The organism is Mesonia algae (genome assembly GCF_003253545.1).
GTDB lineage: Bacteria > Bacteroidota > Bacteroidia > Flavobacteriales > Flavobacteriaceae > Mesonia > Mesonia algae.
Map to the genome: position 1 here is coordinate 346,029 of NZ_QKYV01000004.1, position 49,758 is coordinate 395,786.

Below are 49,758 nucleotides of genomic sequence, written 5' to 3' on the forward strand. Positions count from 1 at the left end.
CTAATATTTAGATGTTGAGTAGACCAATCTATATATCCTTTGTTGCGAAATTCTTCTAAATAATCCATCATTGGCCATTGTCTCCACTTGGATTTAAAGTAATTAGAGTTTTTTATAATACTTTCCAAGTGATTAAGTGGCGGACGATAAAATGAGTGTTGTTGATGGTATACTTGTAAATTTGTTAAATAAAATGGACAAAGCCTGTTTTTTGTAGCTAATGCAAAATCAATATCTTCAATCCCATATCCAGTATAATAATTATCGAATCCTCCAATATTTTCATATAGATCTTTCTTAAGGAAAAAGCCTAGTGTAGAAAATTTTGTATAATCTTCACAAAGTTCTATAGCTTCAGGAAAATTTTTGTCAGGATGAGAAATAGATATTTCTGATAATGTATCTAGATTTTTTACAGGTTGTGTTAGAAATTGTGAGTGAGCCATAAATAAACCATCACGTTGTGAACAAATTCTTTTTAGCTCTTTAAAGTAATCTTTTTCAGGAATACAATCTACATCTAAAAAAGCTAAAATATTTCCAATGGCAGCTTCTGCACCTTTATTTCTAGCAGTAGCAAAACCAACATTATCTCTATTTTGATAATGAGAAATTATCTTAATGTTGAGATTATATTTTTCTAAAGCTAATTCGTGAATCCCCATTTCTACAATTATAATCTCTTTAGGGTGTTCGCTGTTTTTTTCAATTCCTTTAAGCGTTAAATCTAAATGATGAGGTCTATCATAGTGAGGGATAACTAACGAGATTTCATTTTTTTGAGGCCACATAGGTTATGCTTAATTACAAATGATTGTTTAACAAGCATCCAATTTATTGAATAATAATGAGGATAAATTAGGGAGAAATGTCTTTTACTTTATTGTGTTAGAAATTATGGTTCTAGTGTTATTTTCAGCGATTTTTTTTGGTTTTATAATTGGAAGGTATTTTCAAAACTTAATAATATCTTTTATAATATTCTGAAGAATTTATGCTTAATTATAAATATTATTTAAGATAAAGTTAAAAATTGTTTAATTGAAATTTTGTTTTCCTGTTTCATTTTTATCTTTCTAATACTAACTAAAAAACACAATTATGGTAGGCGGTGAACAACATGAAAAACATCCTGTAGGAGATAAAGCAACAAAGAAAAAGTACAATGCTAATAAGGAGAAACAGTCTTCACCTTCAAGTAAGAATATTTGGACAAAACTAAAAAACTTCTTTTTAAATAAATAAGAAAATGAGAAAGCCATCAAAATTTCCAGATAAAAGTCAGTCACAACCAGGAGAACAACATCAAATGGATCCCGTACCAGAAATAATTAGAGAGGATTATAAAGATTCTGATAAATTAAAAGATAAAGTAGCAATTATAACTGGAGGCGATAGTGGTATAGGAAGAAGTGTGGCTGTGCACCTAGCTCGAGAAGGAGCAAAAATTTGCATTGTATATTTAGAAGAAAATGAAGACGCACAAGCAACTAGAGATATGGTAAAAGAGGAAGGTATGGAGTGCCTTTTAATAAAAGGAGATGTGAGAGAGCAAAAATTTTGCGAAAAGGTAGTAGAGAAATGCATTAGTCATTTTGGGAAAATTAATGTTTTAATTAACAATGCCGCGGTTCAGTTTCCTAAGGATGATGTTTTAGATATTGATGAAGATCAATTAATGAAAACATTTGAAACCAATATATATCCTTACTTTTATTTTGTAAAAGCAGTTTTACCACATTTAAAAGCTGAAGATTGCATTATCAACACTAGCTCTGTGACAGCGTATAGAGGGAGTTCTCATTTATTAGATTATAGTAGTACTAAAGGAGCTATTGTAACTTTTACTCGTTCTTTAGCGAAGATGCTTGCTAAACAAAAAATTAGAGTAAATGGAGTTGCACCTGGACCTATTTGGACTCCATTAATACCAGCTACCTTTGATGATGTCACTAAATTTGGTCAAGATACGTTGTTAGAGCGGGCAGGTCAGCCTAGTGAGGTAGCTCCAGCTTATGTCTTTTTAGCAAGTAAGGAGAGTAGTTACATTACAGGACAGTTTATTCATGTAAATGGAGGGGAAATTATTGGAACTTAAATTACATAGACATGGAAGTAGATTTTACAGATTTTATACTTAAAAGTGGTGCCGCTATTTTTGCAGGTTTATGCATGGGTATTGAACGTCAAATAAAAGGTAAACCGGCGGGATTAAAAACAAATATTCTTGTGGCTTTGGGAGCCAATGTTTTTGTAATTATCTCTCTTTTATATCAAAACCACCCAAATACAGATCTTACTCGTATTATAGGTCAGATTATTGTGGGAGTTGGTTTTTTAGGAGCTGGAGTAATATTAAAAGAACAAAAATCAGAAAAAATTTGGGGTTTAGCAACAGCAGCAACTATCTGGTGCAGTGCAGCAGCCGGCTGTCTTGCAGGATTAGGCTTATATAATGTTTTAATAGGTTTTTCAGTTATGGTGGTTCTTATCAATTTAATTTTCGGGTACTTTGGTAGTAAATTAAATAATAAGTGGTCAAATTCTTCTCATAAAACACCTGAAAAATAAAGAATTCTCCCATTCTTTTAATTGCAAAATATCTGCTTTATAACAATTTTACTGAATTATATCAATTAGATAAATCAAGTAGAGAAAATGAAAATTTGTTAAAGAATAATTAAAACCAGTCTTAAAAAGTTAAAAATTTCTACAAGTATTTTAAACTATTCTTAATCAAATTTAAAATAAAAAAGCTTCCCGTTATTTTTATAAGAAACTAATATTATGGAAACGGGAAAAAATTACAATTGGTTTAAAGACTGGATCATTAAAGAGGGACATCCTTGTATTATGGCTCAAACAGTTTTTAAAATGGATAAAGTAGAATTTCATGAATATAACGGATTTGGAGAAAAAAAATCGGTTGGTAAAATGCTAATCGATTTAGAAAACTATATTGAAAATTACGATTTTGACTCTAATGAATTCTTTACATTTATAGCAACTTTTCCTAACGAAACTGAAGAATTGACTGAAAAAGAATTTGAAGAAAAATTATGGAGTCAATTGCAACATCTTCATGAAGCAGACGATCATGAATGGGATTCTCGTGTTAATTCAGATCCAGAAAATAGTAATTTTAGTTTCAGTCTTAAGGGACGAGCATTTTATATTGTAGGTTTGCATCCAAATTCATCTCGCAAAGCTCGACAAACTAAATTTCCTACTTTAGTGTTTAATTTACATTGGCAATTCGAAAAATTAAGGGAAATGAAAACTTACCAACGTGTAAAAAAACGCATTAGAAGAAGAGACCAAAAATTACAGGGTTCTGTAAATCCAGTATTAGAAGATTTTGGAGAAAAATCTGAAGCAAATCAGTACAGTGGGAGGTATGTAGAAGAGAATTGGAAATGCCCTTTTCACCATAAATAGATAACTGTATTATGTATCAACCCAAACATTATAAGAAAGATGATATTCAATTTGCTCATCAACTTATAAAAGAAAATCCTTTTGGAGAGTTTGTTTTGATGGGAGACCATCTTTTAGCGACCCATATTCCAATTTTAATAGATTCCTTTTCAACTAAATTTAGGCTATATTCTCACATTGCTAACCATAATCCACAATATGAATATTTAAAAGAGGGAACAGAAGCATTATTGATCTTTAAAGGAGCTGATGCTTATATTTCCTCATCTTGGTATAGAGAAAAAGATATTAGTACCTGGGATTACTCTGCAGTACACATTAACTGCAAGATTAAATTACAAACTGAAAAGGAGTTGCGAGAATCTTTAAAAAATTTGGTACATCATTTCGAGAAAAAACAAGATTCTCCTTTAGAATATGATGAGATTCCAAATCATATAATAGAAAGTCATATTTCTCAAATTACGGGTTTTTGGTGCGAACCTCAATCCGTAAAGGGTATAGGGAAATGGCATCAAAAATCAGATAAAAAAGATATAGAAAACATTATAGGGAAGCTTCAAAAAGATGCTTGTCCACATACATCATTAATTAAAAATTTAAAAGACGAACATGGTTTGTGAAATTAAAAAACAAAGCGGAGCTGCATTTTCACTGAAAAAAGGAGAAAAACTAAAAGTGATTGATCCTAAAGGTGAACAAGTAAGTGATATGGTTTTATTTAATGCTCACGATACGCGAGAAAAAATATCATCTGGTAAAACTTTAGATTTTCAGGAAAGCTTATTGATTACAAAAGGGGATTTTTTATGGTCTAACCGAAGTAATAAAATGATGAAAATTTTAGAAGATACTAATGGAAGAAATGATTTTTTGTTAGCTCCCTGCAGTCCTGAAACTTTTCAAATTATGTATGATAACTCCAATTATCATCCAAGTTGTTTTGAAAATCTCTATGTGAATTTAGAGAAATTTAAAATTGAAAAAGACGATATTCCTACCGCCTTTAATATTTTTATGAATGTACAATGGGATAATAAAGGAGAATTAACTGTAGAAGCACCACTAAGTAAAGCGGGTGATTACATTGTTTTCGAAGCCTTAACGGATTTAATTGTGGCACTAACCGCATGTTCGGCAGAAGATAGTAATAATGGAAGTTTTAAACCTATTCATTATGAAATCTTAAGCTAATATTCTCTATAATTTATTTCATTATTTTAAAGTGGATACCATAAAACTAGGGTTCAAAAGATCTTCTTTATTATATTTTAAAGGTTGTTGATTTTCAGTACTTACGATATCGAGCTGCATTCCTCTTAAAATAGCGTGGGCTGCAGCGGTATCCCATTCCATTGTAGGAGAAAACCTAGGATATAAATCTGCTTCGCTATCGGCAATCAACATAAATTTAAGTGAACTACCCATCGTAATAACTTCGGCATTTTCATAGTTAGATATATATGCTTTAGTTTCTTCGTTATGATGAGATCGAGAAGTTACTATTCTCACAATATCAGTTTCATTCTTAATTAATTTTAATTGATGTTCTGGGTCCATATTTTCATCCATGAACGCTCCCATTTCTTTTCCTCCAAAATAGAGTTTATCTAATACTGGTGAGAAAATTACCCCTAAAATAGGCTCATTATTATGCATTAAAGCAATGTTAACAGTAAACTCATCATTCTTTTTAATAAATTCCTTTGTTCCATCTAAAGGATCTACGAGCCAATAGTATTCCCAGTCTTTTCTTTCTGCATAAGAAACCTCTTCTCCGTCTTCCGACAAGATAGGAAAACCTGTTTCTAATAATTTATTTTCAATGGCACGATGCGCTTTTAAATCGGCTTGATTTAATTCATCATCATTTTTTATAGTTTCAAATTCATCTGAATTATAAATTTCTAAGATTGCAATTCCAGCATCTCTTGCTGCATCGATCATTGTAGGTAAATACTTTTTAATCTCCATAATTATAATTCAGTTAAAATTATTAATTAAATTTATAGGTAAACCTTAAACATGGGTGATTTAAGGTATTCATCAAAAGTACAGAAACTTTTCTAGGATCATCTCTAATAGTTTTATCGTGTTAGGATAAAGTTGTAAAATGTTAATAATTGATACTTAGACTTATAAGAAATCACGTTTTGGTACTTTTTAAATTTCAAGTAAAAATAAATTTAATTGGATAATTAGATAACTTAAAACACATTCTTTATAACACAAAAGAAACTTTTTAAGTGTTTAAAAATCAAAATGTTAAAGCTTATTTAATTAGAAGGTTAGAAAGAGGGGGAAGTAATATTTTAGCTTTAAAAAAACTTATTTTAGAAATTATTAAGCTCAATTTCTAAGTAATAGTTTTTTATCAACTAATGCTATTTTAAACGAATGAAAAATAATATTCCCCCTTTGCCACCCATCACCTCACAATGGATTCATCGCATTGCAGATAACTATGATTTACAAAAAGAGTTAATTGATACTTATGAATCACCTTTAAATATTCATCACTTGGAATCATTTAAAACCAATCTTGCGGAATATCATTCTATATTAAACGCTTATGATTTTAAAAGCAAAATATATTATGCAAGAAAAGCTAATAAATGCAGTACGCTGGCTTCTGTAGCATTTGAAAATGGGTTTGGGATAGATACAGCCAGTTATACAGAGCTCAGACAATGCTTAGATTTAAATATCAATCCGCAAGACTTAGTTGTTACGGCTGCTATAAAAAATGACAAGTTATTAAGGCTCGCAATTACTAATAGAGTTTTAATAATTATTGACAATAAAGATGAAGCAGATTTAATTTTAAAAATTGCAGAAGAAGAGAATTGTCAAGCACAAGTGGGGTTTAGAGTTAGTGGGTTTGAGTATAAAGATCATAAACTTAAAAGCAGGTTTGGTTTTGATATAGATGAAGTAGGGGGCTTCATTATAGAATTTTTCAATTCAGAAGAGGTTACTGAATACGTAAATTTTGAAGGTTTCCACTTTCATTTAGATGGTTATGATCCTCAACAAAGAGGCGCGGCTCTGCATCAAACTTTAGATTTGATTGAAACACTTATTACCTATGATTTTAATCCCAGCTTTGTGGATATTGGGGGAGGAATATTGATGAACTACCTAGAAAAAGAAGATTTTTGGATTGAATTTCAAAAACAATTAAAAAAGGCTGTATTAGGAAAACGAGAAGCTATTACGTACCAAAACAATGGTTTAGGTTTTAATAATAGAAACGGAGAGATTGAGGGAGGCTTAAAGACATACCCGTATTATAACGATACTACGAAAGAGGAATTCTTAAAAAATGTATTAGAGATCGCGTACGTACATAGAAAACCTGTTTCCTATCGTTTACAAGAGCTAGATATAGAATTAAGATTAGAACCTGGTCGCAGTTTATTAGATCAAGTTGGTGTGACTATTGCGCGAGTAGCGCATCGCAAAAAGGATGTAGATGGAAATTTTTTAGTAGGTTTAGAGATGAACATGACTCAAATGGCAAGCTCTAGCGAAGATTTTCTTTTGGACCCCATAGTTTCTTACAAGAATAGAAAAACTGAAGAGGAAAGCGTTGAAGTTTACTTTACTGGCGCCTATTGTTTAGAAAGAGATTTTATACTTAAGCGAAAAATTAGCTTACCAAAGCTTCCAGAAATAGGAGATTTTGTTATTTTTATAAATACAGCTGGTTATATGATGCATTTTTTTGAAACTGAAGCTCATCTTTTTAAGCTGTCACAAAATGTTTTTGTAAATAACGTAGAGGATAAAATTAGTTTATTAGATTTTTATAGGGACGAAAATAATTTAGAAACGAAACATATTTATTTATAAAATGAGAAGTATTCACGTAAAATCCTTACCTTTTAAAGATGTCATTAGAGAAATATCAGAAGCATTTCATACTAATTTCAGTGAAAAATGTGAAGAATATTATTTGGGTATTCCCGAAGAATTTGGTGAAGGAATAATTCGAGGTATTAATTTTAGTAACGGATTGGGAATCATTATTTATGATTGTGTATTTACTGAAGAAACAGAAATTAGATTCACTAAAAATGATATACATCCTGTAAAATATCTTTATACCGCTGAAGGAGAATTGAATCATCGTTTTGCTGATGAGGAGGAAGAACATCAATTAAATAAATATGAATGTGCTATCGTTTCTAGCCAAGGGCACAAAGGTCATGTAATAAATTTTAAAGCAAATGAAAAAACGTATGTTTTAAGCCTTGAAATTGATCGGAAACGTTTTTTTTCTAAATTAGAATGTGAATTGACAGAGTTAAGTGAAAAATTAAAATCCCTTTTTTTAGATACAAATGCCTCCAATTCCTTTTACCACAAAGGTTATTACAGTATTGCTTTTGATCAACTAATGGCATCTCTAAATGACCATGACGGAGAAATGATGGTGCGTAAACTTTTTTTAGAAGGGAAAGCTCTAGAGATTTTTATAAAACAAATAATATTATTTGATGATGACTTAAAATCTGAATCTACAAAATCACTTCTTAGAAAAAGTGAATTATTTACCATAAGAGAGAGTGCAAATTACATTAATGAAAATTTAGAAAAAAACATCACCATAAAAGATTTAGCAAGGGATTTCGGACTTAATCCCAATAAATTACAAGCAGGATTTAAGTTTCTTTTCCGCTTGACGGTGAATGAATACATTATGCAACAACGTATGTTGAAAGCTTCTACTTTGCTGAAAACTACCGATCACAGTTTAAGTCAGATTGCCGAAGCGATTAGCATTTCTAGCAAAAGCTATTTTTCTAAGAGCTTTAAAAAACATTTTGGAGTACTTCCGTCAGAATATTTGAATAAAAATTAATAGATAACCAATCTTAAACAATGTAAATTATGAAAAAAGAAAAAGACTCTAATTACAGAGATGGAGAAGATGAAATTAAATCTATGGAAAACAACATAAAAAATACAAATTACTTCGGAATTGTGTTGGGTGTTGTGATAGTTCTTTTATTAGTTATTCTTGGCGCTTACTTTTTAGGATTTTTATAAAATAACTATTTAATTTGCTTACTGCTAATTAATTAACGGATTATGTTAGCGCTTGATAAATTATTTCATTAGTTTGAAATAATGCGTTATCTCATTTAATTAACGCTTCATAAATAATTAAAATTAAGTATATGCGTGATCCAGAAATAGCAAGAAATATTAATAAATTAATCAAGGTTAATGAAGATGCAAGTGAGGGATTTCTTTTAGCTGTTGAAAAAACCAAATCAGAAAAACTTATAAGGTACCTTAATAGTCAAGCTGAAGAACGACAAAATTTTGCAGATCAATTGTCTGTTAAGCTTAGGGCTTATTATCCTAATGAAAAAGTTAATGATACTGAAAATATTTCAGTTAACCTATATCAGAATTTGCAGGAACTAAAAGGCAACCTTACTGACAAAATTATTTTAGATAAATATAATCAAGCTGAAACACAAAGTATAGAAGAGTATGAGAAAATTTCAGTGCTTTTTACTGATGTAGGTCATAAGATAAATGAGCTTATGAATCATCAAAAAGTAAAAATTGAGCAATCATTGAGTGATGTCAAAAATATGGAATTTAAGGGTTAGAAAATATCTTATAACGTTTTTCTAATCTGTTTTGAACGTTTTCAGTTCATTAAATATAAAAACCTTAGATTTATTGTCGCCTTAGATAATTTTCCACGTGAGGTTAAAGCAAAAAGAATAATCATTTGATTACTCTTTTTTTAAAAGTCGGGATGAGAGGATGATGAAACACCTCTCGAACTCCTTTATTTTAAAGGGTTTCAAGTTTTTAGTAATTTTGAACTCACGATTAACTCAAAATATATTTTAGAACGTATTGTATTAATTTGTAACTTAAGTAAAGTTCGTTTAACTAAAATAAAGAAAAAAAGTCATTTTAATTGAATGTTGATTAATTTGTTTTAAATCCTATTTTCATGTCAACGTATTTTGCACAACCATTGCATTTGATAATTTGTATATTTGTATAAATTATATGAAAATATTTGTTTCCATATCAATGTCTATTTTATTCTTTTTTCAAGGGATAAGTATAGATATGGACTTTTGTGGGCCAATTAAAGAAATTTCAAATATAATAACCCATTATGAAGACCATAAAGTTTATGGCGACTCTTTCTTTGAATATGTAGTTGAAGATTACATTGACAACGATGCTAAAAATGAAGAGCATCATCATAATCCAGATAATGAGAATACACCAGTCCATTCCCATAATCAGTGTTGCCACCCTTTGGTGTTAATTATTGCTAACAATAATTTGGCTTTAAACAATCGACTAAAGTTTGAAGAGAAAAAACAATATAATTTACATAATGTAAACTTCACTTCCAGATACTTGGAATCACTTTTCCAACCACCTAAAGTATAATTCAGTTTTTATAGGATTCCTATATCTTTTTTTAATGTTTTCTCTTTAAGGAAAGCATTTGCATTTTTTTAACTGAATTAATACATTTTCTATGATTAACAAAATCATTGATTTTTCAATCAATAACAAATTCATTATTGGCCTATTTACCTTGACCCTTATAGGAGTTGGTATTTGGTCAATGGCAACCGTGAACCTTGGTTCGGTGCCAGATATTACCAATAACCAGGTTCAAGTAATTACGCAATCGCCCAATCTGGGAACAGAAGATATTGAACAGTTCGTAACCTATCCCGTCGAACTATCTATGGGTAATTTACCAGGCGTCACAGAAATAAGATCTATCTCACGCTTTGGACTTTCCGTAGTTACTATCGTTTTTGAAGACGATATGGGAACCTATCTTCCTCGACAGCTGGTACAGGAAAAACTCAACGACCTGGGTGAATCCATTCCTGAAAAATTTGGAAGCCCATCAATGGGTCCCATTTCTACTGGATTAGGTCAAATTTATGAATACACTATAAAGCCACAAGAAGGTTTTGAAACCAAGTATTCACCTATGGAACTGCGCACAGTACAAGACTGGGTCATCAAACGACAACTTACACTATTGGAAGGCGTAGTAGAGGTTAATTCTTTCGGTGGTAGTATCAAGCAATACGAAGTTGCTGTCAATCCAGAGAAGTTAAACAGTATGGGAATCAGTATCTCACAAGTATATGAGGCTCTCGCTCGGAATAATGTGAATACAGGTGGTGCTTATATCGAGAAAAATAAAATGTCAAATTTTATAAGAGGCGAAGGACTTATTCGCTCTTTGGAAGACATTGAAGATATTTCGATTACTAACGAGGGCAACATTCCCATAACTATTGGAGATGTGGCAACGCGTGTCCATTTTGGGAGTCAAGTACGTTATGGTGCATTTACACAAGACGGCAAAGAAGCTGTTGGCGGTATGATAATGATGCTCAAGGGTTCTAATCCTAATGCAGTTATTCAAAATGTAAAGGATCGTATGGCAGAAATTGAAAAGTCTTTGCCAGAAGGTCTAACTATCGCCCCAATAATTGATCGTAGTGAACTAATTGCCAGAACTACAGATACAGTGAAAACCAATTTGCTGGAAGGTGCCCTTATCGTAATTTTTGCCCTGGTTTTTTTGCTAGGGAGTTTAAGAGGTGGTATCATAACAGCCACGACCATACCGTTGTCCTTACTTTTTGCATTTATCTTAATGAAGCAATTTAATGTTTGGGCAAACTTAATGAGTTTGGGAGCTATTGATTTTGGGATCATCATAGATGGTGCCGTGATTATTATTGAAGGAACGGTGTATGAGATCCAAAAACGAATTAGGTCTGGCAAGTTAAAATTCAATCAAGGCGTGATGGATAAAGTAGCTTATGATGCAGGAAGCACGATGATGGGTTCTGCCTTTTTCGGACAAATCATTATTCTCATAGTTTTCACACCTATACTTTTTCTAACTGGTGTAGAAGGTAAAATGTTTAAGCCTATGGCATACACCTTTGGGTTTGCAATGATTGGTGCTATAATCCTGTGTCTTACGTATGTACCAATGATGTCTGCACTTTTAATGAAACCAGTTCAAAATACCAAAAACTGGTTTGGCAGGTTTGAACGATGGCTTGAAAAAATAAGTGATAAAATTATAGGTGCTATTCATAGTGCATATATGCCTTTATTAAAAGGCGCACTGCGGCTTAAGCTTATCGTGCTTTCATCTGCTGCTGTTCTGCTTATTATTGCTGGATTCATATTTTCTAATATGGGTGGAGAATTTGTGCCACAGCTCGACGAAGGAGATTTGGCAATGCAGGCGCTCATAAGACCAGGAAGTTCACTATCAGAATCCATTGAAGTTTCTAAAAAGATAGAAACGATTTTATTAGAAAGTTTCCCTGAAATTAAAACAGTTACAGCACGTATAGGTGTAGCCGATATCCCCACGGATCCTATGCCTATGGATATTGCAGATATGTACATCATTCTCAATAAAGATATGGACGAGTGGACAACAGCTTCTAGTAAAGAAGGTTTGATAGATGCCATTAGAGACAAATTAGATGAAGAACTCGTAGGTGTAAATTTAGTTTTTACCCAACCGGTTGAGTTGCGATTTAACGAGTTGTTAGAAGGTGTTAGAGAAGATATTGCGGTAAAACTATATGGCGAAGATTTAGAGGTATTATCAGAAAAAGTTCAAGAAATGGCGGCTATTATACAGACTGTTCCTGGCGCTGGCGATGTGAGTGCAGAACGTACAGCTGGATTACCACAGATGACCGTAAAATATAGACGAGATAAAATGGCACAATATGGACTGGATATTCAAAAAGTAAATGATTACATAAGTACTGCATTTGCAGGAGGTACGGCTGGTGTCATCTTTGAAGGAGAGAAACGATTTGATCTCGTGGTACGATTTGATGAAAGCCATAGAAAAAGTATAGATGACCTACGCAATATGTACTTCGATCTTAATGATGGCAATCAGGTACCCATTATCGAAATAGCCGAAATTGAATATGTCCCTGGACCTATGCAAATCTCACGTGACAATACGTATAGAAGAACCTACGTAGGTGTAAATGCTCGAGGCAGGGATGTGGAATCTGTAGTAAAAGATATTCAGCAAAAATTAGATGAAGAATTGGACTTGCCATCAGGCTATTATATTACCTATGGTGGCGAGTTTGAAAACTTACAAAGTGCAAAGGATCGTTTGATAATCGTTGTGCCAATCGCCCTGTTTTTAATATTTATACTGCTGTACTTTGCCTTAAAATCCTTTTCACAATCGCTAATGATTTACATAGCGATTCCCTTGGCGGCCATTGGTGGTGTGTTTGCTCTATGGCTTCGAGATATGCCATTTAGTATTTCGGCAGGTGTAGGATTTATTGTGCTATTTGGTGTCGCGGTTCTTAACGGGCTGGTACTTATAAACCGATTTAATTCCTTAAAAGAAGAAGGTGTTATAAGCATAAAGGATCGAATATTTCAAGGGACTAAAGAACGTATTCGTCCCATTATGCTCACGGCCACCACAGATATTTTCGGCTTTTTACCTATGGCTTTTTCCACATCGGCTGGTGCAGAAGTTCAACAGCCGCTCGCTACGGTAGTTATCGGTGGAATGCTTACAGCCACGCTGCTCACGTTGGTCGTTCTTCCCGTGCTCTATACTTTTATAGAAAAGCGACGCGAGCGCAAAGACCAGAACAAGATTGGTTCATTTAATTCGAAAGCATTAACTACGATTTTGATTGTTGGTTTTATGTTAGGTGGCACCGCTTTCGCGCCTGCCCAGAGCGCAGTCGAAGGGAGAGCGCAACAATCACAAGCACTTGTGCAAGATCTCATTGCTAAGGACAGCATCACGCCCATAACATTATCACGAGCTGTAGAAATTGCTAAAGAAAATTATCCTGTACTTAAAGCGAACCAACTCGAAATCGAAAGACAGAATGCACTCACGGGCAATGCATATGACTTCGGTAGTACGCAGGTCTTTACAGGTGGCGAAGAAGTGGCCGATGGTCTGGGCATTTATACATTGATAGGTGTCGGGCAACAGAATATTGATCTACTGGGAATAGGTGCTAAAAAACGTTTGCAACAACAACGTATTGAGTTGGCAAAAACGGCATTTGACCTTTCAGAAATCCAGATAGAACGGGAAGTTAAAAAAGCCTGGTCAGAAGCTTTTCAGGCAAAGAAGAAGTTTGTTTTGTACCGAGAACTGGACAGCATTTACGGTCAGTTTGCACAATCTGTTGAGCTCAATTATGAAGTGGAAGCCATTTCAAGACTGGAATACGCCGCTGCGCGCAATCAAGCTTTGCAGGTCAACAATAAATTTCAACAGGCAGAAACAGATTATTTCATTGCCTTGCAACAACTCAATCTTTGGTTGACACCAGATACGATGTACACCGTTGCTGATGAATTGGAAGCTACTGAAATTTCAATTTTAAAGACTGATAATACATTAAATAATCATCCCGAGTTATCGCTTTCGCGAAAGCGTATAGACGAAGCACAAGCAAGCTATGACGCAGCAAGGGCAAGTTTACTGCCCCAGTTTAATCTGCAAGGTGGCCTGCAACGTGTCAATGGCGAAAGTGGTTTTTATACCTATCAAGCTGGGATTTCCATACCACTGTTTTCTGGACCTGTCCGTAGTCGTGCAAAAGCGGCAAAACTCGATGCACAGATTGCAGAAACCAATGCCGTTTTCAAACAACGCGAGCTAAAATCGCAATTCGTACAGGCACAGCAAAATTATGCACGATGGCGGGATACCTGGTTTTTCTATAAAACCGAAGCTTTGCCACTTGCCATAGACCAGCGCAAAGGTGCATTGCTGGCATACAAAGAAGGAGCGCTGGATTATGCAGCATTCACGCAAATAATACGTGATGCCATACAGACCGAAATGGACGCGCTGGACGCACTTGATAAATATTTAGAAGCCCTATTTGATTTACAATATTTCCAAAACTAAAAAAAGATGAAAAAATTAAAATATATACCGATTACCGCAATGCTTTTTGCATTGACATTATTCAGCTGTGGCGACTCAAAAACTGAAGATGGCCACGATGAAGCCACCCATTCTGAAACGGAAGAAAACAATTCTGAAGGTGAGACCGGTCAAGGAAACCTTAACGAAGGTGAAGCTGAGGAAGTAATGCTCACGGCACAGCAGTTTGAAGCCTTACAAATGGAAATTGATACGCTCGCGCAACGCAATATGAGTGGTTATGTAGAAGCAAACGGTACGCTGGAAGTACCACCCCAAAACGAAGCAAATATTACCGCGCTTGCAGGAGCAAATGTGGCATCCATAGAGGTTATAGAAGGAGACGAAGTCAAAAAGAATCAAGCGGTGGCTTATTTATCACATCCCAGCATCATCCAGATTCAATCAGATTATTTAAACGCTTACAGCAATAGTAAATTTCTGAAACAGGAATATGAACGTCAAAAAAGACTTTATGAAGCTGGTGTAGCATCTGGAATGAATTTCCAAAAAGCAACGGCAGACTATCAGTCATCTACCGCAATGGTAAATGGTCTTGAAGCGCAATTGCGACAGTACAACATCAATGCAAATGGTGTGCGCAATGGTACTATCTATCAGCGTGTTGCATTACGCAGTCCCATTTCAGGTGTTGTAGAAAAGGTTTTCATAAAAACTGGTCAATATGTAGAACCACAAACCAACTTAATGGAAATAGTAGATACAGACCACGTGCACGCAGATTTAATGGTGTTTGAAAAAGATGTGGACAAAGTGAGGAAAGGCCAAAAAGTACGTTTCAGTATTCAATCACGACCAGGAAAAGAGCAGGAAGCTTTTATTTATTCGGTCAGCCAGACTTTTGAGCAAGATCCCAAAGCGGTTCACGTACACGCTGAAATAGAGAATAAAGAAGGTGGTCTTATCCCTGGTATGTATATAAAAGGTAAAATTGAAGTTGATAACCAACAGACTACCGCACTACCTGAAAGTGCCATAGTTACAGAAGCCGGTAAGGACTATGTATTTACAGCACAAAGTGAAGGCGACGCGTGGAGTTTTATACCAGTTGAAGTCACTATGGGCGAGAAAGATGGCGACTGGATTGCCATACGTTTCTTTGAAACCCCAAATCCAAAAACACGCTTTGCGTATAATAATGCCTATTACCTTATGGCAGAAATGAAAAAGGGAGAAACTGAGCACGAACATTAAGATGTAATGAAGGAAAGAAGAAAGAAAAATTTAATAGAAGCAAGAACCCTACAGATTTGGAACGTCATTTATGATGTTATAGAAGTTGTAGTCTCGCTCATTGCAGGAATAACGGCAAACAGTTCGGCTCTTATAGGTTGGGGATTAGACAGCACCATTGAAGTTGTCAGTGCAGGAACATTAGGCTGGCGGTTGCACGGCGAGATTAAAGGTATCGATGAAGAAAAAGTAAAACGAAGACAAAAAATCACGTTAAACGTAATTGCAGTTTCCTTTACGCTCATCTGTATTTTCATTTCCTACGATTCCATTACAAAGCTTATAAATCAAGAAACCGCAAACTGGAGCACGATAGGACTGATCATATTATTGGTTTCCCTGGTTGTAAATCCTATCCTGATCTATTTCAAAAGAAAATATGGAAAGAAACTTGAAAGTCCAGCTTTAATGGCCGATGCTAAAGACACCTTTATTTGTCTATACCAGACCGTGGTCGTTCTTATAGGACTGATATTGGTCAATTGGTTAGGCTGGTGGTGGGCAGATCCTGTGGCGGCATTACTTATCGTTCCGTACGCTGCAAAAGAAGGCTATGAAGCCTACAATAAAGCTAAAAATATCAATTATAACACCGCACAAAATGACTGAAATAGAAAAAACACTAAATGACCATAACGTGCGTCCCACCGCAATGCGCATCTTGATTTATAAATATCTGGCACAACAGGAAATCGCAAAGGCATTGCTTGATGTTGAGAATGCTTTCGCAAAAGCAGAACGTTCAACCATCTTTAGAACACTGAAAACCTTTGAAGAAAATGGTATTGTACACCAGATAGAAGACGGCTCAGGTATCACAAAATATGCGCTCTGTGAGCCAGGCTGTAATTGTGAAATTGAACAAGACCTGCACCTCCATTTTCGTTGTAGCAACTGTAATGAAACTGTTTGCTTGACAGAACATAAAATACCACACATCAACCTTCCAGATGGCTACGTAGCCGAAGATGTAAATCTTGTTGTGACAGGTGTTTGTGAAAAGTGCAGTAGTTGACATTGCACAACAGTTGCGCAACTATTTCACTAAATTGTAAGAATTAAAATGTAAAAAATGATACAGCTATTAAATTCAGAGAAAGTCAATTTGATTTCAGTGAAAATCAGCGGTAAAATTTCAAAAGATGAAGTTGAAAAAATCCATTCACAAATTCACGAAATCTTGAAGCAGAACAGCAAGGTTGATTTCTATTTTATATTGGAAGATTTTGACGGCTATACACTAAAAGGTTTTTGGGAAGACTTAAAAGTGGACAGGGCTCATATTTCAGATTATGGAAAAATGGCGTTTGTGGGCGAAAAGAAATGGCAGGAATGGGCTGCAAAGTCAACCGATTTTTTTACAAGCTCGGAAGTGAAATATTTTGATTTAGAAAATAAGGAACTGGCAAAGACTTGGATTATCTCTTAATTAGCGATAAATGAAATTCAACACTAAAATACCAAAAGGCTTAAAGGAACATTATGAAAATGAACTACGGTTTTACCGTTTGTCATTACTCAAAGGAAATTTGTCTCAAGCTTGGAATCATCTTGAGCGCTCACACATAATTGGTCAATCCTATCCTTTTGAGCATACATATTCGCATTGGCTAATGCTCAAATTTGGATTCAGACAAAAGAATATGATAGAAGTTTTAGGTCAAGTTGTTCGCTTACTAATGGGTGGGTGGAAATCGTTTATCGACCACGTACCAACTGGAAATACTGGTGGTTCCAATGTTCCACCACTTAAAAAGATGGTGCTTCCGCACGATTTAAGTGTCATTTTAAACCAATACAAACCAACATAATGAAAAAGAAAAAAGTAAACTTACGTGACTTAGAACCAAAAGAACATCAAGGCGAGCACAGTCACGACGATGGCCATAACCATAGCAGCCCTGAAGAAATTTCAAATTTTAGAACCTATCTACCGGCTATTTTCAGCTTTGTGATGTTGATAGCCGGAATCGCTATTGATTACTTTGATGCGTTTCCTTTCTTCAAAGGATGGATTCGCGTAGTATGGTACACGGTAGCCTATATCCCTGTAGGTTTTCCGGTGATAAGAGAAGGCTGGAAAAGTATTAAAAATGGTGATTTTTTTACGGAATTCTTCTTAATGTCCATAGCCACTTTAGGTGCATTTGCCATTGGCGAATATCCCGAAGGTGTTGCCGTAATGCTGTTTTATGCTGTGGGCGAACTCTTCCAAAATGCGGCCGTTAACCGTGCGAAAGGAAATATAAAAGCCTTACTCGATGTAAGACCAAATGAAGCTTTGGTTTATCGTGATGGCGACTTTGTTTCAGTAAATCCCGAGACTGTTGAGATTGGCGAAAAGATACAGGTACGTGTAGGCGAAAAAGTTCCGCTTGATGGTATTCTGCTTTCTGAAAAGGGTTCTTTTAATACCGCTGCCTTGACAGGCGAAAGCAAACCTGATACGATTGCTAAAGGTGATACTGTTTTTGCAGGAAGCATAAATCTTGATGGTGTAATCGAGATTGAAACCACTAAAGAATTTAAAGACAGTTCCATTGCACGAATTCTGGATATGGTGCAAAATGCTACTGCCAGAAAATCAAAGACCGAATTGTTCATCAGAAAATTTGCTCGGATTTATACACCTATCGTTGTATTCTTGGCAATTGGACTGACGTTTTTGCCCTACTTTTTCGTGGATGATTATGTGTTTAGGGATTGGTTGTACCGAGCGTTGATATTCCTTGTGATTTCGTGCCCTTGTGCTCTGGTCATTTCCATTCCTCTCGGCTATTTTGGCGGATTGGGTGCGGCATCTCGCAACGGTATTCTTTTTAAAGGTGCATCCTTTTTAGATGCAATGACCCAAGTAAACACGGTCGTAATGGACAAAACAGGAACCGTTACCAAAGGGGTTTTTAAAATCAAAGAAATCAATTCCTTCACATTTGAGGAAGCCGAATTTATGAAATACCTGATGGCGATGGAAGAACAATCCACGCATCCTATCGCAAAAGCGATTCTCGAATATAAAGCAGACGGTTCAGATTATGAAGCGACTGATGTTTCAGAAGTTGCAGGAAAAGGTTTAAAAGGAACGGTCAATGGGAAAACGGTATTGGTAGGTAATAAAGCTTTAATGACCTCAAATGGCATAGAAGTCCCTTCGGAAACGGATGGCATTGTAGAATCAATCGTTATGGTGTCTATTGATGGGAAATTTGCAGGTTATGTAACCATTGCAGATGAACTAAAGGATGATACGCACCAAGCCATTAAACAAATTCGAGATTCAGGAATTTCTAAGATTATAATGCTATCAGGCGACAAGGATTCTATAACGCAACAAGTTGCAAAAGAGTTAAATATCGATTGGGCAAAAGGTGGGTTGTTACCTGAAGATAAATTGAACGAAGTTGAAAAGCTCAAAAAACAACCTGATACGAAAGTCGCATTTATCGGCGATGGCATAAACGATGCACCCGTTTTGGCAGCAAGCGACGTTGGTATTGCGATGGGTGGTTTAGGAAGCGATGTCGCCATTGAAACAGCCGATGTTATCATACAGACCGACCAACCCAGTAAGATTGCAAGAGCGATTAAAATTGGTCGTTCAACGCGCCGAATAGTCTGGCAAAATATTGCGCTTGCATTTGGTGTAAAAATAATTGTCCTCATTCTCGGTGCAGGTGGATTAGCCACGATGTGGGAAGCTGTTTTTGCAGATGTAGGCGTAGCATTATTAGCAATTTTAAATGCTGTTAGGCTACAGAAAATGATTTGGGATTAAGGTGATTAATTAAATTTTTGTTAAACAAAATCAATAGCTGTTAAAATTTTGTACTTTTACGATTATATGAAACAGGTAATCCATAAAATAATGGCTTTCGTAATGGTTTTTGTAGTATTATTTTCTACAATGTCATTTACTGTTGATATGCATTATTGTGGGGGGAATTTGGTCGATTTCAGTTTTTTCACAAAAGCTGAAGGATGCGGAATGGAAAAAGCACAACCAGTTAAAAGTTGTGAGAATCCTAAAATGGCTGAGAAATCTTGTTGTTCTGACCAGCAAATTGTAAAGGAAGGCAAAGACGACCTTAAAATATCTTTTGACACCCTTAGTTTTGAGCAGCAAACGTTCATCGCTACTTTTACATATTCTTATATAAACCTATTTGAAGGAACCGAATCTGAAGAAGTTCCTTTTGAAGATTACCCGCGACCCTTTGTCAAACGGGATGTGCAAGTGATGTACCAGACTTTCTTAATTTGATTTGTTAGATTTTTTGAATGAAGCCCAATAGCTATGCTGTAGTGGGCTAAAACTCGTGTTTGCCATATTCTGCAACACGTAATTCCAATTATCTAATACATCAAATGTTATGCTGAATAAGAGCATTAAATTTCTCATAGAAAACAAACTTGTTGCCGTTCTACTACTCGCCCTATTTGTGGGTTGGGGCGTGGTCAACGCACCCTTTAATTGGGAAACGGGCTTTTTACCTACAGACCCAGTTGCCGTTGATGCCATACCTGATATTGGCGAGAACCAGCAAATTGTTTTTACCAAGTGGCAAGGTCGCTCGCCACAGGATATTGAAGACCAAATCACATATCCGCTTACCACTTCGCTTCTCGGTATTCCAGGTGTGAAAACCATTCGTAGTTCGTCTATGTTTGGATTTTCAAGCATCTATATCATTTTTGAAGAAGACATCGAGTTCTACTGGTCACGCAGTCGCATACTTGAAAAACTGAACTCACTTCCTGCAAACCTATTACCTGATGGTGTCAATCCATCATTAGGACCAGATGCCACGGGTCTCGGACAGATATTTTGGTACACGCTGGAAGGTCGTGATAAAGACGGCAACGTAACTGGCGGATGGGATTTACAGGAATTGCGTAGCATACAGGATTACTATGTGAAATATGGATTGTCATCGGCAAGTGGTGTTTCTGAAGTAGCTTCCATAGGTGGCTATGTTCAGGAATACCAAGTGGACATTGACCCAGAAAAAATGCGCCAGTACAATGTGAGTATGGGCGATGTGGTTAAAGCCGTCAAACAGAGCAATCAAGATATAGGGGCACAGACTCTCGAAATCAATCAAGCCGAATACCTCGTACGCGGATTGGGCTACGTAAAGTCCATTGCAGATATCGAAGATGCGGTAGTAGATTCTGAAAACTTTACTTCCATCCGCATCAAAGACGTGGCAAACGTCCATTTGGGACCTGCTGCCCGACGTGGTATTCTCGATAAAGAAGGTGCCGAAGTTGTAGGTGGTGTAGTCGTCGCTCGATACGGTGCAAATCCGTTGGAAGTTATCAATAATGTCAAGGCGCAAATTGCCGAAATAAGTTCTGGACTTCCTGCCAAAACTTTATCAGATGGTCGCACTTCGCAAGTTACCATTGTACCATTTTATGACCGGACAGAACTCATACAAGAAACGCTGGGAACGCTCAACGAAGCACTCACTTTGGAAATCCTAATTACCATTTTGGTCATTATTATAATGGTTTTCAATCTGCGTGCATCCATCCTTATTTCAGGGTTGTTACCCGTAGCCGTTTTGATGGTTTTTATCACGATGAAGCTCTTTAATGTAGATGCAAATATCGTCGCACTTTCAGGTATTGCCATTGCCATCGGTACAATGGTGGACGTGGGCGTGATACTCGCTGAAAATATGATACGGCACTTGGAAGATGAGAAATTACGTCTTAATGAAAACGGAAAGGAATACACCACAAATGAAATTATCTACAACGCAACGGCTGAAGTTTCTGGTGCTATACTAACAGCTGTACTAACGACCATAATTAGTTTCCTGCCCGTATTTACAATGATAGGTGCCGAAGGAAAACTGTTCCGTCCGCTTGCCTTTACTAAAACAATGGCACTTACGGCATCCCTTATCATTGCGCTGTTTATTATTCCACCCATCGCGGCATTCCTATTTCGCAAAATGAGTGTACGGGAACGCACCCAATATGCCATCAACGGCACACTTGTTTTATTGGGGATTCTCGCCATCGTTTACGGCTTTTGGTTAGGACTAATTCTTATCGCCTTTGCCATCACATCATTTTTAAAGGTGCGTGGTACGCTTTCGCGAAAGCGTAAAAACCTAATCGACATTATCATTTCATCGGTTGCCATCGTATTCTTGCTCGCGACCTACTGGCGACCGTTGGGCTTTGACCGAAGCATCGTGATGAACCTGATATTTGTTTCCATTATCTGTTTTGGACTGCTCGGTGTATTCTCAATTTTCAGGATATACTACGAGCGTATTTTACGATGGGCACTTCAGAACCGATATCTATTCTTAATCGTTCCGGCTACGGTGCTTACGCTCGGTATTCTCATAATGCGAAATACGGGTAAAGAGTTTATGCCAGCACTCAATGAAGGCTCGTTCCTGTTGATGCCTACATCCTTACCACACGCAGGTGTTGAAGAAAACAAGCGTGTGTTGCAACAGCTCGATATGACCGTGGCAAGTATTCCTGAAATTGAAACCGTAGTGGGAAAAGCTGGAAGGACAGAAAGCGCTCTTGACCCAGCACCACTCTCGATGTATGAAAATGTCATTCAGTATAAATCTGAATATATGCGAAATAGCTCTGGCAAGCGACAACGCTATAAGGTCAATGACGATGGATTGTTTGTATTGAAGAACAACAAATTCGTCATTAATTCAAACAATGAGATAGATGAAAACGTAAACTATGATGAAGCATCGCTCAAGACTACTGCGACGCGCAATGATTTGATTGAAGATGAAGATGGCGAGTACTACCGAAACTGGCGACCAGAAATCAGCAGTCCAGATGATATTTGGAACGAGATTATACGAGTGACCAAATTACCAGGCGTGACATCTGCACCCAAGTTACAACCCATCGAAACCCGATTGGTAATGCTACAAACGGGAATGCGTGCACCTATGGGCATCAAGGTAAAAGGTCCCGATTTAAAATCGATTGAAAACTTTGGACTACAACTGGAAGACATCCTAAAACAAGCCGAAGGTGTTAAAGAACAAGCCGTGTTTGCAGACCGAATCGTGGGCAAACCGTACTTGCTCATCGATATTAAGCGAGACCAACTGGCACGTTACGGCATATCCATAATGGATGTGCAGGAAATTCTTCAAGTGGCAGTTGGTGGTATGCCACTCACGCAAACGGTAGAAGGTCGTGAGCGTTATGCCGTGCGGGTTCGCTATCCACGAGAGTTACGGGCAAACCCAGACGACCTTAAAAACATCTATGTTCCTGTTGAAAAAGGCAGCCCTGTACCGCTGGGCGAACTGGTCGAGATACGATACGAACAAGGTCCACAAGTCATTAAAAGTGAAGATACTTTTCTAATCGGCTATGTGCTGTTTGATAAACTCGATGGCTTTGCCGAAGTAGATGTGGTGGAAAATGCTCAAGCCTTAATCCAAGATAACATAGACAACGGTACGCTGGTCGTACCCCAAGGTGTTAGCTATCGCTTTACGGGAACTTATGAAAATCAGTTGCGAGCAGAAAAAACCTTATCGGTTGTCGTACCACTTTGTTTACTGGTTATTTTCTTGATTTTGTATTTCCAGTTTAGGTCGGTTTCTACATCGCTTATGGTGTTTACCGCCATTGCCGTAGCCTTTGCAGGTGGTTTCATTATGATTTGGTTGTATGGGCAAGATTGGTTTTTCAACTTCAGCTTTTTTGGCGAGAACCTACGGGATTTGTTCAATATGAAAACCATCAATTTAAGTGTGGCCGTTTGGGTAGGTTTTATTGCCCTTTTCGGAATTGCTACGGATGATGGTGTGGTAATGGCCACCTACTTAGACCAATCCTTCAAAAGCAATGACCCAGATTCTCAAAAAGGTATAAGGCTCGCCACTTTGGAAGCGGCTGGAAAACGCATCCGTCCGTGTTTGATGACAACCGTAACCACAGTTTTGGCACTACTACCAGTACTCACATCCACAGGAAAGGGAAGCGATATAATGATACCGATGGCGATTCCCATTTTTGGCGGAATGATAATCGATGTTACGTCGTATTTCTTGTTGCCAGTCTTATACAGCTGGAAAAAGGAATACCAACTTAAAAAAGCAAACAGATGAAGAAATTAAAATATATACTGGTGTTTTTGTTTGTTTCCGCTTTCGCGAAAGCGCAACAATTACAATCCTACATTCAAGAAGCCGAAGCTAACAATCCAGAAATTCAAGCCTTTGAATTGCGCTACAACATCGCCGAAGAAAAAGTAAACGAAGCCAACTGGATTCCCAATACCGAAGTAAGTGCTGGCTATTTTGTGAGCGAGCCAGAAACCAGAGTGGGCGCGCAACGAGCACGTATAGGTGTCAAGCAAATGTTGCCGTGGTTCGGCACTATCACAGCTCGTGAAAATTATGCCACCGCAATGGCAGATGCCGAATATGTGGAAATCACAATAGCAAAACGCAAGCTCGCACTTTCGGTCGCACAGTCCTATTATCGTTTGTATTCCATACGTGCCAAGCAAGCCGTACTGGATGAAAACATACAACTACTGGAAACCTATGAGCGACTTGCACTCACATCCGTAGAGGTGGGCAAAGCGAGTGCAGTAGATGTATTGCGACTTCAGATAAGACAGAACGAGATACAGCAACAAAAAGAAGTGTTGGAAGAAGAATTTACAGCAGAACAAACGGCTTTCAACAACTTGCTTAATCGTGATTCAATGATGAATGTTGACGTAGTTCCAGAAATGGAAATTCCGCAGGAAGACCCTTTTTATGACAATGAAGCGCTGACGCTAAATCCGGAACTGCTCAAATACGATAAGCTCTATGAATCGGTAGCACAATCTGAATTGCTCAACCAGCGTGAGAGCTTACCTATGATTGGTTTTGGTTTGGATTACTTGCCCGTAACCGAACGTAGCGACGTGAACTTAAGCGATAATGGGAAAGATGTATTGATGCCTATGGTTTCGGTTTCCATCCCCATTTTCAACAACCGTTACAAATCTATTTCAAGGCAAAACGAACTTCGACGGCAAGAAATAGAAACTCAACGGGAACAGCGATTAAATGTGTTGGAATCCGCTTTCGTAAAAGCGCAATCGCAACGCAACCAAGCACGCATCGCCTATAACACACAAGCCCGCAACCTAAAACAAGCCCAAGATGCCGAAGAAATTCTGGTTAAAAATTATGAAACAGGCACTATCGATTTCAACGATGTATTGGACATTCAGGAATTGCAGTTAAAATTTCAAATGAATCAAATCGAGTCGGTAAAAGGGTACTATGTACAATCGGCTATTATCAACTATTTAATCAACTAATTATGGTCAAGGATTTTTACATAAAGAATATGGTATGTGATAGATGTATCAAGGTTTTAAGGGATGGATTGGATAAACAAAATATCGAATTGTTACAAATCGAATTGGGCCGTATGAGACTCGATATCGAGAGCGACGATGAAATCAAAAAATTAAAAAGACTGCTTGAGAGTAATGGTTTTTCCCTCATTGGCAGTACCGAAGAAAAACTCACAGAGCAGGTAAAGGTAGAACTGATAAAGGCATTGCAAGAATTGCCTTTAGAACTCAATGAGAAATTATCCGTGCATTTGGCAGATGCATTGGGCCAAGAATACTCAAAAATCAGTAAGGTATTCTCTTTTACCGAAGGCATTACCATTGAAAAGTATTTCATCAAATTGAAAATTGAAAAAGTTAAAGAACTGATTCAAGGCAAAGAACTCAATTTTACTGAAATGGGACAACTTCTGGGTTATAGCCATATCAATCATTTGAGCGGTCAGTTTAAAAATCAGACGGGAATGAGCCTGACGGCTTATAAATCCCAACAGGAAAATTTTAGGAATTCCTTGGACAAAATTATGTAGATAACAACCATAATTATGACACAAGCTGTTGATTTACAGCGGTAATTTTATCAAAATAAAATTAAATACTATGAAATATAAAATCACATTACTTCTAACGATGCTCATCGCTTTTGGTGCAAAAGCTCAATTAGTAGCGAACGAAACTGAAGAAAATGTTGACAACTGGCCAGAACGTGTTTATGACCTAACCATAGATTATAAAACCGTAAACTTTACGGGTAAGGATGTTAAGGCGATGACCATTAATGGTGGCATACCTGGACCCAATCTTGAGTTCAATGAAGGTGAGTTTGCCATTATAAATGTGACCAATAATATGGATGTGGAAACATCTGTCCATTGGCACGGTTTAATTCTACCAAATTTTTATGATGGTGTTCCATACCTAACGACGCCACCTATTAATCCCGGCGAAACCCAACAGTACAAATTTGCATTAAAACAATCTGGAACGTATTGGTATCACTCGCATACTGGTCTGCAAGAGCAACGTGGTGTATATGGTTCCATCCAAATCAACCCTAAAGAAACTGATTTAGAATATGATAAGGATTTAGTGTTTGTACTATCAGATTGGATAGATGAAAGTCCTAAATCCCAACTTAAAAATCTAAAACGTGGTAACGAATGGTACTTAATTAAAAAAGGACAGGTTCAAAGTCTTGATAAATTAATTGAACAAGGTGCGGTAGGTGCCAAGTTGAAGATGGCTTGGCAGCGTATGCCGGATATGGCAATTTCAGATAATTATTTTGACAAATTTTTTATAAATGGTGGTGCTTCACAGGATTACCCAGATTTTCAGCCTGGCGAACGTGTGAGACTTCGATTTGTAAACGCAGCCGCAGCGTCCTATTTCTGGCTCACATTTGGTGGCGAAGATCCGATGCTCGTATCTGCCGATGGGCTGGATGTCGTTCCCGTTCCGCATAACAAAACATTGATAGGTGTTGCCGAAACCTATGATTTTATAGTGACGATTCCGGAAAACGGAAAGCTTCAAGTGCGCGCTACCGCACAGGATGGTTCTGGCGAAGCTTCGGCATTTATAGGTACTGGAAATGTATTGGAAGCACCTGTAGTTCCAGAGCCCAATCTTATTAAGAATATGAAGCAAATGATGTCTATGGGAATGAAAATGGGCGCACCTGCTTCAAAATTCAACCCATCAAAAAACGATTCCATTCAAGTAATGGAAAAGTATAAGATGGAAATGGGCGGTATGCAAATGGATGGTATGTCTATGAAAGATGAAAAGACGGAAATGAACGGAATGGCTCACAATAAAATGGATATGAAGGACGACAAAATTAAGATGTCCAAGACCGAAATGAAGATGAAGAAAGGAAAGGCAAATATGGATATGGATGGTGATATGAAAATGGACGGAATGAAGATGGGCTATATGGTACCAAAGGATAAAGTAGTAGGTGATAATATGAAAACGGGCGGTAATCCCGAGTTCAATTACAACTATTTACGGTCGCCTGAAAAGACCGTATTTGAAAACGATAAGCCTGTAAAGGAAATGCTATTCAATCTTACTGGAAATATGAACCGTTACGTCTGGTCTATCAACGGTGTTCCACTTTCAGAAACCGATAAAATTAAAATCAAACAAGGCGAAGTCGTGCGTGTTACGCTCAATAATCTCACGATGATGCACCACCCAATGCACTTACACGGTCACTTCTTTAGAGTATTGAATGAGAACGGCGAGTATTCGCCACTAAAGCATACAGTAAACGTGGCGCCAATGCAGAAAGTTGTATTTGAGTTTGCTGCTGATGAAACCGGTGATTGGTTTTTCCATTGTCACATCCTTTATCATATGATGAGCGGGATGGCAAGAGTTTTTAGTTATGATACACCTCGTGACCAGCGTCTAAATGATTATCCACTTACCAACCTTACTAATGAAGCTGACCACATATTCACTTGGGGCGAAATCACGGCTGCAAGTCATATGACCGAGCTATACGCTACCGCAACAAACATTAGAAATCAATTTGCCGTAAGGGGCGAATATGGCTGGAACAAAAATCTGGAAGCAGAGTTCACATACGAGCGCTATCTTAATGATTACTTCCGTGTGTTTGGTGGTGTAAATGTAGAGAATGAAGGTGAAGACAGCCTTGAAGAAATAAACACGACCGCCATTGCTGGTGTACGATGGTTAATGCCATTGCTCATTAATTCAGATTTCAGAATAGATAGCAAACTGCGTCCGCAGGTAAGTTTTAGTACAGGCTTTATGATTTTCCCACGATTGGGAATTTATGGCGAGTATGAATACCAGATGGATTTTGGCTGGGATGGCAAGTTACCCGAAGGTCAGGACTTTGAAGAAGAAACCACGTGGCAAGTTGGACTGGAATATGTACTTAGTAGAAACTTCTCATTAATGGGAAGTTATGATAACCGCTTTGGCGCTGGTGGCGGACTGTCATTAAGATTTTAAAAATTAAAACTGAATATTAATTAAAACTATAAACTATGAAAAATTCAAAATTGATTGAAGCTTTAAACAACTGTATCGCACATTGCAACTACTGTTCAGATGCTTGTCTAAATGAAGACAACATCAAGATGATGGTTGACTGCATTCGCACAGACAGAGCCTGTGCCGAAGTATGCAGTGCGACGGTAAAATTATTAGCTATGGATTCCGCTTTCGCGAAAGCGATGGTAGAAAAATGCCACGAAATATGTAAGCAATGTGCCGATGAATGTGGCAAACACGACCACCAGCATTGTAAAGATTGTGCAGAAGCCTGTAAAAAATGTGCTGATGCGTGTGAGGCCTATTTGGCATAATCAAAACAACAGATTCCCATTTTTAACGAAATGGGAATCTATTATTCTAAAAAATAACCCTTAAAACCAAAATATATGAAAACAGTAAAAAGAACAATAGGTAAGATAGCACTTGCTGCCACAATGGTACTAACGGTTTCCTGCAAGGATGGAAACAAGAATGAACCGGCTGCACATATGAGCAATGAAATGCACCAAGAGACTATGGATGACAAAGACGATATGGCGATGAGTGACAACCAAGATGCAAAAGCAGAAGCAATCTTGAATGACTATTTCAACTTAAAAGATGCGCTTGTAGGCGATGATAATGGCAAGGCGAAAGAATTGGGAAATAAATTGGTTCAATCTCTTAAATCCTTTGATGTTTCAAACTATTCTGATAATGAAAAATCAGAATTAAATGACATTATCGAAGATGCCACAGAACACGCAGAGCATATTTCAGAAAGTGATATCAAGCATCAGCGTGAGCACTTTAAGATTTTGAGCAAAGATGTGACTGATATGGTTGCCATAACAGGTACACAAGCGAAACTATACGAGCAATTTTGCCCTATGTATGATGGTGGAACTGCGTGGTTGAGCAAAGAAGAAAACGTGTTGAATCCTTATTACGGAAGCCAAATGTTGAGATGTGGAAAGGTTCAACGAGAAATCAATTAATTGAGAATCCTAAAAATCATAGCGTGGATTGCCCTTGTGGCGTTGGTAGTGATTCAGTTCTTTCCAGTAACCCTGAACGAGAGCGATACCATACCACAAAGTGATTTTATGATAGTAAATCAAGTACCTGCAACGATTAAAAATCGGTTGCAGGTTTCCTGCTATGATTGTCATAGCAACAATACAGATTATCCGTGGTACAGTAAGATACAGCCTGCCGCTTGGTATCTGGAAGACCACATCAAGGAAGGAAAGGATGAATTAAATTTTAATGAATGGGACACCTATTCCAATCGTAGGAAGAACAGCAAGCTGCGTTCCATTATAAAGCAGATAGAAAATGGCGAAATGCCGTTGGAAAGTTACACATTCATACACGGTGGCGCACGATTGGACAGTACAGCCGTAAAAAAAATTATAGGTTATATGGAAAGCCTACAAAAAGATTAAGTCCTGATACGGGAAAGTGATTTTTCATTGATGGTTGGTTAGTTAGAACCTTTCTCGTATTAGGCACAAATAATTGTAGAGATGGATAAATTTTTAGAACAATGGGGCGAAGCCGCATACACGACTACCGGATTTTTCTGGATGGCATTGTGGGCATTTATTTTGGGCTACATCATTAGTAGTATGATACAGGTTTTTATAACCGAAAAACGGATGCAGAAAACAATGGGCGAAAATGAAAAGAAGAGTGTACTTCTTGGAACTTTTTTTGGATTTATTAGTAGTTCGTGCAGCTTTGCAGCACTGGCATCTACTAAATCTATATTTAAGAAAGGTGCAAGTTTTGTTTCTTCCATCGCATTTCTTCTTGCATCTACGAATCTTGTTATAGAATTGGGTATCATTATTTCCATCTTCTTGGGTTGGCAGTTTGTTGTAGGAGAATATGTTGGTGGAATACTACTCATACTTATTTGCTGGATATTGATACGCCTTATTAACCCCAAGAAACTCATCGAGAAAGCCCGTAAAAATCTTGAAAATGAAGGCGACGATGAAGAGATGGACGATTCTACCAGCTGGAAAAAGCAGGTAAAAAAAGAAGAGAGTTGGGCACGTGTGGCTAAAAAATACAAGATGGAGTGGCAGATGGTCTGGAAAGATGTAACCGTAGGTTTTACCATTGCAGGTATTGTAGCTGCTTTTGTGCCTGATTCTTTCTTTCAAACCTTATTTATAAACAGCGGTAAAGGCAATACAGACTTTACTTTTTTAGAAATTTTAGAACATATTGTTGTCGGGCCAGTTGCTGCATTTTTAACCTTTATTGGTTCTATGGGTAACATTCCGCTGGCGGCATTGTTATTTGGAAAAGGCGTAAGTTTTGCTGGTGTAATGGCATTTATTTTTAGTGATCTCGTGGTCTTTCCGGTTTTACGTATTAATGCAAAATATTATGGTTGGAAAATGTCTCTTTTCATTGTATTTCTGTTATTTACCGCTCTAATTGGAACATCTTTGGCATTGCATTACTCTTTCGACCTCTTAAGTATTTTACCAGACCCGTCACAGGTTAAAATTCAAGACAAAGAACATTTCAAAATTGATTACACCTTCTATTTGAATATTGCTTTCCTTGCTATTTCGGCGTATCTGGTTTATCTCGGATTTTTCAAGAAAAAAGATGTGGAACACTCAATGAGTGAAATGGCACCAAAGAGCCCTTTGCTTGAAAGTGTATTAAAATATGTTGCTATCGCTTGCTATATCTGGCTGGCAGGTGGTTTAATCACTAAATTTTTAATTCTATAACAATGAAACACACCTATCACATACACGGAATGACCTGCAATGGTTGTCGAAACCACGTCGAACAGACGCTTTCCAAAGTCGAAGGTGTTACAAATGCAATTGTCAATCTCGAAAAGGCCGAAGCGACCATAGAAATGGAATCCCATATTCCAATAGAGAAATTTCAAGAGGCGCTGAAAACGAACGGTGGGCAATACAGCATCCATCAGAATGGCGAACATCATCGTACCCACGATAAGAAGAAAGTTGAGAAACCCAATGGCAAAGGAACAGGAACATTTTACTGTCCGATGCATTGCGAGGGCGACAAGACTTACGACAGACCAGGCGATTGTCCTGTTTGCGGAATGGATTTGGTCGAAGAAGTGAATTTAGCGACTACTTCTGATACTCAATATACCTGCCCGATGCACCCAGAAATTATTAAGGACGAACCGGGAAGCTGTCCAATTTGTGGAATGGATTTAGTTCCTATGGAACCCGATTTATCCGCAGAAGAAAAGACCTATAAAAAACTGCTTAAAAAGTTCTGGATAGCGGTCGCCTTCACGTTGCCCATTTTTATCATTGCAATGTCCGAAATGCTACCAAATAATCCTCTGTACGATATTTTGGAATTAAAATATTGGAATTGGATTCAATTTGCGCTTTCTATTCCTGTGGTATTCTACGCCACTTGGATGTTCTTTGAACGTGCCTACCGCAGTATAAAGACGTGGAACTTAAATATGTTTACGCTTATCGGTATCGGTGCAGGTGTTGCTTGGCTGTTCAGCGTATTCGGGATGCTCGTTCCCGATTTTTTCCCAGACCAATTCAAGACCGAGGCAGGTACCGTTCACGTCTATTTTGAAGCGGCAACGGTCATTCTAACTTTGGTATTGCTTGGGCAGGTTCAGGAAGCTCGTGCGCATAGCAAGACCAATTCCGCAGTCAAGGAACTTTTAAAATTGGCACCTAACAAGGCTGTAAAGGTAGTTGATGGCGAGGAACAGGAAGTGGCCATCGATGAAATTGAATTGGGTGATATTCTGCGTGTAAAGCCGGGCGATAAGATTCCTGTGGATGGGGTTATTACCGAAGGCGAAACTTCTATAGATGAATCGATGATTACGGGCGAACCCATTCCTGTAAACAAATCAGTAGATGATAAAGTAAGTAGCGGAACTATCAATGGCAATCAGTCCTTTTTGATGAAAGCTGAAAAGGTTGGGTCTGACACTTTGTTATCACAGATTATACAGATGGTCAATGATGCCAGTCGAAGCCGTGCACCCATCCAAAAGTTGGCCGATACCGTTTCGGGATATTTCGTGCCAATCGTTGTTATAATCGCTGTTGTTACATTTGCCGTTTGGGCAATTTGGGGCCGAGAGCCGGCCTATGTATATGCCTTGGTCAATGCCATTGCCGTATTGATTATCGCCTGTCCGTGTGCTTTGGGACTTGCGACACCAATGTCTGTTATGGTCGGTGTTGGTAAAGGCGCACAAAATGGGGTGCTTATAAAAAATGCCGAGGCTCTTGAAAAAATGGATAAGGTAGATACTCTCATTGTCGATAAGACAGGAACGATAACTGAAGGGAAGCCTACAGTTGAGAAAGTGGGCTCTTTCGACAACGGATTTACCGAAAACGAAGTGCTGCAATACATTGTTTCCCTTAACAGCCAAAGTGAACATCCGCTGGCAGAAGCCACCGTAAAATATGGTAAAGAACAAAACGCAGAGTTTTTAAAAGCAGATGGATTCAATGCAGTTACCGGAAAAGGTGTTGAAGGTAAAGTGAACGGTAATGAGGTGGCTTTGGGCAACGCCAAAATGATGGAACAGGTAAATGCCACGCTTACCGAAGCTATGGAAAATGAGGCACAATCCTATCAAAAACAAGGGAAAACGGTTTCCTATCTCGCAATAAATGGTAAGGTTACAGGCTACGTGGTCATAGGTGATAAAATAAAGGAAACGAGTGCAAAAGCTATCAAGGATTTGCAGAATAAGGGAATTGCAGTCATTATGCTTACTGGCGATAATCACGATACAGCCAAAGCTGTCGCAGATGAACTTAACCTTGCCGATTTTCAAGCAAGTATGCTGCCAGAGAACAAATTACAAGAAGTCGAGAAATTACAAGAACAAGGCAAAGTGGTTGCAATGGCAGGCGACGGAATAAACGATGCACCTGCACTCGCTAAAAGTGATGTAGGTATCGCAATGGGAACAGGTACGGATGTTGCCATTGAAAGTGCAGCCATTACCTTGGTGAAAGGCGATTTACACGGTATCGTAAAGGCAAGAAATCTAAGTGATGCAGTAATGCGCAATATCAAACAAAACCTCTTTTTTGCAATGATTTATAACACGCTGGGTATCCCTATTGCAGCAGGACTACTGTATCCGTTTTTTGGAATACTCTTATCGCCAATGATTGCGGCTTTGGCGATGAGCTTCAGTTCGGTATCGGTAATTGCCAACTCATTACGTCTAAAAAGTAAAAACATATAATCTAACTAATTAAATACTTATGAAATATAAAATTTTGATAATCCTATTGGTAGTTGCTGTCAGCGGATGTAAAAATGAAGAAAAGAATAATACCAAAATAGAGACAGAGCACAATCATACCCAGAGTGAACCTAAATCTGAGAACAAAAAAACCCTAAGTCCACACACATCGGCAATGGCTATGATAGGTGATGCTCATATTCACATAGATTATTCGTCGCCAGGCGTAAGGGATAGAATTATTTTCGGTGGATTGTTGGCTTACGACCAAGTCTGGCAGGCTGGTGCCCATATGGCTACTTGGCTTGAAACAAATAAGGATTTAGAAATTGACGGTAAAGAATTGAAAGCCGGGAAATATGGATTTTTTGTAATTCCGAATCAAGAAGAATGGACTGTCATTTTCAACAGGAATTGGAACCAACACGGTAAGGACGACTATAATGAAAAAGATGATGTATTACGATTTAAAGTGACACCTAAAATTTCCGAAGAGATTAAAGAACATTTAGAGTATAACGTAAACAAAACAACTGAGACTTCCGGAACAATATCAATGAGTTGGGAAAAAGTCACGATTGAATTTCCTTTTGAAATAAAGTAAAATGGTGAACAGAAAAACAGCGAAATGGATTAGAAAAGCACACCGCTATTTGGGTATCTTTTTAGGTATTCAGTTTCTGATGTGGACGATTAGCGGGATGTATTTCAGTTGGACGGACATCGACGAGATACACGGTGACCATTTTAAGAAAGAAGCACCTTTAAAGACATCATTTAATGATTTGCTCGGCTCATCCCAACTTACTACAAATGAACCTATCCAATCCTTGGAACTTCTGGAAATAGCAAATGAACCTTATTATTGGATCAATGATGCACAGCTTTATAACGCAAGAACGGGACAAATAAAAAACGGAATTTCTAAAGAAGAGGCACAACAAGTTGCAAATAGGTATATGTTGAACGATTTAGAAATAGCAAAAATTCAATTAGTCGATTCTGTTGGGCCACATCACGAATATCGAGGTCGCCCACTTTCAGCTTATGAAATCTCGTATGAGACACCACAAAATTTAAAAGCCTATGTGGCGGTTGAGAATGGCGCTTTTCAAACGGTGAGACACAGGGATTGGCGCTTGTTTGATTTTCTTTGGATGACTCATACAATGGATTATCAGGGAAGGGATAATTTCAACACATTGTTGTTAAGGGCATTTTCACTTTTGGGATTGATAACCGTCTTAAGCGGTTTCGTTTTATGGTACATCAGTTCCCCATCAATCAGAAAACTAAAAAAGAAAATTAAATAATTAGTAACAAATAAAACCAAAAATTATGAATTCAAATGAACACACAAATTCAGGAAAATCAAAAAATCATTACACACGTTTTGTAGCAATGCTCGCTTGCTCTTTCGTAGCAATGTATATCACGATGTATTTAAACACCTATGAATGGGACCACGTTTGGTTTAGCCTTACGCGTTTCTATATGGTATGCCTTGGTATTGCCGCAATGGCCATTATAATGTTTGTGGCAATGCGTGGTATGTACCAAAATAAAAAGAAGAATATCGCTATAGTTTTGGGAAGTATTGTTCTCTTTGCAGGTGCCTTGGGACTTGTACGTGACCAAAAGTCAACTGTGGGTGATGTACTCTGGATGAAAGCAATGATACCACACCATTCCATTGCAATTCTAACAAGTGAACGAGCAGATATTGAAGACCCAGAAGTCAAAAAATTGGCTGAAGAAATCATAAAAGCACAACGTAGGGAAATTGCCGAAATGAAAGCAATGATTGAACGTTTAGAAAACGAAAAATAAGATTATGAACAAGAACATTTTATATATAGCAATAGCCATTATAGTAGGTTTGGGCGCAGGCTGGCTCATTTTCGGAAATGTGTCAAGTGATTCAAATAAGGAATTGTCTGAAATGTCAGACCACGACCATTCTGGCGAGAGCGCAGACCAGATGTGGACGTGCTCTATGCATCCACAAATTATGCAATCAGAAGCTGGCGATTGTCCAATATGTGGGATGAATTTAATCCCTGCGGAAACTGGAGCTGAAGGTCTTTCTGCAAACGAGATAAAAATGACCGAAAACGCAATAGCGTTGGCGAATATCCAAACTACCATTGTGGGTAATGCAGAAGCTAGCGAGGATGAAGGAATAATATCCCTTTCGGGAAAAATTGCTGCTAATGAAGAAAATAATACCGTGCAAGCCAGTTATTTTAAGGGAAGGATTGAACGACTCAAGGTCAATTATGAAGGACAACAAGTAAACAGTGGTCAGTTATTAGCAATTATTTACGCACCAGACCTTGTAGCGGCACAGCAGGAACTGATTACAGCAGCATCCCTGAAAGCATCGCAACCAGCGTTATACAGAGCGGTGCGCAATAAGCTTAAAAACTGGAAACTTTCAGAAACACAAATCAATGCTATTGAAGAAAGTGGAACAGTGCGTGAAAACTTCCCGATTTATGCAACGGTTTCTGGAACTGTTTCAGAAGTAATGGCTGCACAGGGCGATTATGTAAATCAAGGACAGCCTATTGTAAAGTTGAGCAATTTGAATTCGGTTTGGGCAGAATTTGATGCGTATGAAAATCAGATAGCACAATTCATCGTTGGGCAAAAAATCAACATCACGACCAATGCCTATCCAAACAAAGAATTTGAAGGCACTATTTCTTTTATTGACCCTATTTTAAATAATACAACACGTACAGTAACGGCGCGGGCAACCCTGCAAAATAGAGATAACCTGTTTAAACCAGGAATGTTTGTGACGGGCAAAGTTAAAGGCACAACGCAAACTGTGGAAAATACACTTACCGTACCAGCAAGTGCTGTGTTATGGACGGGCGATCGCTCATTGGTATATGTGAAAACCAATCCTAATGAACCTGTATTTGAAATGCGGGAAGTGACCTTGGGCAATCGCTCTGGCGACAATTACCAAGTCTCGGCTGGACTAAACAATGGCGATGAAATAGTAACCAATGGAACGTTTACAGTTGATGCCGCAGCACAATTACAGGGTAAAAAATCAATGATGAATCAGCAGATGATGCAAGATGAATCGGCTATGATGGTCGATATGGAAATGAGTTTCAGTAATGCGTTTAGTTCTGACTTTAGTGGAGTATTATCGTCCTATCTCAATATGAAAGATGCTTTTGTGGCGAGCGATGCTGGTCAGGTTTCTAAGCTCGCAAAAGCAACATCAAAAAAATTAAAAACAATATCGACAGGAGGTTTAGGTATGATGGAAAAACAACACCTAACCAAAAGTATAGAAATGCTGGATGCTATCGCAAACAATGATAATCTGGAAAACCAGCGAGCACATTTTGTGATACTTAATGAGAATATCGTGCCTATTGCTATGAACATAGAAAATTCGACAGATTACTATGTCCAAAAATGCCCAATGGCAAACAACAATAAGGGTGCAGTTTGGTTGAGTACTGAAGAAAAAATAAAGAATCCATATTACGGCGATGCAATGTTGACGTGTGGTAGTATTTTTCAAAAAATAGAATAAGAAAGCTAATTTTAAATGTAATACTAATGTTACAATATCAAGAAATTAACCAAGGGATATTTGATAGGGTTGAATTTCTTAAGATTATTTCATTAATGGATTCATTTTTTAAATTCCATATTATTGAAATATTTCAATCAACTCTTTAATCTAGTTGTTATTAATTTTAAACTTGTTATTAATTATTGGGATCAAACCGACCTATAATTAATCAGTTTTTTTAAATAATACCCGAGCGGTTATTATAAATTGAATATCCAAATCATTCAAATGAAATTTTATATAACTCCCGTAGGAATTATTAGATATTACTGTATCCATTTACGTTTTGAAAGATTTAGATAGCCGTATTACGAGATCAAAACTATTTTTATTGAAATATAAACAAATAGTATGGGGATTGCTTTTGCGTAATATAGGTTAACGTATAAAGAATAACTGTTTTTTTATGATATGCTCTTTAAGATGCGAAATTATTATTAGAGAAATTTATAGCATTCCTTAAGTGGTGGGGTTATGTATAGTCATTATAAAACATAATTAAAAAATGTAATAACTAGAATAGAGTGGGAAAAGTAAATTTTAGGTAATCCATTACATAAATATTTTTATACATTATTTAGAAGCTAAATTAACTTACCTGTTGAAATAATTGATTAGATATAATTAAACTTGTTATTTTTTATCGAACCTAACATAACTTCAACCTATAAATTACTATATTTGTGGTATATTAAAAATTGTGAATCTAATAAGGAACATATTATTCATTTCTGCACTTATCATTATGATAGGTCACGATGTTATTCCGCATTCTGATCAACATCATATCGATGAGGTAAGCACAATCTTAGGTTCTAGTACAAACCTTGAAGTTGAGCATAATCATTCAGATCTAAGTCATATTTTTGAACACTTTCAGCATTCTTCAGAAGATAAGAATTTAACTTATTCAAGTGTTGAAAAGACCTCTAAATCTTTAACAAAATTATGCTTTGATAATTTTTCTTATTTAGAATTAGAGCATCAGGAATTATGGTATGCAAATCTCGAAAAACAACGTTTTCGTGATTATGTAATCGTTCCATATCCAACATTACTCTCTTCCCATAGCCTTCGTGGCCCACCTTTTATTTGCTAACATTTTTTATTATTTAAATTAACTTGTTTAAATGCATCGATTATACGAAGCATATGCATATTTATTTAACTAATAAACCTGCAGTTGCAAGACATTCTTTCTTGTAGCTAATTTCAGAATACCATTATTTTTTTAAAAAATCACTAACCAGATATGTCTATAACATATTTGATTAGCTGGATTTCGTATTCGCATTTTTAACTTAAAAAGTTTACATATAATGTTAGACAAAATTATTCAGTTTTCGATAACCAATAAACTGGTTATCGGAATATGTATGTTAGCACTTATAGGTTGGGGAACCTATTCGCTATCTAAATTGCCTATTGATGCTGTTCCCGATATTACAGATAACCAAGTAATGGTTATTACAGTATCACCAACTTTAGCAGCACAAGAGGTAGAACAATTAGTTACCTTCCCCGTAGAACAAACTATGGTTAGCATTCCCGAAATCAAAGAAATGCGTTCTTTTTCAAGATTCGGACTTTCCATAGTTACCATTGTTTTTGAAGAAGATACGGATTTGTATTGGGCGCGCCAACAGGTGCAAGAAAGATTATCTCTTGCAGCTAAAGAAATCCCTCAAGGTGTTGGAGAACCAGAAATGGCACCTGTAACCACTGGACTAGGAGAAATTTACCAATACGTAATTCATACCGAAGATGGGTATGAAGATAAATACGATGCAACGGAATTACGCACCATTCAAGATTGGATAATTAAACGGCAATTATTAGGAACACCAGGTGTCGCTGAAGTTAGTGGATTTGGTGGTTATGTAAAACAATATGAAATAGCTGTTGATCCTGATAAACTTCAAAGTTTAAATATAAGTATATCAGATATTTTTTCAGCTTTAGAAACCAATAACCAAAATACAGGGGGAGCTTATATTGATAAAGGTCCTAATGCCTTTTTTATTCGTAGTGAAGGTTTGGTAAATAACCTTGATGAAATCAATAAAATTGTAGTTAAAAACACCAATGGTACACCTATTCTAATTAGAGATGTAGCTACCGTACAATTTGGTAGCGGTATTCGCTATGGTGCGGCTACAAGAAACGGCGAAGGCGAAGTTGTTACAGGTATAGTAATAATGCTTAAAGGAGCTAATTCATCTGAAGTCATTAACAACGTTAAAGACAAGATAGAGCAAATTAAACAAACGCTTCCAGAAGGGGTTACCATCCAGCCTTACCTCGACCGAAAAAATTTGGTCGACAGAGCTATTGGTACTGTAACAACTAACCTTGTTGAAGGAGCACTAATTGTCATTTTTGTATTGGTTCTCTTTTTGGGTAATTGGCGAGGCGGTTTAATTGTAGCTTCTGTAATTCCTTTAGCAATGTTATTTGCTATAGCTATGATGAATCTATTTGGCGTCTCAGGTAACTTAATGAGCCTCGGGGCAATTGATTTTGGAATTATTGTCGATGGTGCAGTTATAATAGTTGAGGCCGTAATGCACGGCATAACCAAAGCAAAACAACGATACCCTGGCGTTTTTAAATTATCACAAAGTCAAATGGATGAAGAAGTTTTTCAATCGTCTAGTAAAATTCGTACTTCTGCAGCTTTTGGCGAAATTATAATACTTATTGTATACCTGCCAATATTGGCACTTACTGGGGTGGCAGGTAAAATGTTTCACCCTATGGCACAAACAGTCTCTTTTGCTATTCTGGGTGCATTTATACTATCGCTTACTTATGTAACTATGATGTCTGCTTTAGTATTGAGTAAAAAAACGAAACACAAACGCAATTTTTCAGATAAAATGATGGATTTCTTCCAGCGTTTGTACCGTCCTATTATTGAACGCGCTATTCATAAAAAAATGCTTGTTGTGGTATTAGCTTCTAGCTTATTTATTATCTCTTTGTTTACATTTTTCAATATGGGTGGGGAGTTTATCCCACAATTAGATGAAGGCGATTTTGCTGTAGAAACTCGTGTACCTGTAGGTAGTTCTATTAATCAGATGATTGATGTCTCTCAAAAAGCACAAACTATTTTGTTAAGTCAATATGACAGTGAGGTTTCACAGGTAGTTAATAAAATTGGTTCAGGCGAAATTCCTACTGACCCAATGCCTATTGAAGCTGGAGATATGATGGTTATTTTAAAACCTAAAGATGGTTGGACAAATGCTGAAAATCGTGAAGAATTAATAGAAAAAATGCAATCATCTTTATCTGTAATTCCCAACGCTACATTTAGTTTTAAAAGCAATCATTTTGAGTTTGTAGCCTTATGTTGCGAAATGTAAATACATTATTATCAATAATCGTTAAAAAGTATCATTAATATAAGATTATCCCTCAGCCCATTCCTCTTCATTTTACGAAAAGCTACATATCGGGCAAAGAGCTTCCCTAAATAGTCTTGGACACTATCCCAAATTTCTTCTTTTCATTCCGTTCATCTTCATCTATTATCTGGGAACGAACTCTCCATTCCAATCCGATATAGTGAATGGAATACGCTAAATCGGAATTCCACATTTTCATTTTACTTAGCTTCCAGTTGTACTTTCAATTTCACGTTTCCATTTACTTCCCGTACCGTAGCTGTACCACCCTTTTTTGTCATGCAAAATACCAGGATTTAGGAGTTAGTCCACATGGCATAAGCCAGTCGCATACTCCTTTTTATACATGTTCCCTAATCCTAAATCCTGAAAACGTATCAGCATCAAAAAAGGGAACAGCAAACGGCACTATGGGAAGTAAATCAAAAATAAAACTTATGAAATCATTTCAAAACAACATACTCGGAAGCGAAGCAAAAAAAACAAAAAAGGAAAACGCTCCGGATATAATAAGTAAATCAATGTTTAATTTTTTAAATCTTAATGTTATGAGTAATCTAAGAAATCAAGTACAGTTAATTGGAAACGTGGGGAATGCCCCTGAAACCACCACCTTTGAAAGTGGAAAAAAAGTGTGTCGTTTGTCATTGGCAACCAATGAATATTACAAGCGTGAAGGGGAGAAGGTGCAGGATACCCAATGGCACAACCTAGTGGCTTGGGGGAAACAAGCGGAACTTATCGAAAACTATGTGAGTAAGGGAAAAGAAATTGCGGTACAGGGAAAATTGACCACCCGCTCTTATGAGACCGAGGAGGGGAACAAAAAATATGTGACCGAGGTTTTGGTAAACGAGATCCTGTTCTTGGGGAATAACGAAAATACCCATGAGTAATTTTTAAAATAAAGAGGGTGTTCTTTCTCAAAAGCTTACCCTCTTTTTATTATCAACTCCTTAAATAAACTAACGATGAAAACAAAAGTTAATGAAATAAGGATCAGTTACAGTGGTGGTTTAATATCAAGTTCACTACCTAAAATAAACTGTTCCCAAAAAGCAGCAACCATAGCCCACAAACAATGGGATAAACAAAATATAGAACTTTGTGAAAGCTTTCAAATCATGCTTCTTAATAATGCCAATCGGGTAAAAGGTATGTTTGAAGTTTCTCGGGGAGGGATCACGGGTACCTTGGTGGACCTCCGTATCCTATTTGCGGTAATGCTGAAAAGTTTAACGACCGCGGTCATATTGGTGCACAACCACCCAAGTGGTACCCTAAAACCTAGTGAAGCAGACAAGCGTTTGACCCAAAAAATAAAAAGGGCAGGAGATTTATTTGATATTAAAGTATTGGATCACCTCATACTTAGCCCTGATGGGGATTATTATAGTTTTGCAGATCATGGGATTCTCTAAATTGTAAAAATAAGATCTATTTAAATTTTTCAGATTTAAACGAAGAAGCTCAACACCGACTTTTGGAAAATTCCAAAAAAGATGTTGAAAGAAAATTTTGAGATGATATCCGTTAATACGTCCAAAAAAATTATACTTCATTTGAAAAATGATCAAGGAAGAGGCGCAACGTAATTTATACAATTACACATATGTATTCAATATTTAAATTTTTAAAAAAAGAATAAAAAACCTTTGACTTTTCAAAGGTTTTTTAATTCCAAAAGTTTTCCTTGAATAAAAATGATTATCTTTATGGGGCTGAAATTCAGCATTCAAATTTAGCTAGGATTATCCATTACTTCACTTTCGCCGATACTCCTACACATCGAAAAATTATCAACAAGGAAATTATTTTCCTACAAATGTGCAATGGGCTTTTAGGCAAATTGTACGAGGTTTTTGTCAGCTTGAGGCTGACGAAAAGGAGTAGCAAGAGGGTAACACGCTGTGCGATGTTACTAACTCCTTTTGGGTATTAAATTGCTGATTAACAGGTGATTAGAATTATCTTATTTTCTTGACAATCAAGAATTTGCGACAAACGGGCTTAAAACCATCATTTCTAGGAAAAAATTTGCGACAAATCGGCGAAATATGGATTCATTTATCGGAATTAGGTTCAAAAAGAAAACTGCCAAACGTTTTCGAAAATTTTCACAAAAACATTTTAAATCTCATACGGAAGCCATGGGAGCCATGCTCGATTTTTTTTTCTACAATGAGATTTCTCCACGGGAAAAATTGGGACCGACAGGACGCACCCTTGAGGACAAAATTTTGAAAAGGATCAATGCGGTTATTGCTATTATACGGGATGTAGAAAAGACCCAGACCAAACCTACCGCAGCTATGATCGAACTGCTTTTCCAAGAGGAGCCACCGACAAAGAAACCTTTGATCTTGGAAAAGAGGTTGATGGAAAAAATGAAGGACACACAGCTAAATGAGGAGGAGAAAGAAATGCAAAAACAAAACCCAAATCAAAATCCTCCAACTTAATTTTTTAATTATGTATATCACAATCACACCTCAAAAATTAGGAGGCAATTATGCTCAAAGTTCTGCAGATTTTGTGGGCTATTTGGAAAAAGAAAATGAAGGATTAAATGAATCGGATAAGGAACACTTTTTTAATCAACATATGGAAGTTATTTCCGCAGGAGAAGTGGTAAAAGAAATTGATGAAAATACCGCTAAACTGAAAAAAAAAGAACCGAAATTTTATTCCATTACAGTAAGTCCTTCTTCCTATGAATTGAAACGATTACAGAATAGTCGTGAAGATTTAAAAAAATACACGCGGGAGGTGATGAAGGATTATGTGTCATCTTTCCATCGAGAAATCAATGGGCGTCCTATTCATATCCGGGATATTAAATATTTTGCAAAAATCGAACATCAACGTTTCTTTAAGGGAACGGATAAACAAATCATCGAAAACCAGGCTTTTGCCACCAAAATACTTCAGTTAAAAAATGAAATCCGACAAATCGAAAGAGGTAGCTTGGAAGGAAGCATATCTATCCGCCAAAAGGAAATCAACCATCTGGAACATCAAGCTCCACATCAACAAAATGGAAAAAGAATCGTACAGGGCATGTCAAAAGATGGTAACCAAAGTCATATCCATATCATCGTGAGTCGCAAGGATGCTTCCAATGCTTACAGCTTGTCTCCAGGGAGTAAATACAAGGCTTCCGATGTTAAAATGAACGGTAAATGGGTGAAGCGTGGGTTTGATCGGGATCGGTTTTTCAAAGAGGTTGAAAAAACGTTCGATAGAACTTTTGGATACCAACGAAATTTTGTGGAGACCTATCAAGCCAGAAAGGATTTTATTAAAAACCCCAATCATTATTTCTCTGCCTTGATGAAACTCCCCACCAATGAAAAAGCTTTAGCGATAAAAATACTTAAGGAACGTAAAATTCCAATCATGCCACCTATACCAAAGCATAAAGTCCAGTTAGCGCTCAAAGGCTTTCGACAACTTAAAAAAGGATTAAAAGTAGCTCTGGAATCTGGAACTATTGGAATTTAAAAATTAGAACTATGGATATGTATACAGGATGGAATATGGCATTCCTAGTTATGATTACTACGGTGTTTTTTTATGGAATTTATAAGTTATCCAGGTATGCTTTTATCATATGTATGGTTATGATTATGGGTTTACTCTGGTATGGTTTCAAGCAAGAGTTATTTGCGAATATGGTTGTATGGGTGGGGTGTCCTTTGTTAATAATAAATACCACACTATATGTGTTCCTTCATCGCTCGGATGAACCTTTGCATATATCTAAAAAATATCAAGTCCATTTTGGCACCAATGGTCCATCTTTTAAGGTGGACAATATAAAGCGAGGGATCTCTATTATTGGTTCTGCAGGGAGCGGAAAAACAGAAAGTGTGGTATATGGGTTTTTAAAACATTTGGCGAAAAATGACTTTACAGGGGTAATTCATGATTATAAGGATTTTGAAATTACAGAAATGGCTTATCCTTTGTTTAAAAATTCTAAGCTACCTTTCTATGTGGTGTCTTTTGATCAGATCATACATCGGGTCAACCCCGTAGCTCCTCGGTATTTAGAAAATGAAGAAAGCGTTTACGAGGTATCCCGTGTGCTGATCGAGAACTTACTGGAACTAAAAGAGTCGGGGAGTAGTGGTACCTCAAAATTCTTTTCGGATGCTGCCGAAGGTTTGATGGCGGGATTAATCTGGAAAATGAAAAGTGCATATCCCGAGTTTTGTACTTTACCGCACCTTATAGCCACCTATCAATTGTTAGACACCGATAGTTTAATGGCTTTTTTGGAAACGGATCCAACTGCTCGGGTAATGGCGAGTGCATTTATAAGCGGTAAGGATTCTGATCGACAAACGGCGGGAGTGAAAAGTACGCTCGCCAATGCACTCAAGAAAATTTGTACCCAGCGTATTTTTATGGCTCTATCGGCTGACGAGGTTCCACTGAACGTCAATTCTTCAGAGAACCCCGCCGTATTAATGGTGGTGAACAATCCTAAATATGAAAGTTCGTATGCTCCTGTAATCGCAATGATTATTCATACCGTGGTAAAACAAATGAGCGTAAGGAACAGGAACTCTTCTTTTTTGTTAATGGAAGAGGCTCCTACCATTCGATTGTTGAATATGCATCGAATTCCCGCCACGTTAAGAAGTTACGATATTTCTACCATCTATGTGATGCAGGATAAAATCCAGAACGATATGATGTATGGCGATAAAGCGAGCAAAGCGATTCTTAGCAACCTTTCTTATCAGTTTTTCGGAAAAGTCAATGATCCGGATACGGCTAAATATTATGAACGTTTTTTTGAGATTGTAAAAAAAGAAACTACCAGCGTAAATAGGGGATATAGCTTAAATTTTGATACACGTGTGACGACAGGGGAACGCGAAGTATCCAAAAGACGAGCGGATGTTTTTTTTCGCCTAAAGCAAGGGGAATTTATTACCTATGCAGATGGTAAGGATCAAAAAATACAATTTGAGAGAAGCGACATTAAAAAGGGTTTACCTGATAATTTAAATCAATATTCTCAGAAGGATTTAGAAGATAATTTTATGCAGGTACATGAGGACGTAAAGTCTATCTTTGAATAAATTCGTGTATTCTTCTCGAGCTTGCAAAAATGTTTAAGATTTTGATTTGTTGTGTTAAGTTTCTGAATTCAAGACCCTAAGATAATAAAAAGGGCTAACTGTTTTATATAATAAGTTAGCCCCCTTTGATTACAGCTTTCATGACAAAGTTTGATTATACGTTTTTAAAATTAAGGCAAAGTGTATGCGTTATCATAATCTTCTTGTGTAATAATGAATTCATAAATGTTATTTCCTAAATCAGAAAACGAAGAATCATTACCCAATGGACTTTTCCCATTAAAACACAGGTTATTAGCATTAACTCTATCTGCACAGATATAGCCCTTATTATTTGGAAATATAAATACAATGGAATCGGCACGTTGACGATAGCCATCAAAATTTTCAGAATCATAGGTGAAATCACCCCCACTCGACATAGAGCTAATTTCATATTCATATTCCAATTCATCATAAATAGAAAATCCCTTTATCTGCAAAGGTAAATTCGTATTATTCTTAAAACTTACTTCGTATGATATTTCTGGTCTCTCATCTGTATCAGTACAAGAAAAAAAGACATGTGAAAAAATCATGAAAACTACTATATTTTTCATAAAAATTACCAATTTGCCGCATTATTTCTAACTGCTCGAACATAATCGAACAATTCGTTAAGTTCAGCAGTAGTTACTCCAGCCGGTCTATTGTTATTTAATTTATTTTCCCAACATTCAATATCTCTGCAATTATCTAAGGCGCTTTGAATTCTATTTAAAGTATAATTTTCTACTCTGTCGACAGGCCTAGCAAAATTAGTAGTGTTTTGATTTAAATTATCAATTAAATCATCCACAATTGGTGTATATTGATTCATATTCATTTCTGTTTGTCTTTGTCTAAATGAATTCCATCTTCCACCACCATTTTGACTTGATTGATAATTATTGATTAAATCATCGTACCTATCATTAGTTACAATAGTCTCAACACCTTCTGCCCAGCTTTCGGTAAGCAATTTTCTATTATTACTTCCACTATGGAAAATTGAAAACATACCACTATCCATATTTCTATGTCCTAAATGCGTTAATTCGTGTACAGTGGTTGCATAAATACCATCGCTGCCCCTATACGAACCACCTGAACCAATTGTTATCCTTACATTGTAAAAAGCAAAAGCAGAAGCGAGGTTACTTAGTGCATGAGAACTTGTATTGTACCACATTTTACCTACGATTTTTTTGAAAAAGCCTGGGTGTGAAAGGTTATAATCATAGATTACTCTTGTATAGTAGTCATATGCCCCATTTTGGATAAATGCATAAAACTGGTTTCTTCCGGAAGAATAATGTCTTCTCCAAGATCTACGCGTATGAGTGCTATGGCTACGGTCTCTGGCATTCCAGAATGTAGTACCAGCTTTTACTACAAAATAAGGGTCGTGCTTAAAATAGCAAGCATATTTTACTCTCTTAGTCCTGGTTCTAGAGGTTTCAAAATATCCTGTTCGATTGGTGGGTGCTTTTCTTATTACCAACCATCCCCATTTTCTTACACGAACTCTAGCGCCCATAACACCGACACTTTGGTCTATAGCATCCTCTTGAACAGTTATCGTTCCGCTAGGGCGCCATTTTCTTCCAAACAATCTTCCTTGATCTCCATTTTCCACTTCATCAATTTCAAGATCATAGTTAATTTGAACGTCTCTAACTTTCAAACCTAATCTTTTTATATCATCATAGGTCAGTCTTTCCTCAGGATCACTAATAAAATAAGTATGATTTTTTTTCTCATCTTCTTCAAGATTGTCAGATATTTTCAAAGCCTCTGTATTCAGACCTTCATAGAAATCAAGAATTTGTTCTTCATTATCAGTTGGAGTTTCTCCAATAGCGTCTTCCGCAGTAAAATGAAGATCCTTTAATATCTCGTGTGGGATTTCCCCTGATATTTGATGATCTTTTGAAACTACAGAATAGTAAAAAGTAAGTGTTGTATCTGTAGCTTCAGGGTCTAAATATACTGAACCTTTATTCACTACTTCATATTCAAATGGTTCATCAGATACTGCTAGAATAGTATCATTTAATATTTTATCATTTTGAATACTATCTTGAGGTTTAAATTTTACATACAAATGGGTTTTGTTAATAGAGTAATTCCCACTAGGATGTCTTTTTGCTGTTGGGTTTCTCAAGAGGCTTTCGTAAGCACTCGCCATATTCTCCACAGAACACGGGATTTCCTTCTTTTTACCTAAGACGGTATACTTAAAATCTCCTTCTTCCCTCGGGGATACTTGGCTATCAAATTCTGACGATGATAAAACCGAGTTTTCATCAATGTCATCCTGATTACAAGAAGTAAACAACCCTAAAGTTATTAAGGTTATTAAAACAAATAACTTAAATCTTTTCATTCTTAATTTCTAATTATTAGATTATTTGCAGCAAATGTAAAACCTCGAAAGTTAACTTAACGTTTTCTTAACATCATATTTTTAACATCGGTTAGAACATGAAAATCGGAAAAATTTTAATTTAAAAGCATTTTTCATTTCATCAAAATAGATATGCTCCGATGCAGTTAATTTTTTAATATTATCAGAACCAATTTTTTATTTTCTTTTTTAGATTATTTAAGATCTTATTTTCTTTTATAGACTCAATCTTTCCGGAAGAAATATCTTTAATAATTTTCTCAGGTTCTGTTTAGTTTTCATTGATATTTTTACAACTAATGATTATTGAAAAAGCTAAAATTGTATATAAGAATTTTTCTTTCATATTTTTGTCAACTCATTATATCATCTCTAATTCAACCGTTTAAAGTAAAAGTTTTAGTTATACCTTAAAATACAAAATAGCGTTACGCTCTTAGTGTTAAAAAAATAAGTGATGTAAATAAAATTATAGCTGAAGAAAAAAATAATGATGCCACCAAGGACTTTATGAAAGCCGCTGACCAGACCAAATCGAATAAGTTATCAGCCTACCTGAAAAAGCAAGGTGTGGGACGGGAAACTTTTGCGAATGAGCTATTAGTCAAACTTCGGACATATAATCCAAATGAAAAAATTGACAATTACGGAAGTGTTTCAGGAAAGATGCATATTGGTTGGATCTTAAATCTACTTTATACATTGATAACGATGAAGCTATTTTGGAAGAATGCATCGGTGGTGATAAAGCTGCAAAAGAAGAATATGAAACTGTTTTATCTGATTTTTCAGGAGTAGGTAATGAGATTGAGGAACTTATAGTATTACAAAAAGAAAAATTGGAAGATACCCTTTCAAAAGTTAAATCTTTAGAGGATATTGAATAATGCATCTTTTTAAAATCTACCCCCTTAAAACCTCATTGTTTTCTTTGATAATGAGGTTTTTAATATTATATATTTTAAAAATTAGTGTTATCTTCAATAACAAAAGCATTTAACTCGGCCATCTTTCCATTTTCAAATCGCCAAACATCAGAATAAGAGGAATGAATAGCTTTCCCATGTTCGTCTTTTGAGGCAATAGTCCCAACCGCAACTACAAAATCACCTTCTTCATTAGATGTAAAACAATAAACTTGGGTGGTTCTACATAATTTTCTACCATCCATTTTCTAACGGCTTCTTTTCCTTTTAAGGTTATATCTCCTAGAAAATTCCAAATTGTATCTTCGGTACAAAAAGTTAAAAAGCCCTCATTATCGCCATGGGTAACTGCCTGATTAGCCTTTATCAATATGTGTTTATTATTTTCCATCAGTTATATCTAGAATTTTATAGGTTCCTGAGAATTTTTTTCAAATTCCCACCATAAGGAGTTTATATAGAATAAGTAGTGCTCAAGTTAGTGATTGGTTTTCCGCTAATCGATGAGTCATATTTTTTATCTTTCCTTTTAAAAAGCTAAATCAAACGATTTGGCGGTTTCCCAAATATACCGAAAATTTCGGGTTAGGGCAGAAGAAGCTATTTTTTATATACGTCTTAAGTTAGCATTTCAATAAAAACATTAAATTAAGATCTATAAAAAAGAAAGAACAAAGAGAGGATTAAGGTTATTATATACGCAGAAGCTTAAGACTTCGTCAACATTGAAAATCCCCTCTCTTTTCTACACAGATTTCGTACAGTTCTATGAGGCTTTTAGACCTCGATTTTAAGTCGTTGAAACTCGCGTAGGTTGTCCTTTCAAAAAACATTTTCTTATGAATAAAGATATTAAATATTTTGGAATAGACATTAGCCATTTAGTTTTTGATGTTACGGATTCTGAAGGGAATTATTACCAATTTAAAAACAGCATTTCTGG

The 49,758-nt window shown here is 36.6% G+C and carries 44 protein-coding genes and 4 pseudogenes (1 of these 48 cut by a window edge); 43 read left to right on the forward strand and 5 right to left on the reverse strand.

Translation table 11 applies throughout. The annotated features are described in order from the left end of the window. Positions 1–791, reverse strand: partial view of a glycosyltransferase family 2 protein gene (locus tag LX95_RS09005; protein ID WP_111541106.1) — the 5' portion only. It extends 67 nt beyond the left edge of the window; the window shows 791 of its 858 coding nt (coding positions 1–791); it begins with the start codon at positions 789–791; the stop codon falls past the left edge of the window. A gap of 310 nt (positions 792–1,101) precedes the next feature. On the opposite strand from LX95_RS09005, the gene LX95_RS14615 reads away from it, so the two are divergent. The 6 genes from LX95_RS14615 (at position 1,102) to LX95_RS09030 (ending at position 4,632) form a co-directional block, all read left to right on the forward strand. Then, a complete protein-coding gene (locus tag LX95_RS14615) occupies positions 1,102–1,245 on the forward strand; it encodes a hypothetical protein (protein WP_170116599.1) in 144 nt (47 codons plus the stop codon). Between the two features lie 4 nt (positions 1,246–1,249). Beyond that, positions 1,250–2,098: an SDR family oxidoreductase gene (locus LX95_RS09010; RefSeq protein WP_111541107.1), complete on the forward strand. Its 849-nt coding sequence runs from the start codon at positions 1,250–1,252 to the stop codon at positions 2,096–2,098. Positions 2,099–2,109: 11 nt separating this feature from the next. Further along, positions 2,110–2,571, forward strand: a complete 462-nt coding sequence (locus LX95_RS09015; protein ID WP_111541108.1) for an MgtC/SapB family protein — start codon at positions 2,110–2,112, stop codon at positions 2,569–2,571. Positions 2,572–2,787: 216 nt separating this feature from the next. Then, the gene (gene gntA / locus LX95_RS09020; protein ID WP_111541109.1) at positions 2,788–3,438 is read left to right on the forward strand and encodes a guanitoxin biosynthesis heme-dependent pre-guanitoxin N-hydroxylase GntA; all 651 of its coding nucleotides are present in this window, start codon (positions 2,788–2,790) and stop codon (positions 3,436–3,438) included. An 11-nt stretch (positions 3,439–3,449) separates the two neighbouring features. Then, on the forward strand, positions 3,450–4,061 hold the full coding sequence (locus LX95_RS09025; protein WP_111541110.1) for an FMN-binding negative transcriptional regulator: 612 nt from the start codon (positions 3,450–3,452) through the stop codon (positions 4,059–4,061). Further along, complete coding sequence (locus LX95_RS09030) at positions 4,051–4,632, forward strand: DUF1989 domain-containing protein (RefSeq protein WP_111541111.1); 582 nt, start codon at positions 4,051–4,053, stop codon at positions 4,630–4,632. The genes LX95_RS09025 and LX95_RS09030 overlap by 11 nt, the downstream gene beginning before the upstream one ends. 21 nt (positions 4,633–4,653) lie before the next feature. Here LX95_RS09030 and cysQ read toward each other — a convergent pair whose 3' ends face one another. After that, positions 4,654–5,412 (reverse strand): 3'(2'),5'-bisphosphate nucleotidase CysQ, encoded by a 759-nt coding sequence (cysQ, locus tag LX95_RS09035; RefSeq protein ID WP_111541112.1) that lies wholly within the window; start codon positions 5,410–5,412, stop codon positions 4,654–4,656. 423 nt (positions 5,413–5,835) lie between these two features. On the opposite strand from cysQ, the gene LX95_RS09040 reads away from it, so the two are divergent. The 34 genes and pseudogenes from LX95_RS09040 to LX95_RS09200 all read left to right on the forward strand — a co-directional run bounded on the left by LX95_RS09040 (position 5,836) and on the right by LX95_RS09200 (position 45,461). Beyond that, positions 5,836–7,293: a Y4yA family PLP-dependent enzyme gene (locus LX95_RS09040; RefSeq protein ID WP_111541113.1), complete on the forward strand. Its 1,458-nt coding sequence runs from the start codon at positions 5,836–5,838 to the stop codon at positions 7,291–7,293. Between the two features lies 1 nt (position 7,294). Continuing rightward, positions 7,295–8,305, forward strand: a complete 1,011-nt coding sequence (locus LX95_RS09045) for a helix-turn-helix domain-containing protein (RefSeq protein ID WP_111541114.1) — start codon at positions 7,295–7,297, stop codon at positions 8,303–8,305. Between the two features lie 29 nt (positions 8,306–8,334). After that, on the forward strand, positions 8,335–8,493 hold the full coding sequence (locus LX95_RS14620) for a hypothetical protein (RefSeq protein ID WP_170116600.1): 159 nt from the start codon (positions 8,335–8,337) through the stop codon (positions 8,491–8,493). Between the two features lie 131 nt (positions 8,494–8,624). Continuing rightward, positions 8,625–9,068, forward strand: a complete 444-nt coding sequence (locus LX95_RS09050; RefSeq protein WP_111541115.1) for a DUF2383 domain-containing protein — start codon at positions 8,625–8,627, stop codon at positions 9,066–9,068. A gap of 478 nt (positions 9,069–9,546) precedes the next feature. Beyond that, positions 9,547–9,879: a hypothetical protein gene (locus LX95_RS09055; protein ID WP_245924750.1), complete on the forward strand. Its 333-nt coding sequence runs from the start codon at positions 9,547–9,549 to the stop codon at positions 9,877–9,879. A 91-nt stretch (positions 9,880–9,970) separates the two neighbouring features. Continuing rightward, complete coding sequence (locus tag LX95_RS09060; RefSeq protein WP_111541117.1) at positions 9,971–14,416, forward strand: CusA/CzcA family heavy metal efflux RND transporter; 4,446 nt, start codon at positions 9,971–9,973, stop codon at positions 14,414–14,416. Between the two features lie 6 nt (positions 14,417–14,422). Continuing rightward, positions 14,423–15,649, forward strand: a complete 1,227-nt coding sequence (locus LX95_RS09065; protein ID WP_111541118.1) for an efflux RND transporter periplasmic adaptor subunit — start codon at positions 14,423–14,425, stop codon at positions 15,647–15,649. A 6-nt stretch (positions 15,650–15,655) separates the two neighbouring features. Then, on the forward strand, positions 15,656–16,297 hold the full coding sequence (locus LX95_RS09070; protein WP_111541119.1) for a cation diffusion facilitator family transporter: 642 nt from the start codon (positions 15,656–15,658) through the stop codon (positions 16,295–16,297). Beyond that, entirely contained in the window at positions 16,290–16,703 is a 414-nt protein-coding gene (locus LX95_RS09075; RefSeq protein WP_111541120.1) for a Fur family transcriptional regulator, read from the forward strand. Before LX95_RS09070 ends, LX95_RS09075 begins: the two co-directional genes overlap by 8 nt. A gap of 57 nt (positions 16,704–16,760) precedes the next feature. After that, positions 16,761–17,117 carry a SpoIIAA family protein gene (locus tag LX95_RS09080; protein WP_111541121.1) on the forward strand — a complete coding sequence of 119 codons (357 nt, stop codon included), beginning with the start codon at positions 16,761–16,763 and terminating at the stop codon, positions 17,115–17,117. A 10-nt stretch (positions 17,118–17,127) separates the two neighbouring features. Continuing rightward, entirely contained in the window at positions 17,128–17,499 is a 372-nt protein-coding gene (locus tag LX95_RS09085; RefSeq protein WP_111541122.1) for a DUF3703 domain-containing protein, read from the forward strand. After that, positions 17,499–19,463: a heavy metal translocating P-type ATPase gene (locus tag LX95_RS09090; RefSeq protein WP_111541123.1), complete on the forward strand. Its 1,965-nt coding sequence runs from the start codon at positions 17,499–17,501 to the stop codon at positions 19,461–19,463. The genes LX95_RS09085 and LX95_RS09090 overlap by 1 nt, the downstream gene beginning before the upstream one ends. A gap of 66 nt (positions 19,464–19,529) precedes the next feature. After that, positions 19,530–19,949 (forward strand): HYC_CC_PP family protein, encoded by a 420-nt coding sequence (locus LX95_RS09095; protein ID WP_111541124.1) that lies wholly within the window; start codon positions 19,530–19,532, stop codon positions 19,947–19,949. A gap of 109 nt (positions 19,950–20,058) precedes the next feature. Further along, on the forward strand, positions 20,059–23,811 hold the full coding sequence (locus LX95_RS09100) for an efflux RND transporter permease subunit (RefSeq protein ID WP_111541125.1): 3,753 nt from the start codon (positions 20,059–20,061) through the stop codon (positions 23,809–23,811). After that, complete coding sequence (locus LX95_RS09105) at positions 23,808–25,025, forward strand: TolC family protein (protein ID WP_111541126.1); 1,218 nt, start codon at positions 23,808–23,810, stop codon at positions 25,023–25,025. The genes LX95_RS09100 and LX95_RS09105 overlap by 4 nt, the downstream gene beginning before the upstream one ends. Before the next feature lie 2 nt (positions 25,026–25,027). Next, positions 25,028–25,594, forward strand: coding sequence for a response regulator transcription factor (locus LX95_RS09110; protein WP_111541127.1), 567 nt, complete (start codon positions 25,028–25,030; stop codon positions 25,592–25,594). 70 nt (positions 25,595–25,664) lie between these two features. Beyond that, a complete protein-coding gene (locus tag LX95_RS09115; protein WP_111541128.1) occupies positions 25,665–28,058 on the forward strand; it encodes a multicopper oxidase domain-containing protein in 2,394 nt (797 codons plus the stop codon). Positions 28,059–28,093: 35 nt separating this feature from the next. Continuing rightward, positions 28,094–28,414: a four-helix bundle copper-binding protein gene (locus tag LX95_RS09120; RefSeq protein ID WP_111541129.1), complete on the forward strand. Its 321-nt coding sequence runs from the start codon at positions 28,094–28,096 to the stop codon at positions 28,412–28,414. 75 nt (positions 28,415–28,489) lie between these two features. Then, entirely contained in the window at positions 28,490–29,080 is a 591-nt protein-coding gene (locus tag LX95_RS09125; protein ID WP_111541130.1) for a DUF3347 domain-containing protein, read from the forward strand. After that, positions 29,081–29,530, forward strand: coding sequence for a heme-binding domain-containing protein (locus tag LX95_RS09130; protein WP_111541131.1), 450 nt, complete (start codon positions 29,081–29,083; stop codon positions 29,528–29,530). A gap of 81 nt (positions 29,531–29,611) precedes the next feature. Further along, the gene (locus LX95_RS09135; protein ID WP_111541132.1) at positions 29,612–30,841 is read left to right on the forward strand and encodes a permease; all 1,230 of its coding nucleotides are present in this window, start codon (positions 29,612–29,614) and stop codon (positions 30,839–30,841) included. A gap of 2 nt (positions 30,842–30,843) precedes the next feature. Continuing rightward, positions 30,844–33,345 (forward strand): heavy metal translocating P-type ATPase, encoded by a 2,502-nt coding sequence (locus LX95_RS09140; protein WP_111541133.1) that lies wholly within the window; start codon positions 30,844–30,846, stop codon positions 33,343–33,345. A 19-nt stretch (positions 33,346–33,364) separates the two neighbouring features. Beyond that, the gene (locus LX95_RS09145) at positions 33,365–33,949 is read left to right on the forward strand and encodes a DUF2911 domain-containing protein (protein WP_111541134.1); all 585 of its coding nucleotides are present in this window, start codon (positions 33,365–33,367) and stop codon (positions 33,947–33,949) included. Between the two features lies 1 nt (position 33,950). Beyond that, positions 33,951–34,658, forward strand: coding sequence for a PepSY domain-containing protein (locus tag LX95_RS09150; RefSeq protein ID WP_111541135.1), 708 nt, complete (start codon positions 33,951–33,953; stop codon positions 34,656–34,658). Between the two features lie 25 nt (positions 34,659–34,683). Further along, the gene (locus LX95_RS09155; RefSeq protein ID WP_111541136.1) at positions 34,684–35,175 is read left to right on the forward strand and encodes a DUF305 domain-containing protein; all 492 of its coding nucleotides are present in this window, start codon (positions 34,684–34,686) and stop codon (positions 35,173–35,175) included. Positions 35,176–35,179: 4 nt separating this feature from the next. Continuing rightward, positions 35,180–36,910: an efflux RND transporter periplasmic adaptor subunit gene (locus LX95_RS09160; RefSeq protein ID WP_111541137.1), complete on the forward strand. Its 1,731-nt coding sequence runs from the start codon at positions 35,180–35,182 to the stop codon at positions 36,908–36,910. A 742-nt stretch (positions 36,911–37,652) separates the two neighbouring features. Continuing rightward, positions 37,653–38,051: a hypothetical protein gene (locus LX95_RS09165; protein ID WP_146240771.1), complete on the forward strand. Its 399-nt coding sequence runs from the start codon at positions 37,653–37,655 to the stop codon at positions 38,049–38,051. Between the two features lie 220 nt (positions 38,052–38,271). Next, positions 38,272–40,281: pseudogene (locus LX95_RS09170) on the forward strand (efflux RND transporter permease subunit); the annotation flags it as partial. A gap of 632 nt (positions 40,282–40,913) precedes the next feature. After that, positions 40,914–41,261: a single-stranded DNA-binding protein gene (locus LX95_RS09175; RefSeq protein ID WP_111541171.1), complete on the forward strand. Its 348-nt coding sequence runs from the start codon at positions 40,914–40,916 to the stop codon at positions 41,259–41,261. Positions 41,262–41,336: 75 nt separating this feature from the next. After that, complete coding sequence (locus LX95_RS09180) at positions 41,337–41,786, forward strand: JAB domain-containing protein (protein WP_111541139.1); 450 nt, start codon at positions 41,337–41,339, stop codon at positions 41,784–41,786. A gap of 14 nt (positions 41,787–41,800) precedes the next feature. Next, positions 41,801–41,994: pseudogene (locus LX95_RS14760) on the forward strand (hypothetical protein). Positions 41,995–42,422: 428 nt separating this feature from the next. Further along, positions 42,423–42,827: a BfmA/BtgA family mobilization protein gene (locus tag LX95_RS09190; RefSeq protein WP_111541140.1), complete on the forward strand. Its 405-nt coding sequence runs from the start codon at positions 42,423–42,425 to the stop codon at positions 42,825–42,827. 10 nt (positions 42,828–42,837) lie between these two features. Then, positions 42,838–43,869, forward strand: a complete 1,032-nt coding sequence (gene mobB, locus LX95_RS09195; RefSeq protein WP_111541141.1) for a MobB family relaxase — start codon at positions 42,838–42,840, stop codon at positions 43,867–43,869. Between the two features lie 11 nt (positions 43,870–43,880). Further along, positions 43,881–45,461: a type IV secretory system conjugative DNA transfer family protein gene (locus LX95_RS09200; protein ID WP_111541142.1), complete on the forward strand. Its 1,581-nt coding sequence runs from the start codon at positions 43,881–43,883 to the stop codon at positions 45,459–45,461. A gap of 170 nt (positions 45,462–45,631) precedes the next feature. On the opposite strand, the gene LX95_RS09205 is transcribed toward LX95_RS09200, so the two are convergent. Together LX95_RS09205 and LX95_RS09210 are read right to left on the reverse strand one after the other, a co-directional pair. Continuing rightward, on the reverse strand, positions 45,632–46,060 hold the full coding sequence (locus tag LX95_RS09205; RefSeq protein ID WP_211307649.1) for a hypothetical protein: 429 nt from the start codon (positions 46,058–46,060) through the stop codon (positions 45,632–45,634). Between the two features lie 5 nt (positions 46,061–46,065). Beyond that, positions 46,066–47,868: a hypothetical protein gene (locus LX95_RS09210; protein ID WP_111541144.1), complete on the reverse strand. Its 1,803-nt coding sequence runs from the start codon at positions 47,866–47,868 to the stop codon at positions 46,066–46,068. A 531-nt stretch (positions 47,869–48,399) separates the two neighbouring features. Between LX95_RS09210 and LX95_RS14870 the strand changes: the two are divergent. Both LX95_RS14870 and LX95_RS14765 read left to right on the forward strand, forming a co-directional pair. Continuing rightward, positions 48,400–48,513: pseudogene (locus tag LX95_RS14870) on the forward strand (hypothetical protein); the annotation flags it as partial. Positions 48,514–48,566: 53 nt separating this feature from the next. After that, on the forward strand, positions 48,567–48,776 hold the full coding sequence (locus LX95_RS14765; RefSeq protein ID WP_245924751.1) for a PA2169 family four-helix-bundle protein: 210 nt from the start codon (positions 48,567–48,569) through the stop codon (positions 48,774–48,776). A gap of 74 nt (positions 48,777–48,850) precedes the next feature. On the opposite strand, the gene LX95_RS14680 is transcribed toward LX95_RS14765, so the two are convergent. Beyond that, positions 48,851–49,060, reverse strand: coding sequence for a nuclear transport factor 2-like protein (locus LX95_RS14680; protein WP_211307650.1), 210 nt, complete (start codon positions 49,058–49,060; stop codon positions 48,851–48,853). A gap of 594 nt (positions 49,061–49,654) precedes the next feature. Here LX95_RS14680 and LX95_RS14885 point away from each other — a divergent pair. After that, positions 49,655–49,758: pseudogene (locus LX95_RS14885) on the forward strand (IS110 family transposase); the annotation flags it as partial.

Bases quoted from the DNA above. Each gene is read 5' to 3' on its own strand.
- LX95_RS09125 (WP_111541130.1), top strand. From the start codon at position 28,490: ATGAAAACAGTAAAAAGAACAATAGGTAAGATAGCACTTGCTGCCACA.
- LX95_RS09025 (WP_111541110.1), top strand. From the start codon at position 3,450: ATGTATCAACCCAAACATTATAAGAAAGATGATATTCAATTTGCTCAT.
- LX95_RS09160 (WP_111541137.1), top strand. From the start codon at position 35,180: ATGAACAAGAACATTTTATATATAGCAATAGCCATTATAGTAGGTTTG.
- LX95_RS09085 (WP_111541122.1), top strand. From the start codon at position 17,128: ATGAAATTCAACACTAAAATACCAAAAGGCTTAAAGGAACATTATGAA.
- LX95_RS09095 (WP_111541124.1), top strand. From the start codon at position 19,530: ATGAAACAGGTAATCCATAAAATAATGGCTTTCGTAATGGTTTTTGTA.
- LX95_RS09210 (WP_111541144.1), bottom strand. From the start codon at position 47,868: ATGAAAAGATTTAAGTTATTTGTTTTAATAACCTTAATAACTTTAGGG.
- LX95_RS09060 (WP_111541117.1), top strand. From the start codon at position 9,971: ATGATTAACAAAATCATTGATTTTTCAATCAATAACAAATTCATTATT.
- LX95_RS09065 (WP_111541118.1), top strand. From the start codon at position 14,423: ATGAAAAAATTAAAATATATACCGATTACCGCAATGCTTTTTGCATTG.
- LX95_RS09190 (WP_111541140.1), top strand. From the start codon at position 42,423: ATGGATTCATTTATCGGAATTAGGTTCAAAAAGAAAACTGCCAAACGT.
- LX95_RS09200 (WP_111541142.1), top strand. From the start codon at position 43,881: ATGGATATGTATACAGGATGGAATATGGCATTCCTAGTTATGATTACT.
- LX95_RS09010 (WP_111541107.1), top strand. From the start codon at position 1,250: ATGAGAAAGCCATCAAAATTTCCAGATAAAAGTCAGTCACAACCAGGA.
- LX95_RS09050 (WP_111541115.1), top strand. From the start codon at position 8,625: ATGCGTGATCCAGAAATAGCAAGAAATATTAATAAATTAATCAAGGTT.
- LX95_RS09155 (WP_111541136.1), top strand. From the start codon at position 34,684: ATGAATTCAAATGAACACACAAATTCAGGAAAATCAAAAAATCATTAC.
- LX95_RS09150 (WP_111541135.1), top strand. From the start codon at position 33,951: ATGGTGAACAGAAAAACAGCGAAATGGATTAGAAAAGCACACCGCTAT.
- LX95_RS09070 (WP_111541119.1), top strand. From the start codon at position 15,656: ATGAAGGAAAGAAGAAAGAAAAATTTAATAGAAGCAAGAACCCTACAG.
- mobB (WP_111541141.1), top strand. From the start codon at position 42,838: ATGTATATCACAATCACACCTCAAAAATTAGGAGGCAATTATGCTCAA.
- LX95_RS09100 (WP_111541125.1), top strand. From the start codon at position 20,059: ATGCTGAATAAGAGCATTAAATTTCTCATAGAAAACAAACTTGTTGCC.
- LX95_RS09090 (WP_111541123.1), top strand. From the start codon at position 17,499: ATGAAAAAGAAAAAAGTAAACTTACGTGACTTAGAACCAAAAGAACAT.
- LX95_RS09030 (WP_111541111.1), top strand. From the start codon at position 4,051: ATGGTTTGTGAAATTAAAAAACAAAGCGGAGCTGCATTTTCACTGAAA.
- LX95_RS09180 (WP_111541139.1), top strand. From the start codon at position 41,337: ATGAAAACAAAAGTTAATGAAATAAGGATCAGTTACAGTGGTGGTTTA.
- LX95_RS09105 (WP_111541126.1), top strand. From the start codon at position 23,808: ATGAAGAAATTAAAATATATACTGGTGTTTTTGTTTGTTTCCGCTTTC.
- LX95_RS09015 (WP_111541108.1), top strand. From the start codon at position 2,110: ATGGAAGTAGATTTTACAGATTTTATACTTAAAAGTGGTGCCGCTATT.
- LX95_RS09045 (WP_111541114.1), top strand. From the start codon at position 7,295: ATGAGAAGTATTCACGTAAAATCCTTACCTTTTAAAGATGTCATTAGA.
- LX95_RS09135 (WP_111541132.1), top strand. From the start codon at position 29,612: ATGGATAAATTTTTAGAACAATGGGGCGAAGCCGCATACACGACTACC.
- LX95_RS09080 (WP_111541121.1), top strand. From the start codon at position 16,761: ATGATACAGCTATTAAATTCAGAGAAAGTCAATTTGATTTCAGTGAAA.
- LX95_RS09120 (WP_111541129.1), top strand. From the start codon at position 28,094: ATGAAAAATTCAAAATTGATTGAAGCTTTAAACAACTGTATCGCACAT.
- LX95_RS09205 (WP_211307649.1), bottom strand. From the start codon at position 46,060: ATGAAAAATATAGTAGTTTTCATGATTTTTTCACATGTCTTTTTTTCT.
- LX95_RS09175 (WP_111541171.1), top strand. From the start codon at position 40,914: ATGAGTAATCTAAGAAATCAAGTACAGTTAATTGGAAACGTGGGGAAT.
- LX95_RS14680 (WP_211307650.1), bottom strand. From the start codon at position 49,060: ATGGATGGTAGAAAATTATGTAGAACCACCCAAGTTTATTGTTTTACA.
- cysQ (WP_111541112.1), bottom strand. From the start codon at position 5,412: ATGGAGATTAAAAAGTATTTACCTACAATGATCGATGCAGCAAGAGAT.
- LX95_RS14620 (WP_170116600.1), top strand. From the start codon at position 8,335: ATGAAAAAAGAAAAAGACTCTAATTACAGAGATGGAGAAGATGAAATT.
- LX95_RS09145 (WP_111541134.1), top strand. From the start codon at position 33,365: ATGAAATATAAAATTTTGATAATCCTATTGGTAGTTGCTGTCAGCGGA.
- LX95_RS14615 (WP_170116599.1), top strand. From the start codon at position 1,102: ATGGTAGGCGGTGAACAACATGAAAAACATCCTGTAGGAGATAAAGCA.
- LX95_RS09075 (WP_111541120.1), top strand. From the start codon at position 16,290: ATGACTGAAATAGAAAAAACACTAAATGACCATAACGTGCGTCCCACC.
- LX95_RS09115 (WP_111541128.1), top strand. From the start codon at position 25,665: ATGAAATATAAAATCACATTACTTCTAACGATGCTCATCGCTTTTGGT.
- LX95_RS09040 (WP_111541113.1), top strand. From the start codon at position 5,836: ATGAAAAATAATATTCCCCCTTTGCCACCCATCACCTCACAATGGATT.
- LX95_RS09055 (WP_245924750.1), top strand. From the start codon at position 9,547: ATGGACTTTTGTGGGCCAATTAAAGAAATTTCAAATATAATAACCCAT.
- LX95_RS09110 (WP_111541127.1), top strand. From the start codon at position 25,028: ATGGTCAAGGATTTTTACATAAAGAATATGGTATGTGATAGATGTATC.
- gntA (WP_111541109.1), top strand. From the start codon at position 2,788: ATGGAAACGGGAAAAAATTACAATTGGTTTAAAGACTGGATCATTAAA.
- LX95_RS09140 (WP_111541133.1), top strand. From the start codon at position 30,844: ATGAAACACACCTATCACATACACGGAATGACCTGCAATGGTTGTCGA.